The organism is Janthinobacterium sp. 75, from assembly GCF_004365495.1.
In the GTDB taxonomy this organism is placed as follows: domain Bacteria; phylum Pseudomonadota; class Gammaproteobacteria; order Burkholderiales; family Burkholderiaceae_D; genus Janthinobacterium.
In genome coordinates this window covers 4,674,734-4,730,051 of record NZ_SORD01000001.1, presented here as the reverse complement: position 1 = coordinate 4,730,051, position 55,318 = coordinate 4,674,734, and the positions used below count along the sequence as shown (strand labels likewise).

General features: G+C 62.4%; 57 protein-coding genes and 1 pseudogene (2 of these 58 cut by a window edge). 30 read left to right on the top strand and 28 right to left on the bottom strand.

What is annotated here, in order from left to right; all coding sequences use genetic code 11:
- The 3 genes from C8C89_RS21530 to C8C89_RS21520 form a co-directional block, all read left to right on the top strand.
- On the top strand, positions 1-308 hold the 3' portion of the coding sequence (locus C8C89_RS21530; RefSeq protein ID WP_133992454.1) for a LysR family transcriptional regulator. The gene continues 607 nt to the left of window position 1, outside the view; only the last 308 of its 915 coding nucleotides appear in the window; the start codon falls outside the window, past its left edge; it ends in the stop codon at positions 306-308.
- Between the two features lie 310 nt (positions 309-618).
- Positions 619-1,734, top strand: a complete 1,116-nt coding sequence (locus tag C8C89_RS21525) for a patatin-like phospholipase family protein (protein WP_101480621.1) — start codon at positions 619-621, stop codon at positions 1,732-1,734.
- Positions 1,735-1,813: 79 nt separating this feature from the next.
- On the top strand, positions 1,814-3,460 hold the full coding sequence (locus C8C89_RS21520; protein WP_133992452.1) for a methyl-accepting chemotaxis protein: 1,647 nt from the start codon (positions 1,814-1,816) through the stop codon (positions 3,458-3,460).
- 391 nt (positions 3,461-3,851) lie between these two features.
- On the opposite strand, the gene C8C89_RS21515 is transcribed toward C8C89_RS21520, so the two are convergent.
- The 3 genes from C8C89_RS21515 to C8C89_RS21500 form a co-directional block, all read right to left on the bottom strand.
- Positions 3,852-4,436 carry a DUF1629 domain-containing protein gene (locus tag C8C89_RS21515; RefSeq protein WP_133992450.1) on the bottom strand — a complete coding sequence of 195 codons (585 nt, stop codon included), beginning with the start codon at positions 4,434-4,436 and terminating at the stop codon, positions 3,852-3,854.
- 274 nt (positions 4,437-4,710) lie between these two features.
- On the bottom strand, positions 4,711-6,369 hold the full coding sequence (locus C8C89_RS21505; protein ID WP_166674820.1) for an alpha-glucosidase: 1,659 nt from the start codon (positions 6,367-6,369) through the stop codon (positions 4,711-4,713).
- Between the two features lie 322 nt (positions 6,370-6,691).
- On the bottom strand, positions 6,692-8,440 hold the full coding sequence (locus tag C8C89_RS21500) for a serine hydrolase domain-containing protein (RefSeq protein ID WP_133992447.1): 1,749 nt from the start codon (positions 8,438-8,440) through the stop codon (positions 6,692-6,694).
- A gap of 571 nt (positions 8,441-9,011) precedes the next feature.
- Between C8C89_RS21500 and C8C89_RS27425 the strand changes: the two are divergent.
- Positions 9,012-9,939: pseudogene (locus C8C89_RS27425) on the top strand (IS3 family transposase); the annotation flags it as partial.
- Positions 9,940-10,105: 166 nt separating this feature from the next.
- Here C8C89_RS27425 and C8C89_RS21485 read toward each other — a convergent pair.
- The gene (locus C8C89_RS21485; protein ID WP_133992441.1) at positions 10,106-11,572 is read right to left on the bottom strand and encodes a PLP-dependent aminotransferase family protein; all 1,467 of its coding nucleotides are present in this window, start codon (positions 11,570-11,572) and stop codon (positions 10,106-10,108) included.
- A 10-nt stretch (positions 11,573-11,582) separates the two neighbouring features.
- Positions 11,583-12,167 (bottom strand): LysE family translocator, encoded by a 585-nt coding sequence (locus C8C89_RS21480; RefSeq protein ID WP_101480629.1) that lies wholly within the window; start codon positions 12,165-12,167, stop codon positions 11,583-11,585.
- Positions 12,168-12,512: 345 nt separating this feature from the next.
- Between C8C89_RS21480 and C8C89_RS21475 the strand changes: the two genes are divergently transcribed.
- Positions 12,513-12,815, top strand: coding sequence for an HNH endonuclease (locus tag C8C89_RS21475; RefSeq protein WP_101484460.1), 303 nt, complete (start codon positions 12,513-12,515; stop codon positions 12,813-12,815).
- 1,019 nt (positions 12,816-13,834) lie between these two features.
- Here the strand turns inward: C8C89_RS21475 and C8C89_RS21470 are convergent.
- Positions 13,835-14,254, bottom strand: coding sequence for a hypothetical protein (locus C8C89_RS21470; protein WP_133992439.1), 420 nt, complete (start codon positions 14,252-14,254; stop codon positions 13,835-13,837).
- A gap of 454 nt (positions 14,255-14,708) precedes the next feature.
- Here C8C89_RS21470 and C8C89_RS21465 point away from each other — a divergent pair, with 454 nt between their 5' ends.
- The 6 genes from C8C89_RS21465 (at position 14,709) to C8C89_RS21440 (ending at position 19,341) form a co-directional block, all read left to right on the top strand.
- Positions 14,709-15,176: an SRPBCC family protein gene (locus C8C89_RS21465; RefSeq protein WP_133992437.1), complete on the top strand. Its 468-nt coding sequence runs from the start codon at positions 14,709-14,711 to the stop codon at positions 15,174-15,176.
- Between the two features lie 153 nt (positions 15,177-15,329).
- Positions 15,330-16,223 (top strand): creatininase family protein, encoded by an 894-nt coding sequence (locus tag C8C89_RS21460; RefSeq protein WP_133993592.1) that lies wholly within the window; start codon positions 15,330-15,332, stop codon positions 16,221-16,223.
- 57 nt (positions 16,224-16,280) lie between these two features.
- Positions 16,281-17,552 (top strand): YncE family protein, encoded by a 1,272-nt coding sequence (locus C8C89_RS21455; protein ID WP_101480633.1) that lies wholly within the window; start codon positions 16,281-16,283, stop codon positions 17,550-17,552.
- A 141-nt stretch (positions 17,553-17,693) separates the two neighbouring features.
- The gene (locus tag C8C89_RS21450) at positions 17,694-18,065 is read left to right on the top strand and encodes a VOC family protein (protein WP_101480634.1); all 372 of its coding nucleotides are present in this window, start codon (positions 17,694-17,696) and stop codon (positions 18,063-18,065) included.
- Between the two features lie 27 nt (positions 18,066-18,092).
- Positions 18,093-18,428, top strand: coding sequence for a hypothetical protein (locus C8C89_RS21445; protein WP_133992435.1), 336 nt, complete (start codon positions 18,093-18,095; stop codon positions 18,426-18,428).
- 274 nt (positions 18,429-18,702) lie between these two features.
- The gene (locus tag C8C89_RS21440; protein WP_133992433.1) at positions 18,703-19,341 is read left to right on the top strand and encodes a phasin family protein; all 639 of its coding nucleotides are present in this window, start codon (positions 18,703-18,705) and stop codon (positions 19,339-19,341) included.
- Between the two features lie 115 nt (positions 19,342-19,456).
- Here the strand turns inward: C8C89_RS21440 and C8C89_RS21435 are convergent, their stop codons facing one another.
- Positions 19,457-20,476, bottom strand: a complete 1,020-nt coding sequence (locus C8C89_RS21435; protein ID WP_133992431.1) for an alpha/beta hydrolase — start codon at positions 20,474-20,476, stop codon at positions 19,457-19,459.
- Between the two features lie 105 nt (positions 20,477-20,581).
- Complete coding sequence (locus C8C89_RS21430) at positions 20,582-21,472, bottom strand: LysR family transcriptional regulator ArgP (RefSeq protein WP_133992429.1); 891 nt, start codon at positions 21,470-21,472, stop codon at positions 20,582-20,584.
- Between the two features lie 204 nt (positions 21,473-21,676).
- Between C8C89_RS21430 and C8C89_RS21425 the strand changes: the two genes are divergently transcribed.
- Entirely contained in the window at positions 21,677-22,282 is a 606-nt protein-coding gene (locus tag C8C89_RS21425) for a LysE/ArgO family amino acid transporter (RefSeq protein WP_070312363.1), read from the top strand.
- 4 nt (positions 22,283-22,286) lie between these two features.
- Here C8C89_RS21425 and C8C89_RS21420 read toward each other — a convergent pair whose 3' ends face one another.
- Positions 22,287-23,729 (bottom strand): coniferyl aldehyde dehydrogenase, encoded by a 1,443-nt coding sequence (locus C8C89_RS21420; protein ID WP_208327747.1) that lies wholly within the window; start codon positions 23,727-23,729, stop codon positions 22,287-22,289.
- 147 nt (positions 23,730-23,876) lie between these two features.
- Between C8C89_RS21420 and trxC the strand changes: the two genes are divergently transcribed.
- The 5 genes from trxC (at position 23,877) to C8C89_RS21395 (ending at position 26,701) form a co-directional block, all read left to right on the top strand.
- Positions 23,877-24,329: a thioredoxin TrxC gene (trxC, locus tag C8C89_RS21415; protein WP_133992427.1), complete on the top strand. Its 453-nt coding sequence runs from the start codon at positions 23,877-23,879 to the stop codon at positions 24,327-24,329.
- A 67-nt stretch (positions 24,330-24,396) separates the two neighbouring features.
- Positions 24,397-24,933: a MarR family transcriptional regulator gene (locus C8C89_RS21410; protein ID WP_133992425.1), complete on the top strand. Its 537-nt coding sequence runs from the start codon at positions 24,397-24,399 to the stop codon at positions 24,931-24,933.
- Positions 24,930-25,676: a HEAT repeat domain-containing protein gene (locus tag C8C89_RS21405; RefSeq protein ID WP_133992423.1), complete on the top strand. Its 747-nt coding sequence runs from the start codon at positions 24,930-24,932 to the stop codon at positions 25,674-25,676. Before C8C89_RS21410 ends, C8C89_RS21405 begins: the two co-directional genes overlap by 4 nt.
- A gap of 24 nt (positions 25,677-25,700) precedes the next feature.
- On the top strand, positions 25,701-26,033 hold the full coding sequence (locus C8C89_RS21400) for a DUF6616 family protein (RefSeq protein ID WP_101480641.1): 333 nt from the start codon (positions 25,701-25,703) through the stop codon (positions 26,031-26,033).
- Positions 26,034-26,140: 107 nt separating this feature from the next.
- Positions 26,141-26,701: a DUF1287 domain-containing protein gene (locus tag C8C89_RS21395; protein WP_208327746.1), complete on the top strand. Its 561-nt coding sequence runs from the start codon at positions 26,141-26,143 to the stop codon at positions 26,699-26,701.
- On the opposite strand, the gene C8C89_RS21390 is transcribed toward C8C89_RS21395, so the two are convergent.
- The gene (locus C8C89_RS21390; protein WP_133992419.1) at positions 26,658-28,142 is read right to left on the bottom strand and encodes a PLP-dependent aminotransferase family protein; all 1,485 of its coding nucleotides are present in this window, start codon (positions 28,140-28,142) and stop codon (positions 26,658-26,660) included. The genes C8C89_RS21395 and C8C89_RS21390 overlap by 44 nt on opposite strands.
- Before the next feature lie 103 nt (positions 28,143-28,245).
- Here C8C89_RS21390 and C8C89_RS21385 point away from each other — a divergent pair, with 103 nt between their 5' ends.
- Positions 28,246-28,686 (top strand): carboxymuconolactone decarboxylase family protein, encoded by a 441-nt coding sequence (locus tag C8C89_RS21385; RefSeq protein ID WP_133992417.1) that lies wholly within the window; start codon positions 28,246-28,248, stop codon positions 28,684-28,686.
- A 79-nt stretch (positions 28,687-28,765) separates the two neighbouring features.
- Positions 28,766-29,074 (top strand): hypothetical protein, encoded by a 309-nt coding sequence (locus C8C89_RS21380; RefSeq protein ID WP_133992415.1) that lies wholly within the window; start codon positions 28,766-28,768, stop codon positions 29,072-29,074.
- 80 nt (positions 29,075-29,154) lie between these two features.
- Here C8C89_RS21380 and C8C89_RS21375 read toward each other — a convergent pair whose 3' ends face one another.
- A complete protein-coding gene (locus tag C8C89_RS21375) occupies positions 29,155-30,330 on the bottom strand; it encodes a multidrug effflux MFS transporter (protein WP_101480644.1) in 1,176 nt (391 codons plus the stop codon).
- A 189-nt stretch (positions 30,331-30,519) separates the two neighbouring features.
- On the opposite strand from C8C89_RS21375, the gene epsC reads away from it, so the two are divergent.
- Complete coding sequence (gene epsC, locus C8C89_RS21370; RefSeq protein ID WP_101480645.1) at positions 30,520-31,458, top strand: serine O-acetyltransferase EpsC; 939 nt, start codon at positions 30,520-30,522, stop codon at positions 31,456-31,458.
- A gap of 68 nt (positions 31,459-31,526) precedes the next feature.
- Here epsC and C8C89_RS21365 read toward each other — a convergent pair whose 3' ends face one another.
- The 9 genes from C8C89_RS21365 to C8C89_RS21325 form a co-directional block, all read right to left on the bottom strand.
- On the bottom strand, positions 31,527-32,006 hold the full coding sequence (locus tag C8C89_RS21365) for an META domain-containing protein (protein WP_166674818.1): 480 nt from the start codon (positions 32,004-32,006) through the stop codon (positions 31,527-31,529).
- Between the two features lie 85 nt (positions 32,007-32,091).
- Positions 32,092-33,000, bottom strand: a complete 909-nt coding sequence (gene bla, locus C8C89_RS21360; protein ID WP_101480647.1) for a subclass B3 metallo-beta-lactamase — start codon at positions 32,998-33,000, stop codon at positions 32,092-32,094.
- Between the two features lie 65 nt (positions 33,001-33,065).
- The gene (locus tag C8C89_RS21355; protein ID WP_133992413.1) at positions 33,066-33,851 is read right to left on the bottom strand and encodes a hypothetical protein; all 786 of its coding nucleotides are present in this window, start codon (positions 33,849-33,851) and stop codon (positions 33,066-33,068) included.
- Positions 33,852-33,927: 76 nt separating this feature from the next.
- On the bottom strand, positions 33,928-34,662 hold the full coding sequence (locus C8C89_RS21350; RefSeq protein ID WP_101480649.1) for an ABC transporter ATP-binding protein: 735 nt from the start codon (positions 34,660-34,662) through the stop codon (positions 33,928-33,930).
- Between the two features lie 15 nt (positions 34,663-34,677).
- On the bottom strand, positions 34,678-35,508 hold the full coding sequence (locus C8C89_RS21345; protein WP_101480650.1) for an ABC transporter permease: 831 nt from the start codon (positions 35,506-35,508) through the stop codon (positions 34,678-34,680).
- Positions 35,509-35,514: 6 nt separating this feature from the next.
- Positions 35,515-36,504, bottom strand: coding sequence for an aliphatic sulfonate ABC transporter substrate-binding protein (locus C8C89_RS21340; protein ID WP_101480651.1), 990 nt, complete (start codon positions 36,502-36,504; stop codon positions 35,515-35,517).
- A gap of 27 nt (positions 36,505-36,531) precedes the next feature.
- Positions 36,532-37,929: an LLM class flavin-dependent oxidoreductase gene (locus tag C8C89_RS21335; RefSeq protein ID WP_133992410.1), complete on the bottom strand. Its 1,398-nt coding sequence runs from the start codon at positions 37,927-37,929 to the stop codon at positions 36,532-36,534.
- A 3-nt stretch (positions 37,930-37,932) separates the two neighbouring features.
- Positions 37,933-38,760, bottom strand: a complete 828-nt coding sequence (locus C8C89_RS21330) for a MetQ/NlpA family ABC transporter substrate-binding protein (RefSeq protein WP_101480653.1) — start codon at positions 38,758-38,760, stop codon at positions 37,933-37,935.
- Between the two features lie 107 nt (positions 38,761-38,867).
- On the bottom strand, positions 38,868-40,082 hold the full coding sequence (locus C8C89_RS21325) for an acyl-CoA dehydrogenase family protein (RefSeq protein WP_101480654.1): 1,215 nt from the start codon (positions 40,080-40,082) through the stop codon (positions 38,868-38,870).
- 253 nt (positions 40,083-40,335) lie between these two features.
- Between C8C89_RS21325 and ssuE the strand changes: the two genes are divergently transcribed.
- Genes ssuE through C8C89_RS21300 form a run of 5 tightly spaced genes read left to right on the top strand, consistent with a single transcriptional unit; the run spans position 40,336 to position 44,840 of the window.
- Complete coding sequence (gene ssuE / locus C8C89_RS21320) at positions 40,336-40,971, top strand: NADPH-dependent FMN reductase (protein ID WP_101480655.1); 636 nt, start codon at positions 40,336-40,338, stop codon at positions 40,969-40,971.
- A gap of 24 nt (positions 40,972-40,995) precedes the next feature.
- Positions 40,996-41,994 carry a sulfonate ABC transporter substrate-binding protein gene (locus C8C89_RS21315; RefSeq protein WP_166674817.1) on the top strand — a complete coding sequence of 333 codons (999 nt, stop codon included), beginning with the start codon at positions 40,996-40,998 and terminating at the stop codon, positions 41,992-41,994.
- Positions 41,995-42,009: 15 nt separating this feature from the next.
- The gene (ssuD, locus tag C8C89_RS21310; protein WP_133992408.1) at positions 42,010-43,170 is read left to right on the top strand and encodes an FMNH2-dependent alkanesulfonate monooxygenase; all 1,161 of its coding nucleotides are present in this window, start codon (positions 42,010-42,012) and stop codon (positions 43,168-43,170) included.
- Between the two features lies 1 nt (position 43,171).
- Entirely contained in the window at positions 43,172-43,972 is an 801-nt protein-coding gene (ssuC, locus tag C8C89_RS21305; RefSeq protein WP_133992406.1) for an aliphatic sulfonate ABC transporter permease SsuC, read from the top strand.
- 25 nt (positions 43,973-43,997) lie between these two features.
- The gene (locus tag C8C89_RS21300; protein WP_133992404.1) at positions 43,998-44,840 is read left to right on the top strand and encodes an ATP-binding cassette domain-containing protein; all 843 of its coding nucleotides are present in this window, start codon (positions 43,998-44,000) and stop codon (positions 44,838-44,840) included.
- Here the strand turns inward: C8C89_RS21300 and C8C89_RS21295 are convergent.
- Together C8C89_RS21295 and C8C89_RS21290 are read right to left on the bottom strand one after the other, a co-directional pair.
- The gene (locus C8C89_RS21295) at positions 44,785-45,522 is read right to left on the bottom strand and encodes an HAD-IA family hydrolase (protein ID WP_133992402.1); all 738 of its coding nucleotides are present in this window, start codon (positions 45,520-45,522) and stop codon (positions 44,785-44,787) included. The two genes, C8C89_RS21300 and C8C89_RS21295, sit on opposite strands and share 56 nt — an antisense overlap.
- Positions 45,523-45,577: 55 nt before the next feature.
- Positions 45,578-46,033 (bottom strand): META domain-containing protein, encoded by a 456-nt coding sequence (locus C8C89_RS21290; protein WP_101480660.1) that lies wholly within the window; start codon positions 46,031-46,033, stop codon positions 45,578-45,580.
- Positions 46,034-46,182: 149 nt separating this feature from the next.
- Between C8C89_RS21290 and C8C89_RS21285 the strand changes: the two genes are divergently transcribed.
- The 5 genes from C8C89_RS21285 (at position 46,183) to C8C89_RS21265 (ending at position 51,369) form a co-directional block, all read left to right on the top strand.
- Positions 46,183-47,145: a hypothetical protein gene (locus C8C89_RS21285; RefSeq protein WP_133992400.1), complete on the top strand. Its 963-nt coding sequence runs from the start codon at positions 46,183-46,185 to the stop codon at positions 47,143-47,145.
- Positions 47,142-48,617, top strand: a complete 1,476-nt coding sequence (locus C8C89_RS21280) for a PLP-dependent aminotransferase family protein (protein WP_133992398.1) — start codon at positions 47,142-47,144, stop codon at positions 48,615-48,617. Before C8C89_RS21285 ends, C8C89_RS21280 begins: the two co-directional genes overlap by 4 nt.
- Before the next feature lie 147 nt (positions 48,618-48,764).
- On the top strand, positions 48,765-49,949 hold the full coding sequence (locus tag C8C89_RS21275; RefSeq protein ID WP_101480663.1) for a benzoate/H(+) symporter BenE family transporter: 1,185 nt from the start codon (positions 48,765-48,767) through the stop codon (positions 49,947-49,949).
- A 99-nt stretch (positions 49,950-50,048) separates the two neighbouring features.
- Positions 50,049-50,792 (top strand): CPBP family glutamic-type intramembrane protease, encoded by a 744-nt coding sequence (locus C8C89_RS21270; RefSeq protein ID WP_133992396.1) that lies wholly within the window; start codon positions 50,049-50,051, stop codon positions 50,790-50,792.
- A 34-nt stretch (positions 50,793-50,826) separates the two neighbouring features.
- Complete coding sequence (locus C8C89_RS21265; protein ID WP_133992394.1) at positions 50,827-51,369, top strand: gamma carbonic anhydrase family protein; 543 nt, start codon at positions 50,827-50,829, stop codon at positions 51,367-51,369.
- Here the strand turns inward: C8C89_RS21265 and C8C89_RS21260 are convergent.
- The 6 genes from C8C89_RS21260 to C8C89_RS21235 all read right to left on the bottom strand — a co-directional run.
- On the bottom strand, positions 51,342-52,283 hold the full coding sequence (locus tag C8C89_RS21260; RefSeq protein ID WP_133992392.1) for a fatty acid desaturase: 942 nt from the start codon (positions 52,281-52,283) through the stop codon (positions 51,342-51,344). The genes C8C89_RS21265 and C8C89_RS21260 overlap by 28 nt on opposite strands.
- Positions 52,283-52,600: a DUF3144 domain-containing protein gene (locus tag C8C89_RS21255; protein WP_133992390.1), complete on the bottom strand. Its 318-nt coding sequence runs from the start codon at positions 52,598-52,600 to the stop codon at positions 52,283-52,285. Before C8C89_RS21255 ends, C8C89_RS21260 begins: the two co-directional genes overlap by 1 nt.
- Before the next feature lie 67 nt (positions 52,601-52,667).
- Positions 52,668-53,138 carry a gluconokinase gene (locus C8C89_RS21250; protein ID WP_208327805.1) on the bottom strand — a complete coding sequence of 157 codons (471 nt, stop codon included), beginning with the start codon at positions 53,136-53,138 and terminating at the stop codon, positions 52,668-52,670.
- A gap of 32 nt (positions 53,139-53,170) precedes the next feature.
- Complete coding sequence (locus C8C89_RS21245; protein ID WP_133992386.1) at positions 53,171-53,674, bottom strand: OmpA family protein; 504 nt, start codon at positions 53,672-53,674, stop codon at positions 53,171-53,173.
- A 16-nt stretch (positions 53,675-53,690) separates the two neighbouring features.
- Positions 53,691-54,962 (bottom strand): diguanylate cyclase, encoded by a 1,272-nt coding sequence (locus tag C8C89_RS21240; RefSeq protein ID WP_133992384.1) that lies wholly within the window; start codon positions 54,960-54,962, stop codon positions 53,691-53,693.
- On the bottom strand, positions 54,959-55,318 hold the 3' portion of the coding sequence (locus C8C89_RS21235; RefSeq protein ID WP_243858162.1) for a YfiR family protein. The gene runs 231 nt beyond the window's last position; 360 of the gene's 591 nt are visible here — the last part of the coding sequence; the start codon falls outside the window, past its right edge; the stop codon is at positions 54,959-54,961. The genes C8C89_RS21240 and C8C89_RS21235 overlap by 4 nt, the downstream gene beginning before the upstream one ends.

The following is a 55,318-nucleotide window of genomic DNA, read 5'->3' as shown; positions in this document are numbered from 1 at the left end:
CGCTGCAGCGCGCCGACGGCGACGGCGGTGGCGAACTGCGCTTGCCGACGGCCTTGACCTGCAACAATATCGAGGCCTTGATCGGCGCCGCCACGCAGGGCGTGGGCCTCGCCTATTTGCCTGACTTTATCGTGCGTGACGCCATCGCACGGGGCGAGTTGCAAGCCGTGCTGGGCGAGTACCTGCTGTACTCGAGCAAGTTCTGGGTGCTGTGGCCGTCGAGCCGCCATCTGTCGCCCAAAATTCGCGTTTTTGTTGACCATTTGTGTACCCACCTGCATTTTTCCGCGCCCCCTTCCTCCCCCTGACCAGCCTGGCGGCCGCCATGGCGGCCAGTTGAGGAATATTCCTACCCCAAAGAGATTTTTCCTAACATTGCAGAATATTTATTTGCTGCGATGCACCACGCTACGCCGCATATTGTCAGCTTATACCCTTTCTGAATAACCATCATGCGTTAATTAAATTGCCATAAGGAATTTATTTATGTTAATTTCATATCTGTTTCTGCAATATTGCAATAGTTTCCTGTTGCTGGAACATGGGCATGAATCAGCGTAATAAGCGTGTAGTAACCAACAATTAGGGCGTGAGCCCGGTTCCGTTCAGGGAGTGTGCATGAAGACAGTAAGCACGACGCCGCCACATCCGGCGCCAGCCGCGACACCTGCCCGCAAGACGGGCTTGCTGCTTGGGGGCGGTGCACCAAACTCCACCTTGATCGCGGGCGCGCTGGCCGCGTTTCTCGACGAAGGCATCGAATTCGATGTCATTTCGGCCTCCGGCGCCGGTGTGCTGATGGGTTTGCTTTATACGACGCCGCATGAGGCCACGCCGCGCCAGGCCTTGCAAAGCTGGGCCGACACGGGCGTAGCCGACAGTATCTACAAGATGATTCCGATCAACTACAAGGTGTTCCAGAAGCCGGGCATGCACGCCAGCACATTTCGCGACGCCTTCCAGCCGCCGGCCAACAATCCTTTTTTCCAGGCGTTCCAGCAAACGTTTGCGGGCGTGCCCACGGCCTGGTCGGACTGGGGGAAATTGATGGTGTCGTCGCTGTCGCCATCGGACCTGTCGGCGAAAAGCCTGGGCCTGTGCGCGCACTTGCCCTTCCTGGAAAAAGCCGTGGATTTCTCGGGCGTGGCGCGCATGCGCCCCGATTTCTACATCAATGCCTACAACCTCAGCGAGCACCGCATGCAAATCTGGGGCAAGCACGAGATCGCACCGATCCACGTGCGCGCGGCCCTGTCGTTCCCCTTCCTGTATGCGCCGACGACCATCGATGGCGACGACTACATCGAAGGCGCGGCGCTCGATACGCTCAATTTCGAGCCGTTTATCGAAGGCAAGGGCGAACACCATGACGCCGATACCCTGGTCATCCTCGACATCCTCGGCGACGAGCGATTGCTGCGCAAGCCGCGCAATCTGTACGACGCCTGGGTACGCTCCATCATCACGCCACTGGTGAAAATTTCCAAGAGCGAGCTGCGCCTGTTCGAGCTCGAGCACAACACGGACGCGCGCACGGGCCAGCCCAAGCGGCGCCTGCTGAAACTCGACCTGATGGGCGGCATCCCGGAGCAGCACTGGCCCGATACCCTGGACTGGTCCAGTTCGAACATGCAGCTGCTGTTCGACGTGGGCCACAAGGCGGGCCTGGCGTTTTGCCGCCAGCATGGCGACTTGCTGCGCCGCACGCCTGACGCTTCCCCGCTGGCGGCCTAGCACCGTTCTCCGGCCACCTGATCGGCAGCTACTCATCCTGCCTGGCCTCGCCAGGCTGTTTTTTTGACTGTGAAACACCATGAATATCACCAAGCAATTAATTCTGACCCTCACCATCGCCTTGCTGGCCCTGCTGGTGCTGGGCGCCGGCGGCGCCATCCAGCTGCAGCGCGCCCAGGAGCGTTTTGACACCGTGCAAAACCGCATCATCCCCAGCATCCAGGGCTTGAATGCTGCCAAGGGCTTCCTGGCCGATTCGCGCCTGGCCGGCTACCGCCTGTCCGTGTTCTCCAACCTGGCAGACAAGACGGCGCTGGACAAGGCCGTGGCTGACGCCAACACGAATTTCGACAAGGTCATCGCCACGTATCGCGCCGAGCGCCTGTACGACGCCACGGACAGCAAGATGCTCGACGCTGACCAGGCCGCCATGGAAGCCTACCGCCGCGCGCTGGTACCATTCTTTGCCGCCGCCTACGCGGGCGACATGGATGGCGTGCGCGCCACCTTGCTGGCCGGCACGCCGCTGGCCATCACGGCCGCCGCCGCGAAAAAAAGCATGGATGACCATATCGCCTATAACAACAAGCTGGTCGATGACGTAAAGGCCGAAAGCCTGGCCGCCTACGATACGGCCTTCAACACCATGCTGGCCGTGCTGGGCGTGGCCGTGCTGCTGACGGGCGCGCTGGCCTGGCATATCTACCGCACCATCAGCGGCGGCCTGGGCGATATCGAGCATACTCTTGAACGTGTCAGCGCCTCGCTGGACCTTTCCGCCGCCATGCCCGTCGAGCGGATGGATGAAGTGGGCCGTACGGCCACCGCCTTCAACAAATTCCTCGAACGTATCGTCGACGTGATCGCCACCGTGCGCACTTCGGCTGATACGGTCAGCGTGGCGGCCGCGCAGATTTCCGCCGGCAACGCGGATCTGTCCGTACGCACGGAGCAACAGGCGTCTTCCCTGGAAGAAACGGCGTCCAGTCTGGAAGAGCTGACCTCGGCCGTGCGCCAGAATACGGACAATGCGCGTCAGGCCAATACCCTGGCCGTGTCCGCCTCGGACGTGGCCCGCAAGGGCGGCGCCGTGGTGGCGCAAGTGGTGGGCACGATGGGTTCCATCAATGAATCGGCGAAGAAGATTGCCGACATTATCGGCGTGATCGACGGCATCGCCTTCCAAACCAATATTTTGGCGCTGAATGCAGCAGTGGAAGCGGCCAGTGCGGGCGAGCAGGGCCGCGGCTTCGCCGTGGTGGCCACCGAAGTGCGCAACCTGGCGCAGCGCTCGGCGGCGGCGGCCAAGGAAATCAAGGGCTTGATCGAGGATTCCGTGGATAAAGTCAACACGGGCAGCGCGCTGGTCGATCAGGCGGGCGCGACGATGGAAGAAATCGTCGCCAGCATCCGTCGCGTGACGGACATCATGGGCGACATCGCCGACGCCAGCCACGAGCAAAGCGCCGGCATCGAGCAAGTGAACCAGGCCATTTCGCAAATGGACCAGGTCACCCAGCAAAACGCGGCCCTCGTGGAAGAGGCGGCCGCCGCCGCTTCCTCGCTGCAAGAGCGCGCCGTGGAACTGGTCGACGTGGTGGCCGTGTTCCGCCTGCGTGGCGATGCCCAGGCCAAATCGTTGAAGGTGGCGGGCGGCTTGCCAGCCCGTGCTACACCTGCCTCTAGTCGGCGCTTGGCGCTGCCCGGCCGAAGCGCCAGCGCTTGACCCTTGTGACTACCCCGGTACGCCGGGATTTTTTTTTGCGGTGGAGCCATCCAGTGCGTAAGCGTTGACGTGCTGCACCTGTGGCGGGCGGCGGTAAAGTTGCCCGGGCTGGCAGGGCGGAAGGGATGGCGGGAGGCACCGCCTGGTTCTGCACAGGGTATCAGCCTGACTTTCGTGCGCGTGATTCCGCTTTCGTCCCGAAGCAGACCTTCGCAATGCTGTCATGTGCGCCCAGCCATTGGTGAACATATTCAAGGTCGGAAAAGCTCTTTTTTTGGTCGATGGCGGACGGTGGTGATACCAATATTGTCTCAGGTCGGACAGCCACAGGGAACGGTACCAGATGAATAAATCAGTGCCTCATCGGAAACTGTTGTAGCTCAAAAGCTTTTTAGCAGGTTTTTTCAATATTCAACCGGAGCCCTCTACTCTTCGCAGCACGCACAATTTCCTCAGAAAGCAATGGATCAATCCATATGATTTTATCGACAAAGAAAAAATCTAGCTTCTCACCTTCAGGCTGTTCTATACAAAGATTTTTTATCCCCCTGACCTTATAATCAGGTGAAAGCTCACCACTGGCAAGCTTGCCTAAAACCATAGGCTTTCCCGAATAATCCGAATTGATATAATCAAAACATAAAACTTTATCATTGGCATGAATTAGGAAATACCTTCCCTCTGTGGCTTTCCCATTGAAATAACTGGCGTCCACTGGAAAAAATTCCAAGGAGGTATTATGTTCATCTATAATTTCTTTCATTTGTTCAGAAATAAAGAATGCGCCGCACGTTGTAAGAAAAAAATCGGCTTTGAGTTTTTTTATGCGCTTATCTAAAACAAGGCTAACCTTAGTCTCACGCAAGAGAATTTTTTCACCTAGTTGATAGTGCTTAGGAAGTGCCGGAAAAAACTCCACATCACCATCAATAAACCCACCATCTAGATCTTCATGCCGAAGAATATAGTATTGCACGTTACTTCTCCTAACAAGTCAAACGAGTACCTTCAGGTCTCGGATCTGTATTTTTTAATAGCAGGTTATCAGTGCCTAAGTAGCGACCTCGAAGAGATAATAGTCAAGTAACTCTTGAGCGGACAAGGATAAGCTCAATTCCTCATATACCTCGCGCTCTACGCATTCTGCAGGAGTCTCGCCAATCCCGATGCGACCACCAGGAAGTTCTCACTCATCCCAGCGCCATTTTCCCAGGCGATCGCGCGACTCGATGTGATTGCACAACAACGCTTTACCTGAGCCCTGCCTCACACACATAAGCAATAGCAAACGATTCGTATGGCTGCAGGCTGAGGTGGTCGGTCCAGCTATCACGCTGGGCATAGTTGCTGATCAAGCCTTGCCCGGCAATGCCGTGCAGCATTGCCGGCAGGTCCAGTTCGACGTGTTCGCCGGAGAAGTTGTTGACGACAACCAGCTGTTGGCTCCCCAAGCTGCGCCGGTAGGCGAATACCTGCGGGTGCTGCTCCAGCAACGGCAGGTATTGTCCGTAAACCATGACGTCCCAGTGCTTGCGCAGTTCGATCAGCTTCTGGTAGTGGAAGAAGACCGAATTGGGTTGTTCCAGCGCGGCCGCGACGTTGATCTCACGGTAGTTTGGATTCAGCTTTAGCCATGGCGTGCCACTACTGAAACCGGCGTTGTGTGTGCTGTTCCACTGCATTGGGGTGCGTGCATTGTCCCGCCCGTTGGCGTGGATGCCGGCCATCATCGTCTCCGGTGAAACGCCGGCGGCCGTGCGTTCGCGGTAGAGGTTGAGCGATTCGATGTCGCGATAGTCGTCGATGGAATCGAAACGTACATTGGTCATGCCTATTTCCTCGCCTTGATAGACGTAGGGGGTGCCCTTGAGAAAATGTAGCGCGGTGGCCAGCATCTTGGCCGACTCGACCCGGTAACGGCCGGGGTCGCCGTATTTGGATACGGCGCGCGGCAGGTCGTGGTTATTCCAGAACAGCGAGTTCCAGCCGGCATCGGCCAGCTCGGTCTGCCACTTACTGATGATCTGCTTGAATTCGATCAGATCGAACGGCCGCGACTTCCATTTCCCTTCCTTGGTATCGTGGGTCATTGTGATGTGCTCAAACTGGAAGACCATCGACAGCTCCTGGCGCGCCGGGTCGGAATACAGCTTGGCGGTCTCCGGGGTGGCGCTCCAAGTCTCGCCCACCGACAATACATCACGTGCCGCCAAGGTCGCTTGGTGCATTTGCTGCAGCAGCGGGTGCAGTTGGGCGCCGTTGGCGATAATCTGCTGGTCGACCTGTTTGCCGATGAGATCGATCACATCCATGCGGAAGCCGCCGATGCCCTTGTCCAACCACCAGTTCATCATGCGGTGCACCTCTTCCTGCACCTGGGGATTTTCCCAGTTCAGGTCCGGCTGTCGTCTCGAGAACAGATGGAAGTAATACTCACCGCTGGCGGCAGCGTATTCCCATGCACTCCCGCCAAAAAACGAACGTTGCTGGTCGGGCGGGGAGCCATCGGCGCCTGCATTGCGCCAGATGTAATAGTCACGGTAGGGGCTATCCTTGGATTTCTTCGCCTCGACGAACCAAGCATGCTCGTCAGAGGTGTGGTTGACCACAAGATCCATCAAAATACGGATGTCGCGCTTGGCCGCCTCTGCGATCAACTGCTCCATCTCGGCCAATGTGCCGAATTCAGCGGCGATATCCTGATAGTCGGAGATGTCATAGCCGTTATCGTCCATCGGTGACCGGTACACCGGCGACAGCCAGATCAGGTTGATTCCCAGATGTTGCAGGTAGTCCAGTCTGCCGATGATGCCGGCCAGATCACCGACCCCATCGTGATTGCTGTCTTGAAAACTACGTGGGTAGATCTGATACACGACGGCGTTATGCCACCATTTCTTATCCAACATGATTATCTTTCTCGCTTATGGATTGGCGGCACTGTCTTGCAACGTGCCAAGGGATCGCCAGGGGTAGGGGAGATCCGATCTCGTCGTTGGATCCGGCAGCGATGAGATCGCACACCAGGAGTGTGGCAGGACACCGAGGCTCCAAACACGATCCATCGTGTTTTCATCGTCCGAGAACCATGGATGAGGAGATTCTAAGCTACCGATGGCGTTTTGCTGCAATGGCTCCGTCCGCTTCCGCACCTTACAGCGGACAGTCAGAGGTTTTTCCTTTTAACTGGTCTCAACATGCTCGCCCATCACTCAGGCGCAGGCCGCCGCTTTAGTCGATTTGGACACCGCTACGCTCTCTAGAAAAGACGACATTGAGCACCCGCGGGTTGTCGACGATGAATCCGGTGATCCGCTGACGGCTGTCACGGGTGAAACGCAATAGGTCTTGATCATCGACGGTCACAGTGAACGCGTCCTCGAAAACCGGATTCATCGGTTTAGTCGCCTCGCGCTGCACTTGCTTGAATAGCTTGCCGTCTTTCGCAACGATGGTCCAATGCACGTTGATTTCCGGACTAAAATAAGTTCCGGTATAGTCTTCCAAGTGTATGTAATCTGTTTGAATAGGGCGTACTCGATCCAGTTCAACCGGTTCGCCAGAGCGATATACGATATTCAATAGCTGACGCTTATCCTGCTTCGAAAACTGAAAGGTATTCTCCGTTTTTCGCGGTAATCGGAAACGCTGTTCTCCGCTCTGCTCCAGGGCAACACGTTCCCGCTGCGGCGCAATATACCAAAGTTGACCGGCCTTGAGCTCAATTGTATGGAGCGACTGAGCGTAACGGTCAAGATAAACGCCGGTGTAGCTCGCGAGCTGGGATTCCGAAGACATCGTTTTTCCAGCGGGCGCAATGACAGCATCCTTCGCAGTTTGATTCGAGGCAGTCGCGCCGCGTTTCTTGATCTCCTCGGCCAGGAAAAGATCGGCCACTTTAAAGCTGAGCAGAGTCTGGTCTACGCCGTCGACATTGCATAAAACCATTGCAGAAAATCTCTCGTCGGGCAGCCGCAACAACTGCGCGTGGAAACCTGCGGTATCTCCAGCGTGGTGTACCGACCTCATTCCGCGATAAGCACCATCGACGATCAGTCCACGTGCATAGCTCAAGGCGACACCGTCGCTTCGAACAGCATTCTCTTGCATCTGCTTGACCAGCCATTCGCCACCAACGCGTGATTCGTAGAAATTCTGGTCCCATTTCGTTAGGTCCGACACGGTGGTCAGCACGCCCGTATTGCCTACCTGCTCCCAGTTGACGTCCTTCATGCTGAATCCGCCGCCCCCCACTGGTGCATAGCCCATTGCACGCTGCGCTACCACGACGTCGTACTTGTCACGAAGACGAGTGTGGTGCATGCCCAGCGGTTGAAAAATACGGTCCTGCAGGAATTTCCCGAAATTCCTATGGCTGACTCGTTCGACAATCTTTGCCAGTAAGAAGTAATTCGTATTGCTGTACATGTAATGCGATCCCGGTGCGAAATTCAACGACCTCTGCCGCAGAATGACCGCCATCGCATCCGCATCTGACGAATAGTCAACTTCACGCACACCATTCCCCATCGTCATAAGAACCGTATAGTCCCGCAAGCCGCTAGTATGCGACAGCATCTGATCGACTGAAATCGCCGTGCCGTAATTGTGCATCTCAGGTAGATGCTTGCGAATATCATCATTCAGAGAGATTTTTCCATCCTGCACGAGCAACAGAATGGCCGCAGCCGTGAATTGCTTGGAGGTCGATCCAATGGCAAACAGTGTTTTTTCTGGATCAATAGGTACGCCAAATTCAAGACTGGCGTTTCCGTATCCCTTTTTGTACACAAGCTCGCCGTTTAGGATCACGCCGAGTGCGCAGCCCGGGCTGTCGGCGGCATAGGCCGAAAACAAGGCATCCACACGGCGTGCAAGTTCGGCTTTTTGCAAGGTGTTGTTCACGTCGGCCATCGCTGCTGCGCTGAAAAAGATGGGCGCAATTGAGAAAAAATGCCGGCATGTTGCAAGGAAGTTCATTACGACCTTTCATTAAAAGATCCTGCATGGTTATAGTCCGGTCAGGTGCACAAGTTCGATCGTTGCGCTCCTTTGCGGAAAACACCTTCGATTCCACGGACGCCGGCTTCTGGCCAGCGTTTTCCTTCAGCACCAAGATGAAATGCCCCCATGCTCATGAGGAGCCTGTTAGCACGATAAGAGTTCCGAGAATATTAAACATCAACTCCTTCATTGGCGGGCTGCAGCAAGAGTGAATTCAGCAATCCGGTGCTGACCGGTAGTTGCCGGATGCTACCCAGTCCCAAATCAGCAAACTCTGCCTCCAATTGTCAACGGCCTCAGAGGATAGCAAATTACCAAATGGGGAAACTCACACATTGTTACGTCAACGCGAATGGCTGCTCCTGGCAATGCAGGGTTGATGAAAATGGCCATCGAAACCCATTGCGCGTGCCAAATTTGGCAGGTTTACCTGCATGAAAATTGCGACGATTAGCCCAGTTGGAAGGCCAACATACAAAAGTCACCTTCCTTGGAATCCTTAAAAAATATTGGAACAATCCAGCAGGGTAATCCCCCCAGCAAATGATCGCGTTTAAAGCTGGAGGACGAAAACCGGCGCCTGAAGAAGATGTATGCCGAAGAGCGCTTGAAAGCCGAGATCGCCGACGAGGCCCTGACAAAAAAATGGTAGTGCCATCTCAGCGGCGGGAGATGGCGCAATGGGCCGTGGCCCAGCGTTCAGCCACCATAAGAATGGCCTGCCAAGCACTATCCAGGCCTGCTATCGCTATCGCTAACGCGCCAAGCTCGATGCGGAAAACGCTGTCGTGGCTGACTGGCTGCGACGCCTGACCAGCGAGCAGCGCAACTGGGGCTTCGGCCTGTGCTTCCTGTCTTTGCGCAACGTGAAGGGTTTTAAATGGAACCGCAAGCGCGTCGTCTACCGGATCTATCTCGAACTGGAACTGAATTTGCGGATCAAGCCACGCCATCGGCTGGTGCGCGAACAACCGCTGCCGCTGGCCGTGGCTGTACAAATCAACGAGAGCTGGTCGATGGACTTCATGCACGACTAACGGGCTGATGGCCGTAGCATCCGCTTGTTCAACGTGATTGACGATTCCAACCGTGAGGGACTCGGCATCGAGCTTGATTTCTCATTGCCGTCCGAACGGGTCATCCGGTCCCTTGACAGTATCATCGAATGGCGTGGCAAACCCCAGGCCATTCGCTGCGATAACGGCCCGGAGTACATCAGCGCCGTGACGCTGGCCTGGGGCGCCAGGCGCGGCATACGCATCGTTTTTATCCAGCCTGGCCAGCCGCGGCAGAACGCTGATGTCGAGCGTTACAACCGCACGGTGCGCTATGATTGGTTGGCCCATCACTTGTTTGAAACGTTCGAGGATATCCAGGATTTCGCAAGCCGCTGGCTATGGAATTACGATCACGACCGGCCCAACATGGCACTGGGCGGCATCACGCCAAAACAGAAGCTTGCCTTGGCCGCTTAACCTCTACTTTTAGCGCGCTCTGGAAATGGGGGGATTACCCCGATGATTTTCCGTTCTCTAGGTGAATTTCAGAGTCACCGCATATCTCAACCAGGCAGTAGCCGCCTCGGACTGAATACTTTGGCTGTCACGGTGAAGTGCAAAGGAAAAAGGGCGCAGCCGATACTCAGGACTTGCCCGCGCCGCTGGCGGCGCCGCTGGCGCGCGCCAGGCTCGAGCGCGCGCCAGCCACCGCGCGCAGGCGCTCTTCAAGATAAGCGCTCACGCGGGGATGCTGGCTGAAAGCGACGTTGAAGCGGATGTGCTGGTCGGGCGTGTCGTTGGCCGAGAACGCCGCGCCGCGCATCAGCAGTATCTTGTTGCGGTAGGCATCCTGAACCAGCAAGTCCACGTCCAGCCCTTCGGGCATGCTGCCCCACAGGAAAATTCCTGCGTCGCCGGGCTGCTCGAACAGCACGCCGGCCGCGCTCAGTTGCTGCGTGCTGGCGTTGCGTGCCACCATGATTTTGCGTTGCAGCCGCTCCAGGTGCTTGCGCAGGTTGCCGGCCTTGAGCACTTCCAGCAGAACGTATTCGTTCAGCGCAGGCAACGTCATGATGGCGTGGATCTTGGTTCGCATCAGCAGTTTGAGCAGGGCAGGCGCTGCGGCCAGGTAGCCCATGCGCAGGGCCGGGCTCAGCGCCTTGCACAGGCTGGAGTAGTAGATCACGCCGTCCAGTCCGGACAGCGATGCCAGCCGCGTGCTGTGGGCCTGCTGGAAATGGCCGTGTACGTCGTCTTCGGCTATCAGGAAGCCATGCTGCTGCGCCATGATCAGCACCTTGTGCAGGTTGGCGGCGCTGCTGCTCCACCCGGTAGGATTGTGCAAAGCCGTCTGCACGAACAGCAGGCGCGGACGGTGCGCGCGGCAGGCGGCTTCCAGTTCATCCAGGTCGAGGCCATCGGGGCGGCGCTTGATCGGCACCAGGCGCACGCCGTCCTGGCGCAGCCTGCCGAACATCAGGAAGTATCCGGGGTCTTCCACCAGCACCGTGTCGCCGGGCTGCAGGAAGGTGCGGCAAATCAGATCGATTGCATGGGTGCCGCCGAAAGTGGTGAGGACGTGGCTGGCGTCGGCAGCGATACCGATGCCGCGCAACAGCAGCGCGATCTGTTCGCGCAGTTCGGCCAGCCCTTGCGGCGGACAGCGCGAGGCCATGCCGGCTGCGCTGCGCGCCAGGCCACGTTGCACGGCGGCCGCCGGCAGCGCATCCTGCAGCCAAGTGGGCGGCAAGGCGCCGCTGCTGGCCAGCAGCACGCCCGGCCGCTGGTCGTTCACTTGCTGGCTTAGCCAAACGGGTTCCTGCTCCTGGCCCGCTTCCAGCGCCACCTCGTCGGGAATGGCGTGGCTGGCATCAGTTGGTGCGCAGACGAAGAAGCCCGCCGTGCCGTGCGTATCGATGACGCCTGCGGCCACCAGCCTGTCATAAGCCACCACCACGGTGTTGGTGCTCACCGCGAGCTGCGTGGCGAGCTGGCGGATCGACGGCAGCTTGGTCCCGCCAGGCAGGACGCGTTGCGCGATCTGCTGGCGCAATGCGGCCTCGATCTGCTTGAACAGGGCGATGGGTGAGGAGCGGTCGATGGCGAACATGGGTAGAAGTCTAGCGTAAAAACATCACGGCGAGGACCAGCAGAATAGCACCCATCGCCAGATTGAATATGCGCTGGTTGCGGGGCGCTTTCAGTACGCTGCGAATCGAGACGCCGAACAGCGCCCACATGGTGTTGCACGGCATGCCTACCACGGTGCCGATCACGGACACCAGCAGCGCGTTGGCGAGCATGTTGCTTTGCGAAGGCATGAAGACCGACGCCATGGTGATCGCCTTGAGCCAGCTCTTGGGATTCAACGCCTGAAACAGCGCCGCCTGCGCAAACGACACGGCCTTTGGTGCGCTGCTTCCCGCCACCGAGGCGCCGGCAAGCTTCCAGGCCAAAAACATTAGGTACAGCGCGCCCGCGATCCGCAGTCCCTGCTGCGCCATCGGGTACGCGACGAAGACACTGCCCAGCCCCACGCACATGAGCATGGTCTGCACAAAGATGCCGACCTGTATGCCGAGGATCACCGGCAGCGCACCGCGATAACCGAAATTGGCGCCGGTGGTGGCCAGCATGACGTTGTTTGGCCCGGGCGTGGCGGACATCACAAAGCAATAGCTCATCAGGGGCAGGAGTTCGGTCATGGTATGCAGTCGCAGCGTGGAGAAGGCCCCAGTCTAGAAGCGCTGCACGGCAGAGACAAGGCACAAGGCGCCGCATACAAGCACATGCTGTATCAATCGAACGACTGCTACAGCGGCGAGACAGGCCGGCCCGTCCGGACAAACGTCAGAGACATTGTCGCATCTGCTAGCGCAGCAAGCTGTTCGCGTATGTCATCCCTCGTTGTTGGATCAGGCAGCTACGACATATTCCAAGAACTATGGGGCAGGAAAGTGCAGGCGGGCCGGGCTAGCGTCTATTTTGGCGTGATGCCGCTAGGGGCGAATGATATAGTGGCGGGAATGTATACACTGAAAGAAACTGCCATGAAAAACGACGCAAGCGCTCGCCCGAAAGCAAGTCAAGCCCCTGCCAGGCTCAGCAAAGGGGACTTCGTCACCGCACTGCGCAAACTGCTGCAAGAAGCAGGAAAGGCCGGCGAGACCAGTGTGGACGTGCGCGCTGCGACCCTGCACACCGACGTTGGCGTGTATCCGGCGCGCGGCCATTCGATGCCGACCTGTTGCACGGTGATGTATGAAGAGATGCAGCCGGGTGACGAGATACTGCTGACGCCACCCAGCGGCAAGGGACCGACGCTGCTGGTACGGTATAAATTCCCGCGCTGAAAATCGTGGTCTTCGAGACAGTTGATAACTTGGCGGAAATGTAGGCGATGCAGTCGCAGCGAAGCCATTGCCAAGTAATTCATGGTCTCTGATTCGTCCATGCGCTGCTCGTCATCACGCACCAATCGTCGGTAACTTACAATCTATCGGCTTTTCATCATTCAAGAATTATGGATCAGGAGAGTCCAAGCTGCTGTCGGCGATGTAGCGCGCCAATCGGCTCCGTCTGCTTCCGCCCCAGTGCAGTCATTCAGTTTGCCAGTAGTCGACTGCTGCGGGAGGCGCTCATTAAATCGGGTTTTACCTGACTAGTGTCAAGCAGTAAAAGCGGTCCGCTCCACTTTCTGGTTTTGGGTCCGGGCCACGAACCCATCCCAAAGACGCATACAGGTGAACCGCAGCCCCCAGGTCGCCCCAAGTCTCGAGTTCCAGGGAAGAGCTTTACGGATTGACATTGCTACCTTTTAAGTGAATCAGAGTAATGATTCTATGCGAGGGCTTCTTGTCAGTCGAGTGAGCGCCATTCTTCCCATCAATCACGGACCGTCTGGTATTGGCCGTACTCGGTTCAGAGCAGGGGGCGCTTCTTGTTCATGCGAGAAGCTATCGAATTGTCGCTCCGGAAGTTCTTTCAATTGAACCGGCACCATTTTCGTAACGCCGCCATCTTCGTATCTAGCCTCAATGTCATAGTCCGCTGACTCGACGAGAGCGAAAGACACTTCCCTACCGATACGCGTTCCAATGCCGTGGCAAAAAAGAGCTGCTTGACGACCTTCCAATAATGGCTTCAATTGATGAGCGCGAAGCGCTGCAATTTTATATGGTAAGCCGTCTAACAGTCCGCCACATTGAATGCGTCTCAACCCATTTGGGATTAGTCCAGGGGATTCGCAGTTATGCGGTTGCACTTGCTTCGTTTGACGATGCGAATATATAGCTTTGAACTCTTGCCTCCACTAAAGTTGAGATAATAGCTGCTTTCCAGTAATCCATCCGCTTTTGGCTGAACCCGAGCGTTAATCAGAGACAATGCGCTGTCCCACCTCGAATTCATTCTCATGGCAATAAAACAGGATAAGCGGCGTGTCGTTCGAATAGACCATTGCATCGTCACGTGAAGGGACAAAAATATCCGACCAGTTTTCGACCAGGAACTCGCTGCTGCATAAGAAACAGTCGTTTTCTCCAAACACAACTACGACCTGCTGAATTTCAGGCACGCGCGCACGTAACCACTTGGTTGCGATGGCCGCATCATTTCCAAATTCGATTCGTTCGATTGAGCCAACGGTGTTAACGTTCAAGCCGAGATGCGTCTTCGAGTCATGAAGGCCCACTAAATCATATGCACGGCGCGCACTCTCGGCATTCAGCCAGGCGATATTCGCGGAGTGATGCTCTAGCTCCTGAATCCTCCAATGTGTTGTGTTCATCATCTCTTAAAATCCAATATGCTCACCGCCTTGACGAGCGGGAATTTGTCGTCGAACCGGGCCAACGCTTTCAGGATGGTATCGTGCCAGTGTTTGAAATACCTGTCTCGTTATTTGTCTTGCCCAGCGTGCGCCTGCGCACTGGCATACCGCTTAAGCCTGGCTCCAAACAAGGAGTTCGTCATGGCCCGATTCTGACTGCGACAAGTATAAACAGAATCTAATTATACTTATATGATAAAAAAACAGTGTATCCTTCAATCCCGGCAGGTACATTTTTGTCGATGCAAAGAAAAAGCAGCCGTGTTTTTCCGGCAGGAGGAAGATCCTTTGATAGTCGCAGTTATCCTGGCGATGCTGCATGATGAATGCCATGCTGCCGACCAATATCCAGATACGGTGCGATGCCGGATAGCAGACCCAGTTACTTTCATTAGAATGAAACGGAGATTCCAAATTGAGGCATATTGAAGAAAGCATCCACATTGCAGTCGCGCCCACGGTCATCGACCAAATTTGGAGCGAAGTCGACCGATGGCATCTGTGGGATCCGGACACAAAGCAAGCGCGGCTCAATGGGCCATTTGCGGCTGGGACACAGGGCAGGATAGTTCCTAATAAAGGGATGGGTATTCCGATGGTGGTTACCGAGCGCTCCGCAGGCCGCTCGTTCACCGTCGAGGGCTATATCCCGCTGTTCCGTATCCACTTCGAGCACACGGTTATTGCCGTAGACGGCGGATCGGAAGTCGTTCACCGCGTGTGGTTCACTGGAGCGCTTGCCTTTCTGTTCGGGCCTGGCGTTGCCAAGCAAGTTCGGCAAGGGCTTCCCAAAACGATGCGCTCACTCAAGGCCTATGCCGAGAAGCGCAACGAGACTCTCCATGATGGCGAGGTGGGCGAGGCCAAGGTGACAACAGCCTGATAGATAGTTTCCCCTCGTCAATTCCTTGCAAAGTGCCGCGTCAAATTAACGTGCCCTTCCCGTCATGATGGAATACAATTCCTGCGTGGCAGCCAGCGTGCCTGGCAAGGCCGGGCACGGCGTCACGCTTTGACCTTGGAAAGATGTTTGCTTATGACTCTGCAGTTCCCCCTGCCGAATGTGCCCCCTGCGCCGCGCGCGCCCTCGATTCTGTTTCAGCCATTCGGCTCTCTGCTTACCCTGACCCTGTTCTGCCTGATTCCCGCAGCGTCCGCTGTGGCGGCCGCGCCTGCCAGCAACAGCGTCATGCTGGAAGAACTGACCAGCTCGGAGTTGCGCAGTCGTATCGACCACGGTGCCACGACAGTGCTGGTGCCGATTGGCGGCGTCGAGCAGAGCGGGCCGTATATCGCGCTGGGCAAGCACAATGTGCGCGCCGGGCTGCTGGCGCGCCAGATTGCGCAAAAGCTGGGCAATACCATCGTCGCACCCGTCGTTTCCTACGTGCCGGAAGGCGCGATTTCTCCGCCGGCCGGCCACATGCGCTTTGCCGGCACGATCTCGATACCGCCAGCCGCCTTCGAAGCCGTGCTGGAAGGTACGGCCGCCAGCCTGCGCCAGCATGGTTTTCGCGACATCATATTCCTCGGTGATCACGGTGGGTATCAGAAGAACGAGCAGAATGTGGCGAATAAACTCAACCGTGCCTGGGGGAAAGCTTCTGCTGCCAAAGATGCCCGTGCGTATGCCTTGCTCGACTACTATGACATTACGCAATCGCAATATATTGCCGATCTGCAAAAGCGCGGCTACAGCAGCGCCGAGATCGGCCTGCATGCGGGCTTGGCGGACGCGGCACTAATGCTGGCGACGGACCCGTCGCTGGTGCGCAGCGAAGCCATGGCCCACGGACCCAAGCCCGGCGTGGCGGACGGCGTGCGCGGCGACGCCACGCGCGCTACGGCTGAATTGGGCCAGATCGGCATCAAGCTGCAGGTGGACACCTCGGTGGCCGCCATCAAACAACTGCTACAACGTAACAAGTAAATTCTCCGCCGGAAGTGCTGAACTTCTGGCTTTTGCAACGAAAAGACGCGAAATAACATGAAAAAAACTCAACGACGCACTATCGTCACCTTGTCCGCCCTGGCTGCCGCGCTGGCAGGCCTGGGCATGGCCAGCCAGGTCATTGGCGCCAGCACGCCGGCCCCTGCCGCTGCGGCGCCGGCTGCCGCCTATTCTCCACTGCCGGGCATGCCGCCGCTGGTCGATCCGAAAAACGTGTATGGCAGCATTGCCAGCAGCAATATGAGTCCCGTCGTCAAGGATCACTTGCGCCGCGTCTACGTGCCCAACCTGCGCTCGAACGATGTTTACGTGATCGACCAGGACAGCCTGAAAGTGGTCGACAAGTTCAAGGTCGGCAGCGGTCCGCAGCACGTGGTGCCCTCGTGGGACTTGCGCACCCTGTGGGTGGCGAACAACGCCGAACGCACGGACAAGGGCAGTCTGACCCCGGTCGACCCTTTGAGCGGCAAGCCGGGCAAGGAAGTGCCCGTGGATGATCCCTACAATATGTACTTTACTCCGGATGGCAAGTCGGCCATCGTCGTGGCCGAAGCGCGCCACCGCCTCGATTTCCGCGATCCGAAGACCATGGCGGTGCAGTATTCGATCGACACGCCCCAGTGCGGCGGCATCAACCATGCGGATTTCTCGAATGACGGCCGCTACGCCATGTTCACCTGCGAGTTCGACGGCACCATCGCCAAGATCGACCTGGTGGGGCGCAAGGTCGACGGCTACCTGAAATTGCAGATGCCGGCCAAGCGCTTTGCCGAGTCCGGTCCCGTGGGTGGCCCTGCGAATGAAATCTGCAGCGTCAAGAAGGGCATGCCACAAGATATACGCATCTCGCCGGACGGCAAGAAATTCTATATCGCCGACATGGACGCCGACGGCGTGCACATCGTCGATGGCGCCACCCTGAAGGAAATCGGCTTCATCCAGACGGGTGTGGGCGCGCACGGTCTGTACCCTAGCCGCGATGGCAAGAAACTGTACGTGGCCAACCGCGGCACGCACCGCATCCACGGCAAACCGAAGGGCAAGGGCAGCGTCAGCGTGATCGATTTCGCCACCGAAAAAGTGGTGACGCAGTGGCCGATTCCCGGTGGCGGCAGCCCCGATATGGGCAATGTCAGCGCCGATGGCAAGTATCTGTGGCTGTCCGGCCGCTTCGACGATGTGGTGTATCGCATCGATACGAACAGCGGCGACGTGTCCAAGGTGAAAGTCGGCCAGGAACCGCATGGCCTGACCGTGTGGCCGCAGCCGGGCCGCTATTCGCTGGGCCATACGGGCAATCTGCGCTAGGCGAGGCAGCTGCACGGCCATCGTACCGGGGCGCCTGCGCGGGCATACTCCGCCCGCGCAGGAGTTGTTGTTTTGATTGCCTAAAAAGCAATATTGGCGCATACTGTGCTTCCTATCCCCTTACCTGCAAGGAGCGCCACCATGATTCTTGATCACATCGGTTTGAATGTCAGCGATGCACAGGCCAGCAAGGCCTTTTTTTCGGCCGCCCTGGCGCCCCTGGGCGTGTCGGTGGTGATGGAAGTGCAGGGCTGGGTCGGCCTGGGCAAGGACGGCAAGCCCGATTTCTGGTTCGGCGTGGGCGGTGCGCCGCATGCCGGCATGCATCTTGCCTTCGCGGCGGACAACCGTGCTCAGGTGGACGCGTTTTACAAGGCCGCGCTGGAAGCAGGCGGCAAGGATAACGGCGCCCCAGGCATCCGCGCCATCTATCACCCGAATTACTACGGCGCCTTCGTCCTGGGTCCGGACGGTCACAATGTCGAAGCCGTCTGCCACCATCCCGAACCCTGACACCGTTCATTACCAAAAGAGAGCAGCATGAAGCACAGCGCTACCCTGTTTGCCGACGATGCCGGCCGCTATGCCTACGTGAAAGCGGGTTTTTCCTGGCCGGCCCTGTTGCTGGGTTCGTTCTGGGCCGTGGCCAAGCGCCGCTGGTGGCTATTGCTGCTCATGCTGGCGATGGATGCATGCCTGTGGTTTGGCAGCCATTTGGCCACCGAACTGCGCATTGGTCCGATGATGCTGCTGATGGCCGCCGCGGAACTCAGTTACCTGCTGGCGCGTGGCTGGTATGGCAACCGCTGGCTGGAAGCCTCGCTGCGCAGCCATGGTTACAAGCCCGTCGTGCCGGCCACGGGCACTGTCCGTTGAGCGTGCCTGGCACAGAATTTCTTTCCCCTCACTGACGTTTTGCCAGGGTAAGCCGTCCAGCCGAAACTTTCTGCGCAGCTTAACGCACGTTTGATCCAGATCATCCCTCACCTGCGGTGCTCGCGTAGCCTTGGGACTCGCGTTGCAAAGCATCTTCCCACCAATCGGATATGTTTTTTCGCGTTTCGTGGCGTAGCCCGGTCGTCTGCTTCACCGTTCGACAGCCGGTGGTGTCGCCTTGTGTCTACCCAACCGCTATTGAATGAGGAATTTCATGTATCCATATTCCCGTAGTGTTACCCCTGCCGTCAAAAACCACCTGGAAGCGCAACTGGCTTTTTTCAATAGCCTGTCGAAGTCCTTGTTCCAGTCGGTGCAGCACTTCAATGACCTGAACATGCAGCTGGCGCAAGGCTTGCTGGAAGAAGCCACTGTCTCCAGCCAGAAGCTGCTGACGGTCGAGCGCGCTGAAGATGTGTTCCAGGTGGCTGCCGCTGTGGGCCAGCCAGCCGCCGAGCAACTGCGCAAGTACCAGGAACAGGTATCGCGCCTGGCAGCCGATACGCAGGTCGAACTGGCCAATGTGGCAGAGCGGCATGTGACTGAAGCGAGCCGCACTGCCAAGGCCCTGGCCGAAGAAGTGGCCCGCACGGCTTCGGAAGAAGCGCAGAAAAACGTGCGCAAGCAGCAGGAAGTCATGCAGCGCGTCGCCGAACCATTTCAGGCCAACCATCAAAACGGCGCCAACCGCGACCAGCAGCGCGGTGCGCACAACCGTGAGGGTCAAAGCCTGCAAAGCGCCAGCCAGCAAGGTAGTCAGCAGTCGGCCGGCAGCGAAAGCTCCGCCAGTGGCAGCGCATCGCAAGCGGGTTCGGCACAAAGCAAAACCAGCGGTGCAAGCCGTAAAGAGTAAGCGGGCTGCTGCTGTTAGCCGATGACAGCTGAATACGCATCGCGAGGGGCTAGCCTTGGGATGCGCTTAGCTGGCGCAGCATCGTGCGTCGTGGTCCGGGCAGAACGCCCGTTCTTCAGGGGGCGGGCGTTTTGTCGTGGGCGCGCGCGGCGCCAGCCTGCGTGACGGCGCTCTGCGCCTTTGCCGGACGTGGCAGCGTGGCGGGGATTTCCCGCCCGTCCGTGGCCGCGCCCATATTACGTGTCAGCGTGGTATCGACCTTGCTGTTGGCGTCGATAAAGGCGCTCACGGCGTCCAGCGTGGGGGCCAGCATGCGCAAGGGGCTGGCCAGCGAAGCGACCAGGGTGGTATGGCTGACCTTGTCGAAATACGTTTCCGTCACGGGCCTGGCCAGCGTTCGCAAGGCATTGGCAAGGCCCCCCGTGTTGCGCTGCGGATTGACCAGCTTGTCCTGCCCGGGCAGGGGGGCTATCAGCAGGGCGGGCGGGGCTTCGGCGGTTACGTGATGGATAGGCTGCGAAGAGGCGGGCGTGTCCGGGTAAAAGAAGACGGGCCGGGTGGTGGTGTTTTCAATCGGCAAGAAATCATAGGGACCGGCCAGGCCTATCCAGCCCCGCAAGTCGTGCGGGTGCATGCCGTGGCGTGCCAGCAGGCTGGCGTCGAGCGCCACCATCGCCGCATTGTAAGCGCCGGCGCTATGGCCCATGACGAACAGGCGGGCGGGGTCGCCGCCATGGCGGCTGGACTCCATCGCGGCCCAGGCCACGGCGCGGGCCGCATCTTGCAAGATCTCGGGGTAGTGCACCTCCGGATATAGCCGGTAGTCGGCGATCACGGCCATGTAGCCGCGCGCAGCGAGCGCGTGGCCAACGAAGGCATAGTCTGCGCGCTCGCCCGCCGTCCAGTTGCCGCCATAGAAGAACACCACCACGGGCACGGGTCCCGTGCGGATTTTTGGGACATACACATCGAGTTTTTGCCGTGGCAGGGGGCCGTAGGCCAGGCCCCGCGTCACTTGCGAGGCGCTGCCGGACGACAAGGCATTGATGGCGGTCAAGGGCGAGCAGGCAGCAAGGCCTGTGGCCAGCGGGATGGCCGCCAGCAAACCGAGCAATGTAGTGCGCAGGATCGTCATGCTGGCTCCTGATACTTGTGGGTGATGCTTGCAGTGTAGACCAGGCAGGGCAGGGCGCGCATGGGGAAGTTGCTGTCCGTCATAGATAAATGTTGCATGCGACAATCAATCCTGCAGCAGCCATTTGCGCGCCGTGGCGATGACGGCGTCCGACAAAGTGCGCGTGAGCGGCGTCTGGATATCCCAGGCATGCCAGGTCAGGGGCACGTCGAGTGCTTGCCCCGCCGCCACGTCGATGAGCCTGCCGGCGGCCAGCGCCGTTTCCGCCTGCAGCAAAGGCACCATGCCATAAGCATAGCCCGCTTCGATGAAACGCACGAAGTCGCGCGCCGAACCGAGCACATGGTGCGGATAGCGGCCCGTGTAGCCGAGGCGGTGCTGCAAATAGCGCTCGTGCAGGGCATCCTTGCTGCCAAACGTGATGGCGGGCGCCTGGCTGACGGCCTCCACTGTAAAACCATGGGGGAACCATTGCTGCGCAAATGCGGGCGACGCCACGCACAGGTAGCGCATGCCGCCCAGCGGCGTGGCCGTGGTGCCGGCCACCAGGTCGTTGGCGCTGGTGACGCAGGCAAACACGCGTCCTTCGCGCAGCTGGCTCAGGGTGTGGTCCTGGTCGTCGAGACGGATGTCGAGCAGGCAGGACGGTGGCGACAGCAGCGGCCCCAGCGCTTCCGGTATCCAGGTGGCGGCGCTGTCGGCGTTGACGGCGATGGCCAGCGCCGGCAATTGCGTGGTGGGGCCGGGCTGGGCGTCGAGCGCCGCCTCGAGCAGCTTGACTTGCCGGTAGTGGGCGATCAGGCGCTGGCCCGCTTCCGTGGGCAGGGGCGGGTGGCTGCGGATGATCAACAGGGTGCCTTCCAGGTTTTCCAGGGTGCGTATGCGCTGCGACACGGCTGGCTGGCTGATCGCCAGCGCCTGCGCGGCCTTTTCAAAGCTGCCCAGGCCGATTACGGCGTCGAGGGCGGCCAATCCACGGTAATCGACGACGCGCATAAGTTTCTCTTATATATGGTTAGAATCATTCATTATACTTATATTTACTTTTTCTTTACACTGTTGAAATAGGGTAACAACTCCACTCTCCCGCGCGGTCCTCCTGGTTCCGCTACACCCTCCACCTACCTCTGATGACTTTGCCGTTGCCGGCAGAGCGTGGGCGGCCGTGCGCGTGATGGAAAGCAATGCAAAGGAATCGATATGGACAGCGCAATTTTCTTGAAAGGCATGGGGCTCGGAGCGAGCCTGATCGTGGCCATCGGCACGCAAAACGCATTCTTGCTCAAGCAGGGGCTAAAGCGCCATTACGTGCTCACCTGCATCCTGGTGTGCTTGCTGTGCGACGCCATCCTGATCACGGCCGGCGTGGCTGGCATGGGCACGTTCATTGCCGATAACCCTAATTTCCTGCTGTGGGCCAAGGCCGGCGGCGCCACGTTCCTGATTGCGTATGGCTTGCGCGCTGCAAAGTCGGCCTGGCGTCCAACGGCCATGACGGTGTCGGCTGCCAAGGCGCCCGAAGGCTACTGGGCCGTGATCGGCGCTGCGCTGGCGTTCAGTCTGCTGAACCCGCACGCCTTCCTCGACACGGTCATCCTGCTCGGTTCCATCGGCGGCCAGCATGAAGGCGTAGGACGCTTCTACTTCGCCGGCGGCGCCATCATGGCTTCGGCCCTGTGGTTCTTCCTGCTGGGCTTTGGCGCCCGCTACCTGGCGCCCGTGTTTGCCAAGCCCATGGCGTGGCGCGTGCTCGACGGCATCATCGCCCTCGTGATGTGGGCTATCGCTGCCTCGCTGTTCTTGTAAGGCATCAACGCGTCAGGAAGGCCAGCACGCGGCTGGCCAGCTGGCCATACGGCGGCCACAGCAGTTTCAGCGCGCTGTAGCGGGCCTGGTAAAACACGGGCCGCAGCTTGCTGAAGGTGTGGAAACCTTCCACGCCATGGTAGTGGCCCATGCCGGACTCGCCCACGCCGCCGAAGGGCAAATCGTGCTGGCCCACGTGGTACAGGGCATCGTTGACGGACACGCCGCCCGACATCACCGTGTCGATCAGCAGTTGCACGGTATCTGCCTGATTGCTGAATGGATAGATGGCCAGCGGGCGCGGCCCCGCGTTGATGCTGTCGATCACCGTGTCTAGGGTCGCATAGCCGCGCAGCGGCAGGATGGGGCCGAAGATTTCGCGCGTCAGCAGCACGCTGTCCTCGGGCGCATCGAGCACGATGTGCGGCGCGATCTTGCGCGTGGCCCGGTCGTAGGCAGGCCCTGGCAGCAAGGGAATCACTTGTGCGCCCCGTTCCCGCGCTTCGTCCAGCGCCTGCAGCAGGCGCTCAAAGGCGGCCTCGTCGATGATGGAGGTGTAATCGGGCGTATCCAGCCGCGGGTAGCGCGTGGGCATGATCTGGCGCGCGTGTTCGACGAAGGCGGCGATGCTCGCTTCGGGCAGCCAGGCGTGGTCGACGCTGGTGCAGATTTGCCCCGCGTTCAGGTATTTGACAAACAGGATGCGCTCGGCGGCCGTGCGCAGGGGAAAGTCTGCGCAGACGATGGCCGGCGCCTTGCCGCCCAGTTCCAGGGTGACGGGGCACAGATTGCGCGCGGCTGCCGCCATGACGGCGCGGCCCGTCTGGCCGGACCCCGTAAACAGCAGGTGGTCGAACGGCAGTTGTGAAAAAGCCATGCCCACGCCGCCTGTCTCTTCAAAAAACTGCAATTTTTCAGGCGGGAAGTAGGCTGGCATCTTCTCGATCAGCAGCCGGGCCAGGTGGCGCGAGTTTTCGCTCATCTTGACCATGGCACGGTTGCCAGCGGCAAAGATGTAGGTCAGGGGAACCAGGCTCAGGTTCACAGGAAAATTCCACGGCACGATGACGCCCACCACGCCCAGCGGCTGGGGAAGCACGCGGTTGCGGGCGCCCAGGAAATTGCGCCAGTCCACGCCACGGCGCTGCGGTTTCATCCATTTTTTCAACTGTTTCAGGACATGGGCGATGCCGTCGATGGCGGGAAAGATCTCCGCCAGCAAGGTTTCGTGCCGGGAGCGGTTGCCATAGTCGGCGCTGATCGCCTCGCACAGCGCCTCTTTATGGTCCTGGATGAAGCGCTGCAATGTTTGCAAGTCGCGCTTGCGCTCGGCAAGCGTGGGCACGGGGCGGGCCAGGTAGGCTGCATGCTGCAAGGCCAGGGCGGCGGCGAGTTCTGCGTGAGCTGGCTTGCTGCTCAAATCCATGTTTTCTACGACATCGGGCATTGTTTTCCTTGGCTGGCCGGGCAATGTGCGCGCCGTTCCAGCGCACTATAGTGGAGTATTGGCAAATGCGCCGCCAGCGTGCCGACGGCGCTGCACGATACACCGTAAAATGTTCGGCAACTGTACGCTACCCATTCCAGGAATGCCATGACCTCGACCACGCCAGACTCCCTGCACATCGTGTGCCCCCATTGCGACGCCGTCAACCGCCTGCCGCCCGCCCGGCTCACCGAGCAGCCTAGCTGCGGAAAATGCCAGAAAGATTTATTTACAGGCCAGCCCGTGGACCTGACCAGCGCCCGTTTTCTCAAGCATATCGAGCGCAGCGACATTCCCGTGCTGGTGGATTTCTGGGCGCCCTGGTGCGGCCCGTGCCGCAGCATGGCGCCATTCTATGTGCAAGCCGCCAAGACACTGGAGCCGGCGTTCCGCGTCGTCAAGGTGAATACGGAAGCGTCGCCGGACCTGGGCGGCCGTTTCAATATTCGCAGCATTCCCACCCTGGCCCTGTTCTCGCGTGGCGTGGAAGTGGCGCGCCAGCCGGGCGCCATCGATGCGCAAGCCATCATCGCCTGGGCGAGGGATAAAGCCCGCTTTTGAGCCGCTAGGCAAACCATCATGGTTTTCCATTTGACATTTGGTATGGCGCCATATTATATTGCGCCATATGATAAAGCTCGAACAGAAATACACGGCCCTGCTGGGCGACGTGCAGCGCCGCGCCAGCGGTCTCGACATGACGCAGTCCACGGCGCGCCTGCGCCTGTGCTTTGAAGTGCTGGGCCTGGCATCGGCCATCGATGGCGATTGCGCCACGCGCCTGGGGCGACATGGCTTGTCAGAAGGCAAGTTCGTGCTGCTGTCCCTGCTGCGTGACGTGCCCGAAGGACTCTCGCCGCACGCACTGGCCGAGCAGGCTGGCGTGACGCGCGGCACCATCACGGGCTTGCTCGACGGCCTGGAGCGCGACGGTTTTCTGGCGCGCCACGCGGACCAGTTTGACCGGCGCAAGCTGCTGGTGCGCCTGAGCACCAAGGGGGAAGCTGCCGCCTCCACCCTGGTCGATGAGCACGCGCAATGGATCGCCAGTCTGTTTGCCGATTTCTCGGCCGAGGAAATGCAATTGTTGAGTTCGCTGTTGGAAAAAGCCTGGCGCAAGACGGATAAAGGTGAAATGCAGGGTGAAATGCAGGGTGCATCATGAGCCGCGGCGTCGCCGATGTGACTGCGGAGCGCCTGGCCCTGCTGAACGGGGGAAGCGTGGCCAGCGCCACCCTGACGGAAGGGCTGGCCATCGATTTTGCCCAGCTGCTGGCTGCTGCCGTACCCGCTATCGGCGCCATCCGCCTGGACCGGATGCGCGCGCAGGCCGCTGAGGGCATCACCAGGCGCATGGCCTTGGCGGCGCAATTGCTGCTGGAGGCCAACGTTGACCTGGCGAAATTGCAAGGCCATACCTCCGACACGGTGCGGGGCTGGGCCTGCTTTGCCATCGCCGCCCAGGCGCAATGGTCCTTGCCGCAACAACTGGCGGCCATGCGGCCGCTGGCCGACGATGGGCACTTCGGCGTGCGTGAATGGGCCTGGCTGGCGCTGCGGCCCCATCTGGCGGCGAGTCTTGATGACGCGATTGGCCAGTTGGCGCCCTGGACGGCGGACCCGTCGGAAAGAGTGCGCCGTTTTGCCTGCGAAGCGCTGCGCCCGCGCGGCGTGTGGTGCGCGCACATCGCCCAGTTAAAGGAACAGCCGCAGCGGGCCTTGCCCCTGTTGCAGCCCTTGCGCGCCGACCCGGCCGTCTACGTGCAGGATTCCGTGGCCAACTGGCTCAACGATGCGGCCAAGAGCCAGCCGGAATGGGTACGCAGCCTGTGCGCGCAATGGTTGCAGGAAAGTCCCGACGCCGCCACGCAACGCATCTGCAAGCGGGCCCAGCGCTCGCTGGCTTGACAATTGATTACCCAAGGAGAAAGCATGCATTATTTGTTAGAGCTGTACAGCCCGAAACCGGCCTGGCTGGTCCTCGATGGCGCCGCGCGCCAGGCGTATTTCGACACGGTGGGCGCCGGCATGGCGGCCTTGTCCGGCACTGGCGCCGAAGCGCTCGCCATGGGCGCCATCGACGGCGGCAAGCTGCATGCCGCTGCCCAGCAATTTTATGCCGTCTGGCGCTTCCCGGACGAGGCGGCGCTGGACGCTTTGCTGGCGGGCATCGCCGCCACGGGCTGGCATGATTATTTCGACACCGTCAATGCGGCTGGCCCGGCCGTGGATTTTCCTGGCCACCTGGCGCAGCTGGCCGCCTAAGCGTCCGACGTTTTTCTTGCCGCTGCGGTAAAGTTGGCATTTCCATCCGACCATCGACGTTGATGCCAACCAAACTGCTCTGCCTTCTGCTTCTTGCGCTGGCGCCCATGCTAACCTCGGCAGCCCCTGCTGCCACCCCGCAAGCCCTCGTCGCCGCTGCCCGCAGCCAGGTGGGCGTGACCCTGCAGTACGACCCGCGCTACGAACGTCTCGCCTATCCGGGCGGCGACGTGCCGCTCGAGCGGGGCGTATGCACGGATGTGATCGTGCGCGCCTACCGCAAGCTGGGCCAGGATCTGCAGGTGCTGGTGCATGAGGACATGCGCAAGGCCTGGCCGGTGTACCAGCAGCAGGGGCGCTGGCAGATGAAGGGGCCGGACCGCAATATTGACCACCGCCGCGTGCCGAACCTGGGCACGTTCTTTACGCGCCACGGCACCAGCCTGCGTCCAGCCAAGGAAGCGAACGCTTACCGCGCGGGCGACATCGTCACATGGCGCCTGCCGCGCAACCTCACGCATATTGGCATCGTCAGCGACAAGCAGTCATGGAGTGGCGTGCCGCTCATCATCCACAACATCGGCGAGGGCGCGCGCGAGGAAAATATCTTGTTCAGTTATCCCATCACGGGGCATTATCGTTGGCAACCCGGCTTGCAAGTCCGCTGAGGGGCAGCGGCGCCATCTCTTGCAGGATCGCCAGCACCTTGGCCAGCGCCGTGTCGATATCGAGCCTGTCGATGGCGCCATAGCCGAGGAACAGGCCTTCATGGCGGGCGGGGCCATCGTAAAAGCCGGATAGCGCGTACAAGCTGATGTCGGCCAGGCGCGCGCGGCGCAGCAATTCGGCGATATCGAGCGGCGCCTGCGCCAGCGCCGCCACATGGAAGCCGGCGCTGGCTGGCACCAGGCGGAACCATGGCGACAACGGACCGTTGAACCAGTGCTGCAGCCGTTCGCGCCGCCCTGCATAAATGTCGTGGCAGCGGCGTATGTGGCGCAGCAAATGGCCGTCCAGGATGAACTTGGCCAGCGCATGCTGGCCCAGGCTGGCAGTATGGCAGTCGCTCAGGTACTTCACTGTCCGCATGGCAGCCACGATGGCTTGCGGCAGCACCACATAGCCCAGGCGCAATTCCGGCAGCATGATCTTGGAAAAGCTGCCTACATGCGCGACGACGCCGTAGCGGTCCATGCTTTGCAGGGAATCCTCGGGCCGGCCTTCATAGCGGAAGGCGCTGTCGTAATCGTCCTCGATGATGATGGCACCCAACTGCCGGGCACGCTCCAGCAAGGCATGGCGGCGCGCCATGCTCATCGGCATGCCGAGTGGAAATTGATGCGCGGGTGTGACATAGATCAAGCGCGTGCCGTCCGGGACTTGCGCGACGATGAGGCCATCCTCGTCCACGTCGACGCCCACCACGCGTGCGCCCTGGCTGGCGAACACGGTGCGCGCCACGGGGTAGCCGGGTTCTTCCACGACTACCGTGTCGCCCGCCTCCAGCAGGGTTTGCGCCAGCAGCTGCAAAGCCTGCTGCGCGCCGCTGGTGACGAGTACCTGTTCCTCGGTGCAATGGATGCCGCGGCTGAAGGCGGCATGGCCGGCAATCGCCGTGCGCAAGGCGGGCAAGCCTTCCACTGGACCGTAGCGGCCGCGCGCTTGTCCATCCTGGCGCAGCGCGTGCAGCATGCAGGCGCGCCATTCATCTTGCGGGAAGTGCGCGGGCGTGGCGCGCCCGCCGATGAAGGCGTAGCGGGCGGGCGTTTCCTGGCTGGCGCGGCGCAAGGGCGTGGGCGTCGCTTCCCAGTGGGCGATGCGCTGCGCGCTGGCCAGCGGCGTGCTGGCGTGGCGGCGCTGCGGCGAGGCACGCGGCGTCTGCACGAAGCTGCCCACGCCCACTTTTCCTATGAGCAGCTTCTCATAGCCCAGCTTTTCATACACGTCGGACACCGTCTTGCGGGACAGTCCCAGCTGGCTTGCCAGCAGGCGCGAAGGCGGCAATTGCTGGCCGTCGGCCAGGCGGCCCGAGCGGATGGCTTCGCTGAGCTGGCGATACAGCTGGCCGCCCAGGTCGCGCGTGCCGTCGATCAGGATATGTAATTCCATGGGGTATCTGTGGGTGGTCTGCCGTTTTTCGGCAGGATTGGCCTGCCGCGCGCTGTTGGTGCGCTTCTACAATGGCGCATCTTTCATTATCAAGGAATGCATCATGACACAGCAACGACTCGATTTTACACAAGCTTCGCCAGACGCCGTCAAGGCCATGTACGCGCTGGAAGCGGCGATTGCCAAGCTGGGCGTGGAACACTCGCTGGTCGAGCTGATCCGCCTGCGCGCCTCGCAAATCAATGGCTGCGCCTTTTGTGTGGACATGCACACGAGCGACGCGCGCAAGGCGGGCGAAACGGAGCGCCGCCTGTATGCCGTGTCCGTCTGGCGCGAAACGCCGTTCTTCACGCCGCGCGAGCGTGCCGTGCTGGCCTGGACGGAAGCGCTGACCTTGCTGCCGCAGAATCATGCGTCGGACGAAGACTATGCGGCGCTGGCGGAGCAATTGACGCCGGCGGAAATGGTCAACGTCACCCTGGTCATCGGCGCCATCAATACCTGGAACCGCCTGGCCGTGGGTTTCCGCAAGATGCCCGAATAACTCTGTGTTCGTTCGCGAACAGACGCCTGGCATGTCTTTGCGTAGTCTGGCAAGATGATTGATCAGCCAGGGAGCAGCCATGCAGGTACATATCGGAGAAGGCGTCGAGAAGACGCCGGGGCAGCAGGAAGTAGCACCGGAAGAGGCGCGCCGTGAATTCATTACTGAACTATGGCGGCGCTTTGAAACTTTGCAGGAATGGGCCGTCAGCCACTGGCCGGACCAGCAACATCCTTTGAGTTCCGCCGACTTCGTCGAATCGCGCAAGGAAATCTTGAGTTTGCGTTCGCCGGTCGGGCCGTTGAACCAGCCATCGCAGCAAAATGAAGCGGAACCGGAGCAGGGCGGGGTGCAGTACCTGGATGTGACGCCTGCGCCCTGGCCGTAGGTTGGATTAGGACCGAAGGGCCGTAATCCGACAACGTGGTTGGCGGGTGATGTCGGATTACGCGCTTGCGCTAATCCGACCTACGCTTCAGCCTTACCCTGCGCAAACACCCAGCACAGCAAACTCACCAGCAGTCCCGCCATCACGCCATAGGCCAGGTTCAGCGCGCTGTCGAACAGCAGCGGCGCCACCAGGCCCGAGACCAGCGCAAACAGCAGCATCTGGATGAACGACTGCATCGAGGACGCCAGGCCGCTATTGTTGGGGAAGTGGTTCAGTGCCATCAGGGTCATCGGCGGCATGGCGATGGACAGGGCGAACGAGTAGAAGAACAGGGGCAGCACGGCCCATGGTACTTCGGCGGCAAAGAAGTAGTTGTAGCCGATGTTGGCCAGTGCGGCCACCAGCATCAATATGAAGCCGGCCCAGATCATCTGGCGCTGGCTGTAGCGGTGGGCGATTTTCGCCGACAGGGCCGAGCCGAACACCATGCCGCTGATCAGGGGAATGAACAGCCAGGCGAATGCCGTTTCCGGCAGGTGCAGGATGTTGATGATGAAGTAGGCGGCCGAGCCGATGTACAGGGCGAAGCCGCCAAAGGCGGCGCCGATGGCCGTGGACAGCAGCAGGAACTGGCGGTGGCACAGCACTTTCCAGTAATTGACAGCGATGTCGCCCAGGTGGAAGGCGTGGCGCTGCTCCTTCGGCAGGCTTTCCGGCAGCGCGCGCCAGACGACGACGAACATCAGCACGCCGAAGGCCGTGAGGAACCAGAAGATCCAGCGCCAGCCCAGGCCCACCTGCAGCCAGCCGCCCAGCACGGGGGCGATGGCCGGTGCCAGCGCGAACACCATCATGATGTGCGAGAGGATTTTTTGCGCGGCGGCGCCCGAATAGCGGTCTTGCACGATGGCGCGGCCGATGACGGAACCGGCGCCTGCGGACAGGCCCTGCAGCACGCGCCAGGCCAGCAGCCAGCCCAGCGACGGCGCCAGCGCGGCGCCCACGGAGGCGATCACATACAGCACCAGCGACACGAGAATCACGGGACGGCGGCCGAACGAATCGGACAGCGTGCCGTAAAACAGCATCATGAAGGCGAACGTGAACAGGAAAAAGCTCAGGGTTTGCTGCACCAGCAGGGGGCTGGCATTGAAATCGTGCACGATGGCGGGGAACGACGGCAGATAGGTGTCAATTGCAAGCGGTCCGACCATCGCCAGGCCCGCCAAAATCCATGTTAATAATTTAGTCATGTTAAAGAGTGTTTTTGTTAGCCCGTCATTTTACGCTAGTGGCAACAATCGGGTTTGGCGCCGCCGCTGTTTGCCATCCTTATGCATTTTTCGCATATGGAATCTTGAAATTCTTCGTTTGAATCGTGATGCCTGGCCGCTAAGCTTGGGCGACCCGGCTTGTTTGCCGTTTTCTGGAAGTGATACGCCATGCACAGTATTTATCCCGCAGCGCCCGCTGACGACACGGCCCAGTGGAATCTGGGGCCCGTGATCCAGGCGCTGCGCACCTCGCGCGAAGACAAGCACAAGATCCGCCATAACGGCAGGGTGCGCGAACTGCCGTCGCGTGAAGCTTTGACCACCATCGTCAACGGCCTGTCGGCGGCCCTGTTCCCCACGCATTACGGGCGGCCCAACCTGACGGATGAAAGCATCGACTATTTTGTCGGCGACACGCTCAACACCACCCTGAACCGCCTCAGCGAACAGGTGCGGCGCGGCCTGCTGTTCTCCGTCCCGGCTGGCGATGAAGAGGGTGGTGCCAGCGACGATGCGGCGCTGGCGCAGCAGGCGCGCGACATCACACGCGCCTTTGCCGCCAGCCTGCCCGATATCCGCGCCCTGCTGGTGTCGGACGTGCAGGCCGCTTACGCGGGCGACCCGGCCGCCACCTCGGTAGCTGAAATCATGCTGTGCTATCCGGGCACTATCGCCATCCTGTACCACCGCCTCGCGCACCGCCTGCACGCTCTGGGTGCGCCGTTCCTGGCACGCCTGATCGCCGACATCGCGCACACTTTGACGGGCATCGACATCCATCCGGGCGCGCACATCGGCGCGTCCTTCTTCATTGACCATGGCACGGGCGTGGTGATCGGCGAGACGGCCATCATCGGCCAGCGCGTGCGTCTGTACCAGGCCGTCACCCTGGGCGCCAAGCGTTTTCCTGCGGATGCCAGCGGTGCGCTGATCAAGGGTACGCCGCGCCACCCCATCGTCGAGGACGACGTGGTCATTTACGCGGGCGCGACCGTGCTGGGGCGCATCACCATCGGCGCGGGATCGACCATCGGGGGGAATGTGTGGCTGACGCAAAGCGTGCCGCCTGAGAGTAACGTATCGCAGGCGCAGATGCGCAACGACTAGGTATTGCGGACGGGAAAAAGCCCATAGTCAAGGCTGGGGTCAGACCCGGCGGGTCTGACCCCACAGTTTTACTTCACCGTCAGCGCTTCATAGCGTGCCACGGCCGCGCCATCCTTCAGCAGCAGCAGTTCCTGGTCGGCGTAGCGGTAGCCATTGACTTCGCCCAGGGTGGTCAAGAGCAGGCGCTCGAGGTCCATGTCCTGCGGCTGGCACATCATCATGGTGCCGGCCAGCTGCGAGAAGGCCAGGGTGCTGACGCCATCGCTGGTGTAGCCGCCCATCATCTGGTTGCAGCCGCTGTGGCCACTGGCGCGGCCTTCGGCCAGCTGCAGGGTCACCTCGCGCTGCTCGGGCGCCTTGCGGACCACTTGCTTGCCCTTCAATTCCTTCAGCTTCCATTGCGTGCCCGTCAGCTTCGGTGCCGGCTTGGCAGGCGAGGTGGCGCCTGGCGCGGCGGCGGCAGCGTCGCTGCGCACGGGCGTTTGCGCGCAGCCGGCGGTGATGGCGACGATGGCGGCGAGGGGGATCAGTCTGGCGAGTTTGAACATGGCATTTCCTTCTTGATGTGAATGGCGCCAGCGTAGCAGATTGGCGGCACGCCAGCGTGCACGGTTGACAAGTTCAATGGCAAGCTTACTGCTGTTTTTCCTGGTCCAGACGAGAGTCGAGCAAGGTGCGCGCCGCCGCCACGTAGGCGCGGCAGGCCTGCGGATCGACGAAGGCATCACTGCCGCCCGTGGCGCTCGCTTCCAGTCGTTCCCACAATTGCGACGCCTCCGGATGCGCCGAAATGAGCACGTCGCAGGGCAGTTTTTCCAGGGTCTCGAAGCTGTGGCGCAAGTCCGCCAGGGCGTTCGGATACTCACTGCTGGCGCTGAACTTGAAACCGGGGCGCGAGACGGCGTTGATGCTGTCCGCGTAGACCATGTTCAGGCAGCGGGGGCCGTCGCACGATTGCCACGTCCAGCTCAGGCCCCCGGGCGTGTGCCCTGGCGTGGCATGCGCCGTCAGGTAGACGGGGCCGACATTGAACTGGCTGCCGTCGCGCGCCAGGCGCATGTCCTTGACGGGCGGATATTTGGGCAGCGCATGGTATTGCGGGTCGTCCGGGCCCACTTCGCCCGACGCCAGGTCCAGCGCGGCCGACGGGCTGGCCGCCACCAGGGCATTGCTGCGCCGCTGCAGTTCGGCCAGGCCGCCCGCATGGTCGATATGGCCGTGCGAATTGAGGATCAGCTTGACGTCCTCTATGCGAAAGCCCAGCGCGCCGATATTGGCGATGATCTTGGGCGCCGATTCCGGCAAGCCGCCATCGATCAGCACATGGCCCTGCGGCGACGTCACCAGCACGGAACTGAGGCCTTTCACGCCCACGTAATAGGTATTGCCGAAGAGGCGGAACGGTGCCTGGTCGGCATTCCAGGTGGCGCAGACTTCGCAGCCCGGCGTTGGCGGCGTGGCTGGAGCCGGTGTTTGCGCCTGGGTGCCGGGGCTGGCCAGCAGCAGGGCCAGGACCAGCGCGCGTGGTGGTGTGAGGGACATTGCGATCCTTATCCGTATTGCCAAGGTGGCGTATGCTGACATGGAACGGGGCTGGACGCAAACGCTCACGGGGAGGCTGGCGGGGTGCCGGCGGCATCCTGCTGGTAGACCAGTTCGATCAGGGTATCGTCCGCATAGCGGGTGTCGCCGATGGGAGCGAGAAAGGAGCGCCCCTCTTTTTCCACCTTCAGGGCGATGCGTTGCTCGCCAGCGAGCAGGGTGGCGCTGGCGAGCGGCGCATCGCTGCGGGTGCCCATCTTGAGCTGTTCGGCGGAGCACCAGTCGGTGGTGCGCAGCAAGGTGCCGACCAGGGTGCGTACCCAGAACGGGATCTCTTTCTTGGCGATGGCGATCATCACCTGGCATTGCAGTCGCAGGTCGCCCAGGCGGCGCATGCCGGCCGGCACGCCGTCGCTCTGGATGGCTGGCTGCCAGCGATACTGTCCCTTTTTCTTGTTGGTGATCAGGTCCGCGTCCTCGCTGTCGGCCTGCGCGCTGCGCGGCAAGGTAAAGCTGCCGTCGGCTGACAGGGGCAGTGCAATCGAGGTTTCGTTGCCGGCGATGCGCAAGGCCAGGTCCCGCATGGCGTCGGCCGGGGCGCGGCTGCCCGCGACCAGCTTGAAGCGCACTTCGCGCGCTGTCGGCGCCAGCGCATGGTGTTGGTCGAAGGCATCGAGGCCAGCCGCCATCACGCGGTACGATTTCAGCTCCGGATTGCGGATGCTGTTGATGTGGATGGACTGGCTGGTGTCGGCCGGCGCTTCGGCTGGGGTATCCGCCTGCGTGTCGGCGTGCGCCGCGATGTGACTGGCCGCCAGGATGGCGAGGATGGGAAGGAAAGGAAGGTGCACGTAGTCGCCTGTTTGTTTATAACATGGCAAGCTAACATGAATGACAAGGCTTGTCACTGGCGGCGGTGCGCAAGCTTCAGATCGCATGCGCGGCGTGCAGTTCGCCGAGGATGGCTTCCTTCAATGGGGCGTGCGCCGCCGGCGTGCGCAGGCGCGGCCGTGGCGCGGCCACGTCGTAACGGGCGCGTGGCGGTCCGGCGTGGGTGTCGAGCATGACGATGCGGTCGCTCAGGTACAGTGCTTCATCGATATCGTGCGTCACCAGCAGCACGCTCAAACCATGGCGCGCTGCGACGGTGGCCAGCAGGTCTTGCAGCTTCATGCGGGTAAATGCGTCGACGGCGGAAAACGGTTCGTCCAGCAGCAGGATGCGGGGTTGGCCAAACAGGCCGCGGGCAATCGCCGCCCGCTGCGCCTGGCCGCCCGACAGCTGCTTGGGCAGGCAGTGTGCGTGGCCTTGCAAGCCCACTTCCTCCAGCAATTGCGCGACCCTGGGATCGTGTTCGCCACCAGCACTGAGGCCGAAGGCGATGTTTTGCGCCACTGTCAGCCAGGGAAACAATCGCGGTTCCTGGAAGATCAGGCCGATGTCAGCTTGAACCCCCGCCAGCAGCTTGCCGTCGAGGCGCAGGGCGCCGTGATAGTCCGTATCGAGACCGGCTACGATCGATAGCAGGCTGCTCTTGCCGCAGCCGCTGGCGCCGATCAGGCTGACGATTTCGCCCTGGCGCAGCTGCAATTGCAGATTGTGCAGCACGCGCCGCGCGCCATAGGATTTGTCACGGATGGCAATGTCAAGCAGGGCAGTCATGCGTGGGTGCTTTCGTCAGGGAGTGGCATAGCTGTCGCGCCACGCGAGCAAGCGGGTTTCCAGGCGCTGCATCAGGCTGTCGCTGGACTTGCCCAGCACGGCCAGCAGCACGATGGCAGCAAGCACGATGTCGGCACGGCTCGTTTCGCGCCCGTCGCTGAGCAGGTAGCCGAGGCCCTGGCTGGCGGCGATCAGTTCGGCCGCCACCATGAACATCCAGGCCAGGCTCAAACCGTTGCGCAGCCCCGTGAAGATGGCTGGCAGCGCGGCCGGCAGCAGCACGCGCCACGCCAGCGCAGGGCGGCTCAAACGGTACATGCGGGCCGCGTCGATCAGCTTGCGGTCCACGTCGCGTATCCCCGACGCCACGCCCATGTAGACGGGGAAGAAGGCGCCGACGCCGATCAGCACCAGTTTCGGCGCTTCATCGATGCCCAGCCACAGCAGCAGCAAGGGCACCCAGGCCAGCGAAGGAATGGCACGCAGGGCCTGGAAAGTGGGGTCCAGCAGCGCCTCCATTGTGCGGTTCAGGCCCACGGCCGCACCAATGACAATGGCCAGCAGCGCGCCGCCGGCAAAGCCGATTGCCACGCGTACGGTACTGGCCAGCACGTGGCCGGCCAGGCCCTGGCGCACCAGCTCGGCGATGGTGGCGGCGATGTCGCTCGGCGCCGGCAGCAGGTTGGCAGGGATGGCGCCCGTGCGTACGCCCACTTCCGCCGCCAGCAGTGCCAGCGCGGGCAGCAGCAGGCCAAGCGCCGTGCGCGGCAAGGGCTGGCGAAAGAGCCTGCGCCGGACGCCGGTGTCGTGGGCCGATGCTGGAGCGGCGAGCGTGTTTCTGGCCATGATCGCTTACGCCTTGCGGATGAACGGCTGGGCAAAGCGCGTGTCGACCAGCTCTGCGATGGCGCGGTTCAAGTCGGCACCTGGCTTGATCAGCGCTTCGTCAACGAGGATGGGCGCGGCCACCAGCAGGGCCTTGACGTGTTCGTTCGATGGCTGCGGATTGCTGAAGTCACTGCGCAGTTTTACCTGCAGCAGCGCCACCGGAAGGCTGACCTTGGCTTCTTCCGACAGGATTTTCGCCGCTTCGGCCGGATTTTCGCGTATCCAGGCGCGGGCCCGTTCGTAGGCCTGTATCACCTTGCCGACTTCGGCGGGACGGCTGGCCAGGAAGTCCTCCCGCACGTTCAGGAAACCGTAGGTGTTGAAGGCCACGTTACGGTAGATCAGACGCGAGCCAGCTTCCAGTTCGCTGGCGGCCATGTGCGGATCGAGGCCGGCCCAGGCATCGACCTTGCCTTGCTCCAGCGCCGCGCGGCCATCGGCATGCTGCAGGCTGACGTGTTCTATATCGCTGCGTTTCAGGCCCGCAGTCTTCAATGACCGCAGCAGGAACAGATATGGGTCGGTGCCCTTGGTGGCGGCCACCTTCTTGCCCTTCAAGTCGGCGACGCTGCGGATGGGGCTATCCTTGCGCACCACCAGCGCCGTCCATTCTGGGCGCGAAAAAATGTACGGCGCGCGGATAGGGTTGCCATTGGCGCGCGCCAGCAGGGCGGCCAGGCCGGCGCTCGAGCCGATGTCGATGCTGTTGGCGTTCAGGTATTCGAGCGCGCGGTTGCTGCCCGCGCTGAGCACCCACTTGATGCTGGTGCCATCCGGCTTGAATGCTTCTTCCAGCCAGCCGAAGCGGCGCAGCACCAGGCTGGTGGGCGAATAATAGGCATAGTCGAGGCGCAACTCCTTCAGGGGCGCTTGCGTGGCTGCGCGGGTGAAGCTGGGCAAGGCGGCGAGGGCGGTGCCGCTGGCTGCCAGTTGCAAGATGGTTCTGCGTTTCATGGTGTCCTTGGATGTTGGGGAGAGGGGTCAGGCCGCCAGTGCAGAGGCGGGCGCGGACGCGGGGACGATGCTGACCTGGCGGCCCGCATGAGCAGCCGGCAGGCGCGGACCCTGGCCGAAGACCTTGTGGCGCAAGCTGCCTTCCTCATATTGCGTGCGGTAGCGGCCGCGCCGCTGCAGCTCCGGCACGATGTGGCGCACCACGTCGGCCATGCTGTCGTGGGCCACGGCAAAGGCCAGATTGAAGCCGTCGATGCCCGTCTCGTCCAACCAGCTTTCCAGCTGGTCGGCCACCTGGCGCGCATCGCCCACCAGCACCGGACCGCGCCCACCGAGGCCGATGTATTCGGCAGCCTCGCGCACCGTCCACGTGCGATCCGGATCGGCCTGGCTGAACGAGGCCAGCGCCGAGCGGCCGGCCGGGGAATCGATGTAGTCGATAGTGGCGTCGAGCGGATAGCGGCTGAAATCGACGCCCGTCCAGCCGGACAGCAGTACCAGCGCCGCCTCGATATTGATATGGCGCAGATATTCGGCGTGCTTGGCGCGCGCCTCTTCTTCCGTGGCACCCGTGATGACTAGCGCTTGCGCGTAGATCAGCAGCGCATCGCCATCGCGTCCCGCCAGTCGCACGGCGGCGCGCAAGTCGTCGGCGTAGCGCTTCACTACCGTCTTGCTGGGGCCACTGACAAAGGTGGCCTCCGCATGGCGCGCCGCGAAGCGCGTGCCGCGCGGCGAGGTGCCCGCCTGGTACAGCAGCGGCGTGCGTTGCGGCGACGGTTCGCACAGATGGATGCCGGGCACCTGGTAGTGGCGCCCGGCATGGTTGATCGGATGTACTCGGGCCGGATCGGCGTAGATGCCGCGCACCTTGTCGTTGACGACGGCATCGTCGTCCCAGCTTTTTTCCCACAGCTTGTAGACGACCTCGAGGTATTCATCGGCCAGGTCGTAGCGTTCGTCGTGGCCCAGTTGCTGGCTCAAGCCCAGGTTGCGCGCCGCGCTATCGAGATAGCCGGTGACGATATTCCAGCCGATGCGCCCGCCCGTCAGATGATCCAGGGTGGAGATGCGCCGCGCGAACGTGTACGGATGTTCGTAGGTGAGGGCGCAGGTGACGCCGAAACCCAGGTGCGTGGTGGCCTGCGCCATGATGGGTACGAGCGCCAGCGGATCGTTCAGCGGCACCTGCACGCCGTGTTCCAGGGCCGCATCGTTGCTGCCCCGGTACACGTCATACACGCCCAGCACGTCGGCCAGGAATACCGCGTCGAACAGGCCCGCTTCCAGCAGCCGCGCCAGTTCCGTCCAGTGCTGCGGGTCGGTATAGCGGTGGCTGCAGTCGCGCGCATGCGTCCACAGTCCCGGCGACTGGTGGCCCACCGTGTTCATCTGGAAGGCGTTGAAGCGTATCGACTTGGCCATGGCTTATTTCGCGGCCGTCTGCAAGGCTTGCTGGTAATCGGGTTTCGAGTAGCCGGCAAAGTGCTTGTTGGTGATGTCAAGGAATTCGCGCGAACGGTAGGCGGCCGCCAGGTCTTTCGCGAACTGCTTGTCCTTGTCCGCCGTGCGCACGGCCACCAGGTTGATGTAGTTGGGCGAGATTTTCTCGGCCACCAGCGCGTCCGTCAGCTTCAGTCCCGACGCCAGTGCGTAATTACCGTTGATGAAGGAGTAATCGGTGTCGCCCAGGGAGCGTGGCAGCTGCGCCGCTTCCAGCGGCAGCAGCTTGATTTTCTTCGTGTTGACGGCGATATCCTTTTCCGAGGCGCGCACGGGGTCGAAGCTGGCGCGCAACTTGATCCAGCCCAACTGGTCAAGCAGCACCAGCGCGCGCGCCTGGTTGGTCGGATCGTTCGGCAAGCCTACCGTCGTGCCTTCCTTCACCTCGTCCAGGCTCTTGTGCTTCTTGCTGTAGATGGCGATCGGCGCCGTGGGTATCGTGATCAGGTCGGTCAGGGCCAGCTTGTGTTCCAGCGCGAATTTCTTCAGGTAGACGATGTGCTGGAACACGTTGGCGTCCAGCGAACCTTCGGCCAGCGCGAAGTTCGGCTGGATGTAGTCATTGAATTCCACCAGCTTGACCTTGTAGCCCTGTTTTTCCAGGATAGGCTTGATGCCCAGCTTGATCTGGTCCGCGTACGGGCCGGCGCTGGTGCCGATGGTGATGTCTTTCGGCCCTTTCGCGTGGACGAAACCGCTGGCCAGAGCCAGGGTCAGGGCGGTGAGGAGGATGCTGCGGCGGGCGATGGTCATGTTAACTCCTGCTTAGTGAAGAACTGGGGTCAGACCCGCCGGGTCTGACCCCGGAAGTCCGCTAAATAGCCTGCGGCGCAAATGTATCGATGTGCCCAGGCCCGTTTTTACGAATACGCGGTCGGCTCGGGCACCGTGCCATTCAAGGCAAAGCGTCCCAGGTCGCGCAGCTTGTAGTCGATGGGGTCGTGCAGGGTATGCACGCGCACGTTGCGCCAGTAGCGGTCGAAGCCATACTGGGCCGAGGTGGATCGGGCGCCCGTCAGTTCGAACATCTGGCTGCTGATCTCCAGCCCCGCCTTGTGCGCCAGGCACTTGGCTTCGGCCACGGAGACGGCCAGCAAGCCCCGTTCGTGCGCCGTGACCAGCGGTCCCTTGCGGAACACGGTTTCCAGTGCCTGCGCCGCCGCGTCGGCCAGCACTTGCGCGGGGCGCAGCAGCAGCCACAGCTGGCCGTAGCGGTGCTGCACCAGCGGGTCGTCCGTCGCCTGCGCCACGCCCGAGGCAAACCAGGCTTTCGCCTGCTCGTCCGTGTAGCGGCGCGCCGCCTCAAACGCGCCTTCGGCGATACCCAGATACAGGTTGCTCATGATCAGTTGCGCGATCTGCGAGCGCACGGTGGCTTGCGGCGTGGCGGCCTGCGCGGGCGCCTGCAGCACCAGTTCCTGCGGCAGGGCTACCGCCTTGAAATGCACATTGCCGCTGTCCGTCTGGCGCTGGCCGAAGGCATCCCAGTCCGCCTGCACGGTCACGCCATCCTGGCGCGTGGGCAGGGCGGCGATCAGCGCCGTTTGCGTGGGGGCGTGCCAGGCCGAGACGGTCAGCCAGTCGGAACCGACGGAGCCGGAAGAAAAGCTCTTGATGCCATCGAGGATGAATCCGTCGTCACTGTCGGTTGCCGTGACCCGTTTGTCGAGGGGATTCAGGGCATTGCCCCAGAACAGGCGCTCGTTGACGGTCAAGGCAAGCAGGCGGCGCTGCTGCTGCGCGCTGCCATACAGCTGCAGGCCCGCCAGCTGCAAATGGTGGAAGCCAAAGACATGCGCCAGGGCGCTGTCGGCGCGCGCCAGGATGCGGATCACCTGGTACACGAGGGGCCACGACGCGCCCTGGCCGCCGAATTCCACGGGAATCGACAAGGTCAGCAAGCCTGATTCGCGCAGCCATTCGCGCTCCTGCGCGGCATGTCCGCCGGCCTGGTCGCGGGCATTGGCCGTTTCGGCCAGGCGCGCGGCCAGCGCGGTGGCGACGCTGATGGCGTCCTGCAGCGGTTCCGCTGCGGGGGCGGCGGGACGGGTGGCATGGAGAAAAGCGCTAGGCATGGGGCAGATTCCAGAAAGACGATGACGCCGATATTGCACTGCCAGGCGCGCGCCGTACACGAAGAAAACCGCGCATGGATATGCGAAAAAAGCCGCGCGGGGAGCGGTGCCTTCGCTTGCGGGGCGTCAGGCCCGGATAGTCAAAAAACGCATATCGAAGCGCGAAAGCATTCGTTTTACCAGGCTGCTGATGGCGATAGGCTGCAAGCATCCGAGCAAATCCACTTCGATAACCTACAGGGACGGGCATCACATGAGCATCTTGTTATTGGGCGGTAGCCCGCAACTCCCATCGAGTTCCAGTCGCCTCCTGCTGCATATCGGAGAGCAACTGGCGCTGCAGGGCCACAGCTACGCCGAGCTGCATGTGCGCGACCTGCCGGCGCGTGCCCTGCTGCAGGCCGACTACGACGATGTGACGATTGCCCACGCCGTGCGCGCCGTGGCCGATGCCGACGCCATCGTGATCGCGACGCCCATCTACAAGGCGTCCTATACGGGGCTGCTGAAAGCCTTCCTCGACCTGTTACCGCAAGATGGCCTGGCCGGCAAGCTGGTGCTGCCGCTAGCCACGGGCGGCGGCCATGCCCATACCCTGGCGCTGGACTATGCGCTGCGGCCCGTGCTGCATGCGCTGGGCGCCAAGCAGGTCTTCACCAGCATCTATGCCAATGCACAGCAACTGGAGTGGCACGAAGGGCGGGGCCTGAGCCTGGATGCGCCGATTGCCGCACGCGTGCAGGCCGGCATCGAGGAACTCTCCACCGGCCTGTTCGTGCTGCAGGGGAAGCGCCCGCCAGCACCAGCGCCTGCCGCTGCGGCGGATGCTTCCGTGCCCGGCCGCTCGCTGCGAGACCAGCCTTACGCTGCCCACTATCAAGCCGCCTGATTATTCACCGACCAAGGAAGCACCATGACACACCGCCACGCACAACGACTCTCGCGCCGTACCACTCTGGGCTTGCTGTTTGCAGCCGCCGCCGGCGTGATGGCGGCCGGCATGCCGGCCGCGGCGCTCGCGCAGTCCAAGGGGGAGGTCCGCATCGGTTATCAGAAATATGGCACCCTGACGCTGCTGAAAGGGCGCGGCACGCTGGAAAAACGCCTGGCCGAACAGGGCGTGGGCGTGAAATGGACGGAGTTCCCGGCCGGGCCCGTGCTGCTCGAAGGCTTGAATGTAGGCAGCATCGATTTCGGCACCGTGGGCGAAGCGCCGCCGATTTTTGCGCAGGCGGCCGGCGCCAACCTGGTGTATGTCGGCAATGAGCCGGCGTCGCCGGCCAGCGAAGCCATCGTCGTGCCCAAGGGCTCCGGCCTGCGCACCCTGGCCGACTTGAAGGGCAAGAAAATCGCCCTGAACAAGGGCTCCAACGTGCACTACCTGTTATTGAAAGCGCTGGAAAAGGCCGGTGTCGCGTACGCCGAGATCCAGCCCGTGTTCCTGCCGCCGGCCGATGCACGCGCCGCCTTTGAGCGGGGTAGCGTGGATGCCTGGGCTATCTGGGATCCGTTCCTGGCGGCCGCCGAAAAGCAGTTGGGCGCCCGCGTGCTGGCCGATGGCAAGGGCTTGGTGGCGAACTACCAGTTTTATCTGGCCTCGCGTACCTATGCGGAAAAAAATCCCGAGATCCTGCGCATCGTGCTCGATGAAGTGGCCAAGGTCGATGACTGGGGCCGCACGCACCCGGACGAAGTGGCGACGATCCTCGCCGCGCAGACGGGCTTGAGCACGGAAGTGGTGGCGCTGGCCGCCTCGCGCTATGCCTACGGCGTCAAACCCGTCTCGGTCGATGTCATCGCGTCGCAGCAAAGGGTGGCGGATGCATTTTCCAGCCTGAAGCTGATTCCAAAGCCCATCGTTGTCAAGGATGCGCTGCTGCCGGCGCGCCAACTGGCCACCAGTAGCAAATAATAAAGAGAGAACACCATGTCATTGAATATATTCTGGTTCATCCCCACCCACGGCGACAGCCGCTACCTGGGCACGTCGCAGGGCGCGCGGCCCGTCGATGCCGATTATTTGCGCCAGGTGGCCGTAGCCGCCGATACGCTGGGCTACGACGGCGTGCTGCTGCCCACGGGCCGCTCTTGCGAAGATGCGTGGGTGGTGGCGTCATCGCTGATCAGCGTGACGCAGAAACTCAAATTTTTAGTGGCCGTGCGGCCAGGCCTGTCTACGCCGGGCCTGGCCGTGCGCATGGCATCCACGTTTGACCGGCTGTCGAACGGGCGCCTGCTGATCAATGTCGTCACCGGGGGCGATCAGGGCGAACTGGAAGCGGACGGCCTGTTTGCTGACCATGCCAAGCGTTACGAGATCTCCGATGAATTCATCAAGGTCTGGCGTGCGACGCTGGCGGGCGAGGGCGGCGCGGCCGGCTATGATTTCGAGGGCAAGCATATCCAGGTCAAGGGCGCAAATACCCTGTACCCTCCCGTGCAGAAACCATACCCACCGCTGTACTTCGGCGGCTCGTCGGAGCCGGCGCATGAACTGGCGGCCGAGCAGATGGACGTGTACCTGACCTGGGGCGAGCCGCCTGCTGCAGTCGCCGAGAAAATCGCCGACATCCGCTCGCGTGCGGCAAAACACGGTCGGACGGTGCGCTTCGGCATCCGATTGCACGTGATCGTGCGCGAGACCAACGAGGCGGCATGGCGCGCGGCCGATGAACTGATCAGCCACCTGGACGACGACATCATCGCCAAAGCGCAGGCGGCCTTCGGCAAGATGGATTCCGTGGGCCAGCAGCGCATGGCGGCCTTGCACGGCGGGCGGCGCGACAAGCTCGAAGTGTCGCCCAACCTGTGGGCCGGCGTGGGCCTGGTGCGCGGCGGCGCGGGCACGGCCCTGGTGGGCGATGCGCCCACAGTGGTGGCGCGCATGCAGGAATACGCTGACCTGGGCATCGATACCTTCATTTTCTCGGGCTACCCGCACCTGGAAGAGTCGTACCGTTTCGCCGAACTGGTGTTCCCGCTGCTGGGCAAGGGCAAGGCCGTGGGTGAGCAGTCCTTGAGCGGCCCTTTCGGCGAAGTCATGGCCAGCAATATCGTGCCGGCCGCGCCGCAGAAAAAGGCGGCCTGAGATGGGCGCCGGCCCCACTTTCTCCACCAAGCATCTGCGCGGCACTCTCTGGCGTCATGCGCTGGCGCCGTGGGCCTTGCCCGTGGCGCTGCTGCTGGCCTGGCAACTGGCGGCGCAGTGGGGCTGGCTGTCGAGCCGCATCCTGCCCGAGCCGTGGGCCGTGGCGAAAGCTTTCTGGCAGCTGGCCGTGTCGGGCGAATTGTGGCTGCACCTGAAAACGAGCTTGTGGCGGGCCACTGTCGGCTTCGTCATCGGCGCGGGACTGGGCCTGCTGCTGGGACTCTTGACGGGCAGCTTCCGCCATGCGGAAACCCTGCTCGACACGACATTGCAAATGGTGCGCAACATCCCGGCCCTGGCCCTGATCCCGCTGGTGATACTGTGGTTCGGCATCGACGAGACGGCCAAGCTGTTTCTGCTGGCCGTCGGCGTCTTCTTTCCCGTCTACCTGAACACCTTCCACGGCATCCGCTCGGCCGACCAGGGCTTGATCGAAATGGCTAAAAGCTATGGCCTGTACGGCTGGCCGCTATACCGCGACGTGATCCTGCCGGCCGCCATGCCTTCCATTCTGGTCGGCGTACGCTTTTCGCTGGGACTCGTGTGGGTGCTGCTGATCGTCGCCGAAACCATCTCGGCGCAGGCGGGCATCGGCTACATGACCATGAATGCGCGCGAATTCCTGCAAACGGACGTGGTGCTGGTGGGGATACTGCTGTACGCCTTGCTGGGCAAGCTGGCCGATTTGTTTTCGCGGGGGCTGGAGCGCCACTGCCTGCGCTGGAATCCCGCCTACCGATAGTGACGAAATGAGGAAAGATAAAACCATGCTGCTCGCCCCCATCCAGATTGAAACGGATTTTTTGTCGCACTTCGTCCAATACGACCCGGCCGGCGCGCCGCCGCAAGCGAAGGTCGCCCCGCAGGTCCCTTTGGCGCGCCGTGGCGTGCCGCTGGCATTGACGCAATTGAGCAAGGCCTATGGCGAACGCCCCGTCCTGAACAATGTCGACCTGCAGCTGGAAGCGGGCGAGTTCGTCGCCATCGTGGGGCGCAGCGGATGCGGCAAGAGTACCTTGCTGCGCTCGATCGCGGGGCTGGAAAGTATCGATGAAGGCAAGATTGCCATCGGCAGCGGCGTGGGCGCGCCCGATATCCGCATCATGTTCCAGGAATCGCGTTTGCTGCCGTGGAAGACGGTGCTAGCCAACGTTGCTCTGGGCTTGCCCCGCTCCGTCGGCGCGGCGGCCGCCTCGCTGTGGACGGTGGGTCTGGCCGAGCGGGCCGACGACTGGCCGGCTTCCCTGTCGGGTGGCCAGAAGCAGCGCGTGGCGCTGGCGCGCGCCCTCGTGCACGAGCCGCAATTGCTGCTGCTCGACGAGCCATTGGGTGCGCTCGACGCCCTCACGCGCATCGAGATGCAGCAACTGATCGAGTCGCTGTGGCTGGCGCGCGGTTTCACGGCCGTGCTGGTGACGCACGACGTGGCCGAAGCAGTGGCCCTGGCCGACCGGGTGCTGCTGATCGAGGATGGGCGGATCACCCTGGACATGCAGGTGGACTTGCCGCGCCCCCGCCAGCGCGGTCATGCGGCTTTCGCCGCGCTGGAGCAGGCTATCTTGTCGCGGGTGCTGAAACCGCAGGGTCAGATAGCTGCGCCAGCACGATGAAACCGTCGCCATCGACCGTCGCCACGATGCCCTCGTAGCTGTCGATGGCGGGGTGGCGCGTGGCCAGTGGGTGTGCGTGCGTGGCGGTGACGACGATGATTTTCGCACCAGCGGCTTCGCCCGCCTCGATGCCGACGGACGCGTCTTCAAACACCAGGCAATCAACAGGCGCCACGCCCAGTTTTTCCGCCGCCAGCAGGTAGCAATCGGGTTTCGGCTTGCCCGCCTTGACGTCTTCCGCCGTCACCATGATGGCGGGAATGGGCATGCCGGCCGCCTTCAGGCGGGCCGTCGCCAGCGCGCGCGGCGCCGAGGTGACGATGGCCCATTGCGCCGGCGGCAGCGACTGCAGGAAGCGCAGCGCGCCCGCAATTTCAATAATTCCTTCCACATCGATGATTTCCGCATCCGTGATGCCCTGCGACTCGCGCTGCGCGTCGACGCCGGGCAAGGCCAGCTTGGCGATGGTGTCTACCGAGCGGGCGCCGTGGATGGTGGGCAAAAAGGCCGCCACGTCGAGGCCCTTGCGCTGCGCCCAGGTGCCCCAGATGCGTTCGGCGGCGGCGATGGAATTGATGACGGTGCCGTCCATGTCGAACAGCAGGGCGCGGTAGCGGCCTGCGGCCCGGGGCGGCGTCGACGATAACGGTGGCTGCTGCAGCGGCGAGGGCAGTGCGGACATGGCTTCCTTCCGGATGATGGGCTGGAAGCCATTGTAACGGCAGTCGATTTTTATTTCACAGGTAGACCGATTCAAAGCGGGCCACGGGTGCGCCATCTTTGAGCAGGATCAGGTATTCGCCATCGAAGCGGTAGCCCGTCACGCTGTTCAAATTGGCCAGCACGGCGCTTTCCAGCTGCATCAGTGGAGGCGGGCATGCCATGCGCGTGCCTGCTAGCTGCGTGAAGCGCAGGGCCGTGCCAGCCACCGTGTAGCCACCCATGACCTGGTTGCAGCCCGTAAAACCATGGACCTTGCCATCGTCGGTGAGGGTGATGCGCACTTCGCGCTCCTGCTCCGGCGCCATCGTGACTGGGGCACCATCGAGTTCTGTCAGCTTCCAGTAGGTATTTGTCAGGCTGTAGCTGGGCGTCAGGCCGGCGTCCGGCTTGGCGCTGTCTGACGTGGTGGTGCAACCGCCGGCCATGGCGATGGCGGCGGCGAGTGGCAGGTATTTCAGGCGATGCAGCATGGGACGCTCCTGTGAGAGGGAAAATGCCTGCAGACTAGCAGATTTTTCGCGCCAGCCAGCGTACGGCAGCAGCGATTGTTTTCATTTTGCCAGCCTTGGCATTACACTCATGCTTTCTGCTGTTTTCACTTTATCGGGGAGCCGGGCCGATGCTGCATGCACAAGCGCTGGATAATCGACTGGTCGCCACCACCGGCGACGACGTGCTGGTCGACCGCATCGTGCCCGGCGCCCCGCTGGTAATCGCTTTTGGCTTCGTCGCGTGGACCACGCGCCCCGCCTTTGATTTTTACGGGCGGTTGAGAAAGCTGGAACAGGTCAGCGGCCAGCCGCTGAACAAAATCCTGGTGCGCGACTCCGGCAACGCCTGGTATCACCGCCAGATCGCGGGCCTGGGTAATCACGTGGATGAAACGGCGCAAGCCCTTCGGGAGCTGGTGCGCAGCATTGCGCCCGCCAGCATCACCACCATCGGCCAGTCCATGGGCGCGTATGCGGCCGTCATGTTTGGCTTGCTGATTGAGGCGCAGCAGATCGTCGCCTTTGGGCCATTGTCCTTCCTCGATGTGCAGCAGGCACGCCTGTACCACGAGCTGCGCTGGATGCCCGTGATGGAGTCGCTGGCGCAAGACCCGCCACCCTCGGGCTATTACGACCTGGCGGCCCTGTGCCGCGCCAGGGCGTCGGAGCGCACGCATCTGCACCTGGTGTTCGGCACGCGGCCAGACGCGGTCCGGCCGGACGTGGCCAGCGCGGGAGGCAGTGCCAGCGCCAGCGAATCGGTGAACCTCGACGCCATGCATGCGCAGCGCCTGGCCGCCTTCGGCCGCTGCACCCTGCACCCGTTTCCCCATTCGGGGCACGCGGTGGTGCAGCACCTGATCGACACCAAACGCCTCAACGGCTTGCTGGCAGCATGCATACTCGGTCTCACTTTGGCGCCCGAGCCCATGCCGGAGATCGGCGCCGCGTGGCAGGAATGGGTAGCGGAAAATCTGCGTTTGGGCTGCACCGGCGAACAGCTGGTGGCGGTACTGCAGCAGCATGGCTTTTCGCCGGCCAGCAGCACGGCCGCCGTGGATGCTGCCCGCGCCGCGCGGAAGGCGCCATGACGGCGCAGTTCGAACTCGACACCCTGAAGATCCGCATCGCCGCTCCTGAACTGGCGGCGCTCGACCTGCGCGTGCGCGTGCAGCGCGCGCTGCGCCAGCTGATACTCGATGGCGTGCTGGCGCCTGGCCTGCGCCTGCCGGCCACGCGCGCGCTGGCGCAATCGCTGGGCGTGTCGCGCGACACGGTGGAAATGGCGTACGCGCAGCTGCGACTGGACGGGTATATCCAGCGGCAGGCCGGATCGGGCAGTTTCGTGCCGCAGTCGATAGGCGCCAGCTTGCTGGGCACGTGCCAGAGCGCGCCGTTGCTTCACTTGCCGGCGCAGCCGGTGGCGCTCAGCGCCAGGGGCGCGCACATCCTCGCCAGCGGCGGCGTTGTCGACCAGCAGAGCGTGAAGGCGTTTGCCACGGGCTTGCCGGAAACGCGGGCCTTCCCCCACGACGTGTGGGAGCGCTTGCGGCGCCAGGCGGCCAGTAGCGAACACCATGTGCTGCTGCACGGCGACCCGCAAGGCGCCGCACCGCTGCGGCAAGCGATCGCCGACTATGTCAACCTGGAGCGGGGCGCGCGGGCCACGGCCAGCCAGGTGCTTGTGCTAAGCAGCACGCGCCAGGCCCTGTACCTGTGTGCGCAGGTGCTGGCCGATGCGCATGGCCCGATATTGATGGAAGATCCCGGCTATTTCGGCGCGCGCAAGGCGTTCGAGATGGCGCAGTTGCGGGTGCTGCCCGTGCCCGTCGATGCGCATGGACTGTCCATCGAACACCTGCGGGCGGACCGCAGCGGGGCCAATACGATTTACGTCACGCCGTCGCACCAGTATCCGACGGGCGTCACCCTGACGCTCGAGCGCCGCCTGGCGCTGAACGCCTGGGCTGCCGAGCGGCAGGGCTGGATCATCGAGGATGATTACGACAGCCAGTTTCACTACGCCGGCTTGCCGACGGCTTGCGTGCAGGGGCTAGATACGCAGCAGCGCACGATTTACCTGGGCACCTTCGCCAAGTCGCTGTATCCGGGCTTGCGCATCGGCTACATGGTGCTGCCGCCCGCCCTCGTCAAGCCGATGACGCATGCGCGCAGCATCCTCGACGGCCACACGCCGCAACTGGATCAACTGACACTGGCTCGTTTCATCGCCGACGGCCATTTCGCGGCCCATGTGCGCGCCATGCGGAAGGTCTATGCCGTGCGCCGCGACGCGATGGCGCAGGCCGTGCGCCGGCACTTGCCGCAGGTGGTCACGGCGCAGCTGCCGCCGGGCGGCTTGCAACTGCCGTGTCTGCTGCACGAGGGCAGGGATGAGCTGGAAACGATACGGCTGGCGGCGCAGGCGGGCATCGTGCTGCCGGGCTTGAGCCGGCTGTATGCGACGCCGCCGGAGCGGGGCGGCTGGCTGCTGGGCTTTGCCGCGTTGACCCCGCACGAGATCGATAGCGGCATCGTCCGTCTGGCGCGCGCTCTCGGATAAACACGCTAAAGTGGTCTGCTGTTGTCGGATGAATTGGCCTGCTTTGGCAGTCCATGCGGCCATTAAGATGCTCCCTTTTAATGGCGGGGCATATACATGACGACAAGCGCAACCACAACAAGCACAACAAGCACAACAACCGCCGCCATGGCCAGTCGGCTGCGATGGCGCGATCTTGCTTCTCCCACGTTGGCGGCCTGCATTTCCGTCCTCGTCAACTATGGCGGAACCTTCGTGCTGGTATTCCAGGCGGCCCAGTTGGCCCAGCTGAGCGCGGCACAGACGGCGTCCTGGGTCTGGTCGCTGAGCATCGGCGTGGGTGTGACGGGCATCTGGCTCAGCTACCGCTACCGCGCGCCTGTCATCACGGCCTGGTCCACGCCTGGCGTGGCCTTCCTGGCCACCGTCATGCCGCACACGCCGTACGCGGAAGTGATCGGCGCGTACATGGTGTCCGCGCTCGCCTTCATTGTGCTGGGCATGTCCGGCGCCTTCGAGCGCCTGGTGCGCCTGATTCCTGGCGGCATCGCTGCCGGCTTGCTGGCCGGAATCTTGCTGCAATTTGGCGTGAATGCCTTCGGTGGCGCCAGCGCCGACCCGCTGCTGGTCGTGGTGCTGCTGCTGTCGTATGCCGTGCTGCGCCGTTTCACGGCCCGCTTTGCCGTGGTGGGCATCATGCTGATCGGCCTGGGCCTGCTGCTGGCGCAGGGACGCATCGATGCGCAAGGCATCGAACTGGCCCTGGCGGCGCCCGTGTTCGAGATGCCGCGCTTTTCCGTGGCGTCGCTCTTGGGCGTGGCGCTGCCCCTGTTCCTGATCACCCTGACGGGGCAATACATGCCCGGCATGCTGGTGCTGCGCAATGACGGTTACGGCGTCAGCGCCAATCCAATTCTCACGGTGACGGGCCTCGGTTCGCTGCTGATGGCGCCGTTTGGCGCGCATGCCTTCAACGTGGCCGCCATCACGGCTGCCATTTGCACGGGCAAGGATGCGCATGCGGACCCGTCGAAGCGCTATGTCGCCGGGCTCGCTTGCGGCGTGCTGTACATCCTAGTGGGCGTCTTCGGCGTCACCCTGGCCAGCCTGTTCATGGTCTTGCCGCGCCCCTTCATCACGGCGCTGGCTGGCCTGGCCCTGCTGGGCGCCATCGGCAACAGCCTGGCGCAGGCGATGGCGGACGTGCGCATGCGCGAAACGGCGCTGATCACTTTCCTGGCGACGGCCGCGAACGTGACCCTGCTGGGCGTGGGCGGCGCCCTGTGGGGCCTGGCGGCCGGACTGGCGGCGCATGGGCTGATGCATGGCTGGCGCAAGCCCGTGGCGGCTTGATTGGGACGCATGGGCGATTTTTTGCCCGTTTTCCTTGCCGCCGCATACAATTGCTGCCGCCCGTGCCCGTTGGCACCATGTGACTGAACGATCTGAACGATGCCCGAGCTGACTTCCCTGGCGCAGTACCTGCTGGCGATCACGCCTGCCTTCCTCGTCTGCGCCGCCTTGCTGCTGGTGTTGCCACGGACTGTGCCAGGCTCGGTGCCACTGCTGCGCGTGCTCGTGCACATTGTCTTTTTCGTGCTGGCACGCGATGCGATGACCACGCACGGTTACTGGCAGGTGGCGGCCGGCGGCTTGCGCTTCACGGCGCCGCCGCTGGTCTTGCTGGCGCTGGGCGCCGTGTCACTGGGGCTGGTGGCAAGTACTTGCTGGCTGGAAAGCGAGGCGCGCCGCCAGATCCGCTGGTTCGGCCTGCGGCCGGCCCTGTCCCTGCTGCTGGGCGTGGCGGGCGCCGCCCTGATCATCGCGCTGGCGACGGGCTTGAAAGCCCTGTTCGGCCTGCCATCCCTGGCGCCCGTCGCGCCATCCATGCTGCCCTTGCTGCTGGGCTTTGCGCTGGCGGCCAACTGTTACGAGGAATTGCTGTTCCGCGGCTTGCTGCAGCAGCAATTGCTCGCCTGGCTGCCGGCCTGGCGCGCGGCGCTGGTGTCGGGCTTGCTGTTTGGCCTGTGCCACGCCTTCCTTGCCACCACCGTGACGCAGGTGGGGGCGCCCATCGTCGTATTTACCGTGATCGAAGGCGTGGTGGCTGGGCTGGTATATTGCCGTGCCGGCTTGCTGGGCGCGTCCCTGGCGCATGGCCTTGCCATTTTTGCACTGGCCGCCGGCTGGGTGTGATGCCTGTTGTTTAATTTGATGAAGAGAGAGAGCGATGCCTGTCAGTTCCTACCTGAATACCCGCCCCGTGCTGGGCGAAAGAGTCTACCTGCATGACACGGCGCAAGTGATTGGCGATGTGCAGATCGGTGACGACTGTTCCATCTGGTGCAACAGCGTGCTGCGCGGCGACGTGAACCGCATCGTCATCGGCGAGGGCAGCAATATCCAGGACTTTTCCATGGGTCATGTGTCGCACAAGAATGCGGCCAAACCCGACGGTTCTCCCTTGACCATCGGCAAGTACGTGACCATCGGCCACTCCGTGATCTTGCATGGCTGCACCATCGGTGACGAATGCCTGATCGGCATGGGCAGCATCGTCATGGATGACGTGGTGGTGGAAAAACACGTCATGCTGGGCGCGGGCAGTCTGGTGTCGCCAGGCAAGGTGCTGGAAAGCGGGCATCTGTACGTGGGTCGCCCCGCCGCCAAGGTGCGCCTCTTAAGCGCAGCGGAGATTGCCTACCTGCGCTATTCGGCCGAGCACTATGTGCGCGTAAAGAACAATTACCTGGCCGGTGGGGACGGGGCCTGATAGTCCGCGCGGCCAAGGCGGCGCAATTCCGGCCGCGGCGCCAGGTCTTGCGGCAGGCGCAGGGCGGACACGAGTCCCAGGCGCCGCAAGAGCAGCAACATCCACCAGCCCGGGTCCCATTCACCCGGCAGCAGGCCCAGCCTGGCCGAGCCCGGATAGGCGTGATGGTTGTTGTGCCAGCATTCTCCCATGGTCAGCAGCGAGACCAGGCGGATATTTCTCCCTTGCACGGCGGCGCCATCGACATGAAAGTGCATTTGCCCATGGTTGTGGGCAAAGTAGCCGATCAGCCAGTGGCCCAGCACGCCGGCGCTGACTCGGGCGCAAACACCCCAGCAGACCAGGCCCCAGCCGCCCCAGGCGAAGAAGAGCAGGGCCCACGGCAGTTGCTGCAACATCCATGTTGCTTCCAGAAAACGATAAAAGCGGTCGTGCGCGATGCGCGGCTCGATGGCGATGTGCGGCGGATGGACAAGCTGCAAGCTGCAGTGGAGTTGCCACCAGGCATCGCGCCAGAAGCCGGCGCCGTGGCGCAGGTAAGGGTGGCAGTCGGGCAGGCGCTGGGCATAGTCGCGCAGCTCGTGCTGGCGCAGCAGGCCCAGCGGGCCGCTGAGTCCCACCAGCACGCCCAGGTACACGAGCAGGTATTCCAGCCAGCGGGGGCAGCAGTAGCTGTCGTGGATCAGTTTGCGATGGCTGCCCAGGGAATGGCCGAAGAGCAGGACGATGGCCGTGCTGCTCACAAACAGCAGCAGGCCCGTCCAGCTGAAGAAGAACAGGGCGCCAGTCACGGCGCCGGCCAGCATGGCCGTCAGCCACAGCGATTGCACTGGTGCATGGCGCACCGTGCCGTCAAGCACGCTGTCGGCGTGGGTGGCGCGAGCGCGGTGGCTGTCCAGGCTGGCCGTAGGCATCAGCCTTTGGGGGCAGACGACGGTTGCGTGTACTTGTCGAAGTTGGTGATGTAGTCGTTGAAGTTGTCGGTCAGCATGCGTTTGTACTGTTCCGTGAAGAAGGCCACGGCGCCTTCCTTCTCTTCCTGCATCTTCGCCACGTCGTTGCTCTTGCTGGCGACGAGGAAGGCATTGAAGCGGGCGGCAGCGTACAGCAGCGAGGTGGCCACTTCATTGCCGCCGCTGTGCATGCATTGTTCGTTGGCCAGGGCGATGACCTGGTCGGCGCGTTCCCAGAATTCCGGGCCCGGTGCTGGTTTTGTCGTTGGTGTGGTCATAAACATCCTTCATGAAAGTGCGCGCCAGTCTACACAGGGGGCCGCGGGCTGTCCAGCCGCGCGCCTGTCAGGGCGCTTGCAGGATCTGTTCGACCAGCACGGCCAGAGGCTGGCGGATATCGAGCACGATGCCGGCTTCGTCCTGCTGTAGTGGCTGCAGGGTGGCCAGCTGGCTGGCGAGCAGGCTGGACGGCATGAAATGGCCAGGACGCTGCATCCGGCGCTCCAGCACCTCGCGCGGACCGTCCAGGTGGGCAAAGCGCAGGGCCGGGTCGCCCTCGCGCAGCACGTCCCGGTAGGCGCGTTTCAGGGCCGAGCAGGATACCACCAGGCCACTGCCTTGCGCGCGGGCCATGGCGATCCGCTCGCTCAGGGCGGCCAGCCAGCCGGCCCGGTCGGCATCATCGAGCGCGATGCCGGCCGCCATCTTGGCCACGTTTTCCGGGGAATGCACGTCGTCGCCCTCCACGTAGGGCAGGTGCAAGGCTTCGGCCAGCAGGCTGCCGACGGCGCTCTTGCCGCAGCCGGATACGCCCATCACGACCCAGCGCACGGCGGGCACGCCCACGTTCAAGGCGCCGAGACGATGACGGTGACGCGGCGGTTTTCCGCCTTGCCCGACTTGGTGGCGTTCGAGGCCACAGGTTTGCTCATGCCCAGGCCCTTGACGGTGATGTTGTCGCGCGGAATGCCCGATGCGCTCATGGCGTCGGCCACCACGTTGGCGCGCGCCAGCGACAGCCTGTTGTTGTACGCTTCCGTGCCTTCGTTATCCGTATGGCCTTCCACGCGCATGTGGGTGATGCCCACTTTCAGCAGGGCGGCGCTGATTTTCTGGATGGCGTTGCGGCTCGGCGGCGTCAGCTTGGCGGCGTCGAATTCGAACAGCAGCTTGTCGGTAAAGCTCAGTTCCCAGCCTTCGTCCGTCTGGTTGAAGCCCTGTTCCTTCAAGGTGGCGACTTGCTCGCCACTGAACAGCGGTTTGGCCTCTGGCGTACTCTGGCAGGCGGCCAGCAGGCCCAGCATGAACAGGCCGAGGAAGCCGCGGCATAATTGCTTGTAGATAAAGTGCATGGTGTTGCTCCTTGGTTCAGGGGTGAGTGTGGGGTTGGGGCAGGCGCGCCACCTGGCGCGTGCCGCGCTGAGCCTGCTTGGCGCGGTACATGGCTTCGTCCGCTGCACCGACCAGCGAGGCGGCGTCGATGGCGTGATCGGGGAAGACGGCCACGCCGATGGTCAGCGAGCTGACGATGCTGTTGCCAGTGGGTAGTTCAATGGCTTGCGCCATGGCGGCGATGATGTTGTCGGCGATGTGCATGGCGTCGCTGCTGTTGCGCAGCGGCTTGAGCAGGATGGCGAATTCGTCGCCGCCCAGGCGCGCCACCAGGTCGCCTTCGCGCAATTGCTGCTTGATGCGCGCAGCGATCGTCACCAGCACGCGGTCGCCCGAGGCATGGCCGAAGGTATCGTTGATGTACTTGAACCGGTCGCTGTCAAGGAACAGCACGGCCACCTTGCCGTTGCCGATGCGCGCTTCGAGGATGGCCCGTTCCAGTTCCGCTTCCATGAAGGCGCGGTTCGACAAGCCCGTCAGGCTGTCGTGGTTGGCGCGGTGCGACAGCGAGGCGTGTTCCTTTTGCAGATGGCTTTGCCACTCCTCCAGTTCGTCGAGCAGGGCGTTAAAGTCGTCATTGATCTGGTTCAGTTCGGCGATGTTGGCGGGCGGCACGCGCAATTCGAACGAGCGGTCGCGCCGCACGCGGTGGGCCGTTTCCGCCAGATGGCGCAGGGGCGACGTGATCTCGGCTTCCATGCGGCGCGACAGGCGCACGGCGACGACCAGGCTTAGCACGAGACAAGCGAGCAAACAGGATAGGCCGCTCAGCAGGAAGGGCAGCAGGCTGCGGCTGTGCGGCACCAGCTTGATGTTGCCGATGGCCTGCTCATTGCGCATGATGGGAAACGTCAGCGAGTCGGGCAGTATCCAGCCCGTCAGCGCGCGTTCGATGTAGTAGCGCGTGCCATGCTGGCCCCGTTCCCAGCGGGCCAGCACCTTGCCCGTCTTGTCGCTCACTTGCGCCTGGTCGACATCTTCATTGACGCCGATCAAGGCCAGCGCTTCCTTGGCGGCCATGGAGTCGCCAAAGACGACGGCCCCTTCCACCGTGTAGCTCATCGAGCGGGCCACCAGGCGCAGGTTCTGGTCCGAATACACGCGCAGGGCCAGCAGCGCCACGGCCGTCAGGGTCAGGCCGGCCGCCAGCACGGCGATCAGCGACACGCTCAGGTGGGCGCGCCGCAGCACGCTGTCGAGCGTGGGGCGGGGCCTGCGCGCCAACCGGGAAGGCATGCTGGCGCTCATGGCGGCGGTGCCTTGCGACGTGCAATTTGCAAGGCGTTCGGATGCACGCGCAGGCCGCTGCGGGCGATGGCGTCGAGGTTGACGTCAAAACCGATCTGCGCCTCGTTCAGGCGCAGGCAGAACATGGTGCCCACGGTACAGGACGTGCCGGGTTCGGCGACCGATAAAATTGGCTTGCCGATGATCTGCGCCAGCAGATGCTCGCGTTCGCCCTCGGGCAGGCTGCCCAGGTAGACGACGTCGCATTCGTTGACAGCGGCTGCCGCCGCCGGGATTTTCACGCGGATGCGCTGGCCCAGGCTGGAGGCGGGCGTGTCGACAATAGCCGCGCCATAGCGGGGCGCGCCTAGCATGCA

Bases quoted from the DNA above. Each gene is read 5' to 3' on its own strand.
- C8C89_RS21520 (WP_133992452.1), top strand. From the start codon at position 1,814: ATGAATATCACCAAGCAATTAATTCTGACCCTCACCATCGCCTTGCTG.
- C8C89_RS21430 (WP_133992429.1), bottom strand. From the start codon at position 21,472: ATGCGCGTCGTCGATTACCGTGGATTGGCCGCCCTCGACGCCGTAATC.
- C8C89_RS21485 (WP_133992441.1), bottom strand. From the start codon at position 11,572: ATGTTCGCCATCGACCGCTCCTCACCCATCGCCCTGTTCAAGCAGATC.
- ssuE (WP_101480655.1), top strand. From the start codon at position 40,336: ATGAGCATCTTGTTATTGGGCGGTAGCCCGCAACTCCCATCGAGTTCC.
- C8C89_RS21400 (WP_101480641.1), top strand. From the start codon at position 25,701: ATGCATTATTTGTTAGAGCTGTACAGCCCGAAACCGGCCTGGCTGGTC.
- C8C89_RS21335 (WP_133992410.1), bottom strand. From the start codon at position 37,929: ATGGCCAAGTCGATACGCTTCAACGCCTTCCAGATGAACACGGTGGGC.
- trxC (WP_133992427.1), top strand. From the start codon at position 23,877: ATGACCTCGACCACGCCAGACTCCCTGCACATCGTGTGCCCCCATTGC.
- ssuD (WP_133992408.1), top strand. From the start codon at position 42,010: ATGTCATTGAATATATTCTGGTTCATCCCCACCCACGGCGACAGCCGC.
- C8C89_RS21450 (WP_101480634.1), top strand. From the start codon at position 17,694: ATGATTCTTGATCACATCGGTTTGAATGTCAGCGATGCACAGGCCAGC.
- C8C89_RS21365 (WP_166674818.1), bottom strand. From the start codon at position 32,006: ATGTTCAAACTCGCCAGACTGATCCCCCTCGCCGCCATCGTCGCCATC.
- C8C89_RS21265 (WP_133992394.1), top strand. From the start codon at position 50,827: ATGCCTGTCAGTTCCTACCTGAATACCCGCCCCGTGCTGGGCGAAAGA.
- C8C89_RS21505 (WP_166674820.1), bottom strand. From the start codon at position 6,369: ATGTTGGATAAGAAATGGTGGCATAACGCCGTCGTGTATCAGATCTAC.
- C8C89_RS21470 (WP_133992439.1), bottom strand. From the start codon at position 14,254: ATGATGAACACAACACATTGGAGGATTCAGGAGCTAGAGCATCACTCC.
- C8C89_RS21240 (WP_133992384.1), bottom strand. From the start codon at position 54,962: ATGAGCGCCAGCATGCCTTCCCGGTTGGCGCGCAGGCCCCGCCCCACG.
- epsC (WP_101480645.1), top strand. From the start codon at position 30,520: ATGCACAGTATTTATCCCGCAGCGCCCGCTGACGACACGGCCCAGTGG.
- C8C89_RS21395 (WP_208327746.1), top strand. From the start codon at position 26,141: ATGCTAACCTCGGCAGCCCCTGCTGCCACCCCGCAAGCCCTCGTCGCC.
- C8C89_RS21250 (WP_208327805.1), bottom strand. From the start codon at position 53,138: ATGGGCGTATCCGGCTGCGGCAAGAGCGCCGTCGGCAGCCTGCTGGCC.
- C8C89_RS21245 (WP_133992386.1), bottom strand. From the start codon at position 53,674: ATGCACTTTATCTACAAGCAATTATGCCGCGGCTTCCTCGGCCTGTTC.
- C8C89_RS21285 (WP_133992400.1), top strand. From the start codon at position 46,183: ATGCTGCATGCACAAGCGCTGGATAATCGACTGGTCGCCACCACCGGC.
- C8C89_RS21380 (WP_133992415.1), top strand. From the start codon at position 28,766: ATGCAGGTACATATCGGAGAAGGCGTCGAGAAGACGCCGGGGCAGCAG.
- C8C89_RS21460 (WP_133993592.1), top strand. From the start codon at position 15,330: ATGACTCTGCAGTTCCCCCTGCCGAATGTGCCCCCTGCGCCGCGCGCG.
- C8C89_RS21445 (WP_133992435.1), top strand. From the start codon at position 18,093: ATGAAGCACAGCGCTACCCTGTTTGCCGACGATGCCGGCCGCTATGCC.
- C8C89_RS21455 (WP_101480633.1), top strand. From the start codon at position 16,281: ATGAAAAAAACTCAACGACGCACTATCGTCACCTTGTCCGCCCTGGCT.
- C8C89_RS21390 (WP_133992419.1), bottom strand. From the start codon at position 28,142: ATGGAATTACATATCCTGATCGACGGCACGCGCGACCTGGGCGGCCAG.
- C8C89_RS21260 (WP_133992392.1), bottom strand. From the start codon at position 52,283: ATGCCTACGGCCAGCCTGGACAGCCACCGCGCTCGCGCCACCCACGCC.
- C8C89_RS21420 (WP_208327747.1), bottom strand. From the start codon at position 23,729: ATGCCCGATGTCGTAGAAAACATGGATTTGAGCAGCAAGCCAGCTCAC.
- C8C89_RS21475 (WP_101484460.1), top strand. From the start codon at position 12,513: ATGAAAAACGACGCAAGCGCTCGCCCGAAAGCAAGTCAAGCCCCTGCC.
- C8C89_RS21270 (WP_133992396.1), top strand. From the start codon at position 50,049: ATGCCCGAGCTGACTTCCCTGGCGCAGTACCTGCTGGCGATCACGCCT.
- C8C89_RS21255 (WP_133992390.1), bottom strand. From the start codon at position 52,600: ATGACCACACCAACGACAAAACCAGCACCGGGCCCGGAATTCTGGGAA.
- C8C89_RS21330 (WP_101480653.1), bottom strand. From the start codon at position 38,760: ATGACCATCGCCCGCCGCAGCATCCTCCTCACCGCCCTGACCCTGGCT.
- C8C89_RS21440 (WP_133992433.1), top strand. From the start codon at position 18,703: ATGTATCCATATTCCCGTAGTGTTACCCCTGCCGTCAAAAACCACCTG.
- C8C89_RS21275 (WP_101480663.1), top strand. From the start codon at position 48,765: ATGGCCAGTCGGCTGCGATGGCGCGATCTTGCTTCTCCCACGTTGGCG.
- C8C89_RS21500 (WP_133992447.1), bottom strand. From the start codon at position 8,440: ATGAACTTCCTTGCAACATGCCGGCATTTTTTCTCAATTGCGCCCATC.
- C8C89_RS21325 (WP_101480654.1), bottom strand. From the start codon at position 40,082: ATGCCTAGCGCTTTTCTCCATGCCACCCGTCCCGCCGCCCCCGCAGCG.
- C8C89_RS21315 (WP_166674817.1), top strand. From the start codon at position 40,996: ATGACACACCGCCACGCACAACGACTCTCGCGCCGTACCACTCTGGGC.
- C8C89_RS21385 (WP_133992417.1), top strand. From the start codon at position 28,246: ATGACACAGCAACGACTCGATTTTACACAAGCTTCGCCAGACGCCGTC.
- C8C89_RS21280 (WP_133992398.1), top strand. From the start codon at position 47,142: ATGACGGCGCAGTTCGAACTCGACACCCTGAAGATCCGCATCGCCGCT.
- C8C89_RS21425 (WP_070312363.1), top strand. From the start codon at position 21,677: ATGGACAGCGCAATTTTCTTGAAAGGCATGGGGCTCGGAGCGAGCCTG.
- C8C89_RS21480 (WP_101480629.1), bottom strand. From the start codon at position 12,167: ATGACCGAACTCCTGCCCCTGATGAGCTATTGCTTTGTGATGTCCGCC.
- C8C89_RS21525 (WP_101480621.1), top strand. From the start codon at position 619: ATGAAGACAGTAAGCACGACGCCGCCACATCCGGCGCCAGCCGCGACA.
- bla (WP_101480647.1), bottom strand. From the start codon at position 33,000: ATGTCCCTCACACCACCACGCGCGCTGGTCCTGGCCCTGCTGCTGGCC.
- C8C89_RS21405 (WP_133992423.1), top strand. From the start codon at position 24,930: ATGAGCCGCGGCGTCGCCGATGTGACTGCGGAGCGCCTGGCCCTGCTG.
- C8C89_RS21350 (WP_101480649.1), bottom strand. From the start codon at position 34,662: ATGACTGCCCTGCTTGACATTGCCATCCGTGACAAATCCTATGGCGCG.
- C8C89_RS21410 (WP_133992425.1), top strand. From the start codon at position 24,397: ATGATAAAGCTCGAACAGAAATACACGGCCCTGCTGGGCGACGTGCAG.
- ssuC (WP_133992406.1), top strand. From the start codon at position 43,172: ATGGGCGCCGGCCCCACTTTCTCCACCAAGCATCTGCGCGGCACTCTC.
- C8C89_RS21435 (WP_133992431.1), bottom strand. From the start codon at position 20,476: ATGACGATCCTGCGCACTACATTGCTCGGTTTGCTGGCGGCCATCCCG.
- C8C89_RS21295 (WP_133992402.1), bottom strand. From the start codon at position 45,522: ATGTCCGCACTGCCCTCGCCGCTGCAGCAGCCACCGTTATCGTCGACG.
- C8C89_RS21375 (WP_101480644.1), bottom strand. From the start codon at position 30,330: ATGACTAAATTATTAACATGGATTTTGGCGGGCCTGGCGATGGTCGGA.
- C8C89_RS21290 (WP_101480660.1), bottom strand. From the start codon at position 46,033: ATGCTGCATCGCCTGAAATACCTGCCACTCGCCGCCGCCATCGCCATG.
- C8C89_RS21300 (WP_133992404.1), top strand. From the start codon at position 43,998: ATGCTGCTCGCCCCCATCCAGATTGAAACGGATTTTTTGTCGCACTTC.
- C8C89_RS21345 (WP_101480650.1), bottom strand. From the start codon at position 35,508: ATGGCCAGAAACACGCTCGCCGCTCCAGCATCGGCCCACGACACCGGC.
- C8C89_RS21340 (WP_101480651.1), bottom strand. From the start codon at position 36,504: ATGAAACGCAGAACCATCTTGCAACTGGCAGCCAGCGGCACCGCCCTC.